This is a genomic window from Terriglobus aquaticus (assembly GCF_025685415.1).
Lineage (GTDB): Bacteria > Acidobacteriota > Terriglobia > Terriglobales > Acidobacteriaceae > Terriglobus > Terriglobus aquaticus.
Window position 1 is genome coordinate 2,412,515 of sequence record NZ_JAGSYB010000001.1, and the last position, 57,671, is coordinate 2,470,185.

The following is a 57,671-nucleotide window of genomic DNA, read 5'->3' on the forward strand; positions in this document are numbered from 1 at the left end:
GCTCCAACGAGTGGTTAGTCGCCTCGCAGCGGAATGGGAACATCACATTCAAGCCATTCTTCGCGATTCAGCGGGAGCACTACCGTTTGTATCACCAGCTAGCTTCCTAACCTGTTCCGCCGATCGAACGTCGAGGACGTCTTCTCCGCTTCGCTACGGGAGCGCAACGCCTTCCACGGTACTTGGGGAGGCGCCTTTCACACCGGATCCCGGAAAGAGCACCTCTTCTGTGGATGTGCTCGTTAGCCCCTGCTTGGGAGATAGATAGTGGTCGAAAAATGCCTTCTGCTTTTCCCACGCGTCCAGCCTGTGGGCCGGTTGCGCAAAGCCGTGGAGTTCCCCAGCGTAGGTGAAGTAGAACACCGTCTTGTGCGCTGCGTGCAGGGCTTCCACGAAGCGTGCCGACTCCGCGGGCGGTACCTGCGGATCGTTCTGCCCGTGCATGACCAGGAGCGGCGTGTGCACCTTATCGATCGAGAGCAGAACATTCGCGCGCCGATAGTTCTCCGGTTTTTCCGACGGGCTGCCGCCCATCTTCATGCTCCAGCGGATCGCGGACGGGCCATTGGTTCTCTCCAGAAACAGCGCCCGGTCGACCACACCGTACAGCTCGATAGCCGCTGCAAACAGGTCGGGATAGCGCGTGACCATGTAAGCCACCATGGTGCCGCCGTGGCTGCCACCGCCAATGCCGAGCCGGGCCGGGTCTGCACCCTTCTGCGTGACAAGGAACTCGGCGCCCGCTGCAACGTCATCCACCTCGCCGCCGTTCGAGTCCTCCACGTTGGCGTTGCGGAATGCCTCGCCGTAGCCGGTGCTGCCGCGGTAGTTCGGCTCAAGCACCAGGTACCCCTCTTGTGCGAGGTACTGCGCCCAGCCATCTGCGCGGTACACGTCCTGTCCCTCAGGGCCACCGTGAATCCATAGCACCGCAGGCAGCTTTGCACCTGGCCTGGCGCTCTGCGGTTTGTACAGAAGACCGCTGATCTCACGGCCGTCCTTGCTCTTCCACGTAACGCGTTCGGGTGTTTGGAACGCTCGGGCGATCGTGACCGGCGTCGTGCTGGACAGGGACCGCGCCTTGTCGGCTGCATCGCTCGGCACCGTGTACACATCGCCTGTTGTGGTCGCGGTCTGCCGATGAAAGTAGATTTGCTTGCCGTCGTCGGACCAGCGCGGGCTTGAGCTCACGCCCGCCGCCTGAAATTTTGCCGCGGCATGAGCTTCCCCGCCTGAGGCTGGAACGACCCAGATGGCCGATGCCTCCGCGAGGTCACGATTGGAGACGAAGACAATGTTTTTCCCATCCGGCGAGAACTCCGGATCGCTATCTTCAAAGTGGCCTTCGGTAAGCTGCTTGGGAGCTCCACCACTTACCGGCACCACGTAGATGTGCTCCCACCCCGAGTTCTGCAGGGCGGTTGCGATCTGCCGATCGTCATGCGACCAGCTCAACGATCGAATGGACCAACCGCCGCCCCGATCGACCGGCGCAGTGTAGAGCGTGCGAATCGCCTTGGCATCGAACTCCGCGGCGCCGGGCGCAAAGCGCAGCAGTCGAATGCTTCCGCTGAAGCTGTCCTTCGTGCGAGAGACGTAAGCGATCGACCTGCCGTCGTGCGACCACTCGGCCGCGCTTGCCTCTTCCGTGGGTGGCGTCAGAAACGATGTTGTCGTGCCGTCCGCGCTCACCGCCAGCAAGCTGCTGTTTCCGCGTCGTCCGCTGGCGAACACGATCCATTTCCCATCGGGCGACCAGTGCGGGTCACGGTCTCCCGCCTGGCGTGGGTCGCCCGCTCCAGCCGGTGCGTTGGTAAGCCGCCTCGGCGCACCACCATCCACGGCAACCGACCAGATGCTGCCCTGGCTGGCGTAGGCCAGGTGCCTGCCATCCGGCGACCACTGCACACCGGACTTGCCACCGGGCGTGGTGGTAAGAACCACGGGCCAGCCACCGTCCGCAGGCATCATGCCAATCTGCCCACCACGCACCAACGCAAACGTCTTGCCATCGGGCGACAGCGCAGCCTCACCCAGGGGCTCCACTGCCAGCAGGTCCTGCAGCGTAAACTTCGCCGGGGTCTCCGCAGCCGGCAACTGCATCCACGAGGCGCCGGCCATAAGTGCAGCGGCCGCAAAAAGCTTGTAAGAGAGCATCGACATGCAAGTTCTCCGAAGGGTGCCTTAGAAGCGGTAACGTGCGCTAATCTGAGCGGACCGGGGCTGCTGAACGTTCTGTAGTTGGCCAAAGGTGCTGGACGCGATGTTGTAGCCGTTCACGAACTGCTGGCCCGCACCGTTATTGGTCACGTTGTACAGGTTCAAATCGGCTTGGATGGACTGCCGATCTGTTATGTGGAACTCGCGGCCGGCGGACAGGTTCCACTGCAGCAGCCATGGGCAATAGATCTGCCCGGTACCGCGATCGTCGTAGCGAAAGCGGTACGTGGTTGCCAGCGGGTTTGTGACCGTGCGGCCGCTGATGCGCAGCGTCGCCGGGCCGTACTGGCCGGCATAGGGCGTTCCAAGCGCCGTCAGCGTCGTCACCACAGGACCGCCTGCACTGCCCGACTGCGCCGTGAGCAACGTGCCCAGACGGATGTTCCACGGCGCCTTGTACGTCACACCGGTGCGCGACTCGTGCCGCTGCCACATGCGGTCCCGGGTGTCGCCCGTGTAGCTGTTTGTTACATAACCACGCACCGATCCGATGCCGTTGTTGTTCGCGAACTTCTGCGGCTCTATGAACGACGCCGGGTCGTTGGGCTGCCAGGTGCCGGCAATATGGTCCGGCGAGTAGGTGTAAGTGCTGAACACCTGCAGCGCCTTAGTCTGGCGGCTTACCGTGAATTCGACACCGTCGGCGACCAGCCAGTTCCATTTGTTGTTGGTGATCAAGTAGGTGTTGTTCAGCGCGGGGTTCACCAGGCCGCCCCACACCGTACCCCCCGCGGTCGTGTTGTAGATCTGATTGGTGTCGTACGCCGCCGGGCGGTCGCGGTACTCGCGATGGATGTAGCTGACGTCGACCGTCACTTCCTTCGGCAACTGGCCGCGATAGCCGACAAGCCACTCTCGGACGAAGCCCTGGTGACGATTCGGGTCGAAGCTGCGGCCGGATGCTGCGGCGCTGGTAGCCGGCGTAGTGACAGTGTTGAGGACCGATCCGTTCGGGTTGAAGTAAGTAGTAGTGGTCGCCGCCGTGTTCGTGCCGCCCACAGCATTCGCGCCCAGGTAGCTCGCATTCGTGATGTCGGTGATCTTGGTCCAGCTGGCGCGGATCACATGGCGCTGATCGTGCGTGAGCACGAACGCACCCGCGACGCGCGGCGCCCAGTTCCAGGAGTGCTGAATCGTCTGCTTCGCGATGCGATCGCTGGCGGAAATCCAGTCAGGCCGCAGACCACCCGTGATGCTGAGCCGCGAGAAGGGACGCCAGCGGTCCTGGATGTACCACGCCGCGTCCTTAGCGCTGATGTAGTTGGTCAGCAGGCTTGTCGCGGCCACACTCTGCTGGCTGAAGATGCGATAGCCCTGCGACGGATCGTTCGGGTTGTTCAGCACGGCATTCTGCAGCACAACCGATCCGTTATTCGCGTAGTACGTCGTTGCCTTGCTCAGTTCATGCGGGATCACATAGAAGCCGGCTTGCAGCAGGTGCTCACCCCACTTGGATGGAATCACGTAATCCACGTCGCCCGAGAAGGTAGGTTTGCTGGCCGGGTTCGTCCCCACCGACGAAAGATTGTTCAACGTGACGAGCGTGGAACCTTGGCCGATGTAGGTTCCGCTCGAGAGTGCATAGCTCTGGTACACATCCACTTCAGGCTGGCTGCCGACACCACCAATGGCCGACAGACTCGAATTGCTGCCCTTGTTGTTGTAGGAGACCAGGAAGCGTGTCGTAAGCCGCGGGTTCCACTGCGAGACCAGGCGCGCACCATAGGCGCCGCCACCGTACTGCGAATGTGCAATGTTGGCCGCGTACCACTGGTAATTCGCATCCTGCTTGCGGCTGTCGTACTGCACCAGGCCGATCAGCCGATGCTTGTCCGAAAGCTGGAATGTGACGTCACCCAGAAAGACAAAACCGCGCGACTGATTCGAGAAGTTCTGAAAGCCGGGTGCGAGCGAAGTCAGGTAGCCGGTCTGCGTGCTCGTCTGGCTGATGCTGTCGTTGCGGTTGATATAGCGGCCAGAAGCAAAGAACCACGCCCGCTGCCGCTTAATGGGACCACCCACGGCGAAGTCCGGCTGCTCTACCGCTGTGCTTGCCGACGCACCTCCCGGAACGTTGTTTCCGTTCAGCGCGCTTGGCCCGGCAAGATAGAACAACGAGCCGTGGAACTGGTCGCTCCCCGCCGGACTCGCCAGGTTGATCACCATGCCCATGGCCGCCGGCGAGGTGGCGTCGTTGCCGCCGGTCACGATCTGCACATCGCCCAGCGATTCGTTTGAGATGCTGATGCCGTTCGACGGCCAGTTCTGCTGAAAGCTGCCGATATCCATGCCGTCGTACAGCGTCACATGGTTCTCGTTTTCAGACCCGCGCAGAAAGTACGTTTGACCACCCTGCGCGTCGGACGAAGCGCTAACAATGCCGGGGGTCAGTTGCAGCGAATCGGACCAGTCGTGACGGCCTGTGATGGGCACACTACGCAGCAGTTCGCCGCTCAGGTTTACCGACTGCTCGGCGTTCTGCGTGTCGATGAGCGGTGTATCGCCTGTGACCTCAACCACCTGCTGCTCCGACCCAAGGGTGAGTGGCACATCCACGGCGATGTCCAGCCCCGCGCGCACCAGCAGGTTGCCGCGCACAAACTTCTGAAAGCCGGAGGCGACCACCTCCACGCTGTAGTTGCCGGCCTCTGGCAGATCGCCAAGCCGGTAGTTTCCAGCCTGGTCGCTGGTGGCTTTGAACGTGCCGCCGACCGCCGGGCTGCGCACCACGATCTCGGCACCAGGAACGATCGCGCCTGTCACATCGGTCACCTGGCCGTGAATAATGCCGTTCGAGGTCTGCGCTGCAACGGTGCCGCTGAGTACCACGGCAGACAGGGCCAGCACCTGCGGCATAAGGATGGAACTGGAACGGTGAAAGCTCTTCAACGACAGCACTGTCTCTCCTGAAGTTTTGGGACAACGGGGTCTGTGCGGCAGCCACACGAGTGCGGTACCGAGGCAGAGATCAAATTTCCGTTGGGGTCAACAGCGAGCGAGCGAAGATGGAAAGGGCAGGTTCATGGCCGCTCCCCTTTGCGCTTTGTCACGTGTGCCGGCCCGTGTTCCGCGGCCAGCGTTGCTGGAACAGATGTGCCGTAGAGCAGAGCGTTGTAGAAGAGCCGATAGGTGCCCTCTGCCTGCGCCCGGTACTGCGGCTGGAAGCCGAACAGGATGACGTGCCCCTTGCCGACGGGCTCGTCGGCCAGGGCGGACGTTCCCTGCAGATATTGGCCGCCCAGAATCCAACCGCTCAGCAGAGGCTTGCTGCTGGTGTAGTTTGCCGCGGACCGTGCATTGCCGCTCAAGCGAAACGCGGGCCCCTGCTGAAAGAAGATGGGCAGCGTCGGCTTGGAGCCGAGGGCGAGCGGGCTCGACGTATCCAGCGACACCTCAAGGATCGAGCCGGGGATGTAGAAGTCCTTTGCTGCGACGCTTTCCAATGCATTCGACACGGGCGAGTCCTTCGCCGTGTAGACCTGCGACGCACGATTCAGAGCCACAATCGTGCCGCCGCCTTCGGCAAAGGCGCGAAGACTGGCGAGACCGGATTCACCTAAGCCCCCGCGAAACTCCGGCGGCGGCTGCGGTGCGTCGCCATCTTCCCTGCCCAGTCGTCCGCTGGTGATGGCGGACGGTGAATTGTCAGGCAGAATGACCACATCGAAGCGGCGGTTCAGATCGCCTTTCCGAATGTCCGCATCGACCACCGAAGTGTAGGGAATCCCGTTTTGGTCGAAGATCCACCGCGTCCATCCCTCGTCGATAGCTGCGGTCCAGCTCTGATAAAGCGCGATGCGTGGCAAGCTCACCTGCAGAGCCGCGCCCTGCGGTGCAGCCTGTGCCGGCAAGATGGTGATAGGCAAGTGCTTGGCCGCATCTTCCAGCGCCGACTCAAGCCCGTTCTGCTGCGGCACATACAACGAGTCCGGCTCCTGCCCCGGCCCGGGGACGCGGTACACGCGCAGGCCGCGCTTCAGCAGGGCAAACAGCGCATACAGGCTGCTGTTCGAATCGTCGCGGATCAGGTACCCCGGCGCGGAACGCTGCGCCGTAAAACTGCCGGTGGGCGGCTCGGCGTGGGAGACGTTCTCAGTCTCCACCTGGAACGCCTTCTTGACCGGAACAGCCTTCACGCCAAAGAGCAACGGCAGCGTCTGCGCCGTCACATCGTAGGGCCGTTGCAGTGGCCCACCTGGGTACTCCGGGATGTTCGGATAATCCTGTATCTCAAGCAGGGACTTGGCAAACGCGCCATAGGGCTGCGCCAGCTTCACGATGTAACTGCCCGCCGCGTACTGCTTTCCATCCGCAGAGAAAGAAGCCCTGGCCTGCTGCACTTCGTTTGCGCCGGTGATCAGAATATTTACAAGGCGCGCCGCCGCAGCGGATTCGGTCTGCTCGGCGGGAATGACGTAAGCAAAGGGAGCGTCTTTCGGATGCAGCGCGTGCTGGCCGAGTGTGTAGTAGTCGCTCAGGTAGTGTTCCCGATTAATCGCGGCATTCCGAGCGATTGAGAAAAACGCGTCCTGCTGGTAAGCAACGATGTCGCCCAGCGTCCAGCGGCCACCCTTCCATGGATCGGGAAAGTTCCAGGTAGCAAGCTTCGCGTCGAAGCCGATTCCTTTGCCCAGCCGGCTGAACGGGATGTTGATGGGTGAGGCAATGTTCACGCTGGCCGACTCCGTCAGCACCCGCAAACCGTTGTGCAACGCGATGTAGTCGCGCAGCGGAGACCAGAAGTCGTACACACCATGGATCAGCACACCCTGCTTGCCCGTGCGCGCGATGTCGAACGCGGTCTGTGTGCCGAGCGCATTCATGGACTGCACGAGCAGCGGATCGACGTTGGGATCGATCGGGTCAACCCACGGCGGCAGATAGATGCGCGGTCCATTGGACTGCATCTGGTGAATGTCGTACAGGATCTGCGGGTGCCAGGGATTGATGACTTTCTGCACCGCGAGTCTGGTTTCGATCTGCGTGAACGAACTCCAGTCGCGGTTATCATCGTGGCCGACATAGTGGTGGTAGAGCACCACCGGGTTCGACCCCTCGTACGGCGTGCCGAGATACTTCTTGTACCAGTCCACAACCAACTGCTCGCCATCGGGATTCAGCGAAGGAACGAGCACGATGATCACGTTTTGCAGGATGGCGCGGACCTCCGGGCTGTCTTCTGAAGCGAGGCGGTAGGCGAACTCAGCCGAGCTTTGCGCGCTTGCGATCTCCGTGGAATGGATGTTGCAGGTCACCACCAACACCGTCTTGCCGCGTGCCACAAGTTCCTTCGCTTGCTCTGGTGTGGTCACCCGCGGATCCGCAAGCGCCGCCTGCAGGCGCTTATAGTCGTCCAGATGCGCGAGTGTGTCGGGAGCAGAGATCGTCACCGCGACGAATGGCCTGCCTTCCGTCGTCTTCCCCACCTCTTCGTACAACACGCGTTTGGATTGCGTACTGAGCGTCTTGAAGTAGCTGGTCAGCTGCACCCAGTCCGCCAGCTTGCGATCGGTACCGGGTTTGAAGCCAAAGGCCTGTTCGGGCGACGTGATGGCGGTCTGCGCGAGCGCGTTGACGCCCAGCAAGGCAGCAAAAAGAAAGGCAAGTGTCTTCATGTGTTCCTGTGCGGATCGCTACGCGCATACGGCGTACCGCGTGGATTCGAAATGCTTTTGTCTGGTGAAACGAGCCAGGGGACGGTTGGCTGCTATCGACAGGCGCAGGTGTGGCAACAACAAAGCATCAGCTTCGGCAGGGGTGCCGGAAATGCAAAGGTGCTCATCACAGTTCGCTTAGTGTACACACTTCTAGCCGTTGTGCCGCGTGCGCAGTTCGCTTGAGGTCACCGTCATGCCTCAGCAAGGCAGGCCAATCCCTCGTTCAAGACGCGCTTGCTCACTGCCAAGAAGGGCTGTTCTGCACATGCATTGTCTTCAGGGTTTATCCACCCTCGACGCCAAAAGTTCAGAGTTGGTGGGCCCACCAGGACTTGAACCTGGAACCAACGGATTATGAGTCCGCTGCTCTAACCAATTGAGCTATAGGCCCGCCCTGAGATTGTACCGGCGCCCAAATCCCGCACAACCTACGTTCCCTGACCCAAACCGCCCAATGATCTCGTCACCTGAACACACCAGCAGGTAACACTCGCATTTAGTTACCGATTACGTATGTATAGAGTCATGAGGTAATCCCACCATCAGGGGATGTGCCGGCTCAAAATCTCATTCAATATAGTCACAGTTCGTAACACAGACCTGGGAGAAGAGGGACTTCGGCATCCGAAGTCCCCATTTTTTTTTGCGCGAGACACCCGCCCCGCCTCCCTCTTTCGTAACCCAGCCGCAACTCGCGCGAACAGACCGCTCACTCCTGTGGAGTCGTTCCCGGCGTTGTCCCGGTATCCCCTGGCGCGGACGGGTTCAGGTGCCCCCGCGCATTCTCCGGCGTCACCGACCGGATCCCGGTCCCGCCCATCCCGGCCGTGCTCGGGTTCTCACCCCGGTAACCAGACGGCTCTTCGGCCACATGGCCCGGCGCTGCCGGATCCGCAGTCTGCCCCGTCTTCGCCCGGTTCGCCTCCTGCGGCGCTTCATCCCGCGTGGAAATCTGCTCGTTCTTTGGGCTGTCGCTCATCGCCCCTCCTGCTCCTGGGCGGTCGTTCGCCCATTTCGTTCCGATGCAGCGCGCGCCCGCCGCGGCTACCATACGGGTATGGCTTCCACCTCGCGGCCCGCGCTCTTTCTCGACCGCGACGGCGTCATCAACGAAGAAATCGGCTATCTGCATCGCTTCGAAGACGTCCGCTTCGTCCCGGGCGCCGCGGACCTCATCCGCACCGCCAATACGCTGGGCCTGCCCGTCATCGTCATCACCAACCAGGCCGGCATCGGCCGCGGCTTCTACACCGAGGCGCAGTTCCACTCTCTGATGCAATCCATGCGCGACGCCCTTGCCCAGCACCACGCGCACCTCACCGCCGTCTACTTCTCCCCATTCCACCCCGAGCACGGTCTCGGCGACTACCGACGCGACACGGAATGCCGTAAACCCCGCCCTGGCATGCTCTTGCAAGCCGCTCGCGAACACGGCCTCGACCTGTCCGCCTCCGCCCTCGTCGGTGATCGCTGTTCCGACATCGAAGCCGGTGCCGCCGCCGGTGTCCCGCACCGCTTCCTCATCCACGGCACCGAGCCCGAGCCCTGCACCTGCGCCTCCTACACGCCGGTCCAGGACCTCCAAACCGTCACCGGCTGGCTCCTCGACCATTACGGAACAAAGAACCCGCAAACCGATCCCGCCGAAGCGACCGAGGCAGCAAACGCCCATGCAATCGCTTCGTGACATCCTGCGCTCCAGCCTGAGCACCTCGCTGAACGCCCTCACCCCGCTCGACCGCCTGGCCGCCGCCTGGCCCGTCGCAGCCGGTCACGCCATCGCCGAGCGCTCCACAATCGTGCGCCTCAGCGGCACGCAGGCCGGCGTAGAGGTGCGCGACGCGGCATGGCTTCCCGAACTGCGCTCCAACACTCCACGCCTCGTCGCCGACCTTGCCCGCATTAGCGGCGTCCCGCTGACCGATATACTTTTCTTCGCGGAAACCCCGGGCGCAACCCCCGCGGACCTCCGCCGAAAGACCCCATGACCGACATCCCGACCTCAACACCTTCTGCACCGGCCGCCTCCGTCTCGCTCGAAGAGGTCCGCCACGTCGCCGCGCTCGCCAATCTGGAACTCACCCCGGACGAAGAGCCACGCATGCAGCACGACCTGAACGCCATCCTCGCCCACGTCGCGCGACTGCAGCAGCTTGACACCACCGGCGTCGAAGCCATGGCCCAGGTCGGTCAGCTTCTCCAGATTCCCGCCGCACCCGCCGGAGCCGACCTCCGCCCCGACGCCGTGCGCCCGTCCGTCGACCGTTCCGAGGTCATGCGCGAAGCTCCCGAAACCGACGGCCGCTTCTTCAAAGTCCCCAAAGTCATCGAGCGCTAACCAAAGCTGTTCCCTGTTCCCTGTTCCCTGTTCCTGTTCCCTGAAGAAAGCTCCCATGTCCAACAGCACCGGCACCACGCACAACACCAGCAGCATCGCCGCCATCCGCTCCGCCATCGCAGAAGGCAGCGTCACCGCCACCGCGCTCGCGACGGAGCAGCTCGCCCGCGTCCGCTCCCACGACCAGGTGCCCGGGGCCGAGATCAACAGCTTCCTTTCGCTCGCCGACGAACGCGCCCTTGCCCAGGCGTCCCGCATCGACGACCTCGCGAAAAAAGGCGATCCGCTGCCGCCGCTCGCCGGCGTCCCCATCGGCGTCAAGGATCTGCTGACCATGCACGGTGCGCCCGCTACCGCAGGCTCCGCGATCCTCAAGGACTATCACCCGCCCTACGACGCAACCTCCGTCGCCCGCCTCGACGCCGCCGGCGCCACCCTGCTCGGCAAGCTGAACTGCGACCAGTTCGGCATGGGCTCCTCCAACGAAAACTCCGCCTTCGGCCCCGTCCGCAACCCGCGCGCGCTTGACCGCGTTCCCGGTGGCTCGTCCGGCGGTTCTGCCGCAGCAGTTGCCGCCGGCTTCTGCACCGCCTCGCTCGGAACTGACACGGGCGGCTCCATCCGCCAGCCCGCCGCCTTTTGCGGCGTCGTCGGCCTCCTGCCCACCTACGGTCGCGTCTCGCGCTACGGCCTCATCGCGTTCGCCAGCTCGCTTGACCGCGTCGGCCCCTTCGCCAACTCCGTCTCCGACGCCGCCGAGCTCCTCCAGGTCATGGCCGGCCCTGACCCCATGGACGCCACCAGCAGCCATGTCCCGGTCGACAACTACGTTGCCGCTGCCAAAGCGCCGGCGACCGGCATGCGCATCGGCGTACCCGCGGAGTACTTCGCCGAAGGCCTCGACCCCGACATCCGTTCCGCCGTCGAGAAGACCCTCGACCAGCTCCGCGCCGCCGGCAACACGGTGCAGCCCATCCACCTGCCGCACACGGAATACGCCGTGCCCACCTATTACGTCCTTTGCACCGCCGAGGCCAGCAGCAATCTCTCCCGCTTCGACGGCGTCCGCTACGGCCACCGCGCCCCGAACGCCAAGACCCTGTCCCAACTCTTCCGTGAAAGCCGCGAAGAGGGCTTCGGCGCCGAGGTCAAGCGCCGCATCCTGCTCGGGACGTACTCGCTCTCGGCCGGCTACTACGACGCCTTCTATCGCAAGGCCCAGCAGGTCCGCACCCTCATCGCGCGCGACTTCCTCGCCGCCTTCGCCGAGGTCGACGCCATCGTCACACCCAGCACACCCGCTCCCGCCTGGAAGCTCGGCGAGCGCGTGGACGACCCTATCAGCATGTACCTTGCCGATATCTACACCGTTGGCCCGTCGCTCGCCGGCATCTGCGGCATCTCCGTGCCATGCGGCGTCACGCCCGCAGGGTTGCCCATCGGCGTCCAGGTACTTTCCGGCCACTTTCAGGAAACGAAGTTACTGCAGGTCGCTGCCGCCATCGAAGCGGCACAGTCTGCGAACTAACGGGAATTCCTCGCGCAACATCTGCAAAACCTCCGTGTTCTTACTAACCGAAAGCAGTTCGGAGTAACACGGAGGATAGCAACATGAAGATCACCAGAACGATTACAAAATGGATGACAGGCGCAGCTCTGGCCGGCGCGCTGCTGTTTGCCGCACCGAAAAAGGCTGAAGCGCAGGTCTCGTTCGGGATCTCGGTTGGCCGCCCTGTTTACGGTTATGGCTACGGATACCGTCCCTACTATCCCGCGCCCTACGCGTACGGTTATCCAGCACCGGTGTACGGCTACTACGGCCGGCCTTACTACCGCCCGTACTATCACGCCTACTATGGCCGTCCGTATGGCTACGGCTGGCGTCGCTAAGTAGCTGACTTACTCAGCAACCTTCTGCAACTTACAAGGCCGGTGCTCTCCAGCACCGGCCTTACTTCTTCCTTTGCCAGACACTCAGTTCCCGTCCTCATCGTCCCCATCCTCCACCAGGACCGTCGAAGACCCCACCACATCCAGGCTCAATGTGTCTCCGCCCTTGGGCGAGAACGTCACCCGCATCGGCTCGCGCTGCCACTTCGCCGGCGCACATACCGGCCGCACTCGCTCCACCTGCGGCCACCGTCCGACCACACGGTCCACCGCCGGCCGCCGCGACCCGATCTGCCACACGACCACGCTCAGCCCGCCGCCCTTCGCCGCCGTGTGCACACCGCAGTACGCTGCAAAGTCGCGGTACCAGACCACGTCGCTGACCCCGGCGTCGAAATCCGGCAGGTGCAGCGCGCTCACCCGCCCAGTCACCCGATCCACGAGCATCCACGGCCCGGGCTGCCAGACCCATCGCATCCCGTGTTCGTCGGGCAGGGTGTCGTTCACGTGCATCACCCGCTGCACTGCAAACGTCCGCTCCGTGATCTCGTGGATCTCGCCGGTCGTCCAGTCCTTCTGCCGCGTATCCACAAACAGCGGCCGCACCCGCAGCGTTCCCGCCTCGTCGCTCTTCTCTTCCTTCGAAACGTCCGCCGCCACAAACGGCACGCGCTTCATTGGGCCCAGCGTCACGCTGTGCGTCCGCGGAGGCTTGGCCGGCTTTGCCTCAGGCTTTCCCTGTCCACCCGCAAGCATCGGCAAAAGCAGACAAAACGCACCCAGTCGCATACGCCTCGCAGCCTAAAAGAACCGCGCCGAAACCGCAACAAACCTGACAAACCGCTGCAAACGGCTGACTCTCTGACTTGCTGACCCGCTCACTCACTGCACCGGGAAGACTTTTCCGCACCTGGCAATCTTTGCCGCCTATGCATTTCCATAGGGGCGCGTAAGATGCTGTACAGAGCCACGGTACGCCCGCGTGTTTTCGCCCGCCCACCTTGCTCTCAACTCCCAGCTCCGACCCCGATCCTGAAAGGAAGTCCCGACCGCATGTGGAAACCGAACACTCCCGGAACCGGCAACGCTAACCCGAATACACCCGAACCGATCCGTCCGAGTGCGCCCACCCCCGGACCTGCCAGCTTCGAGCAGCCCAGCACCCGCACCGCCTCGCCCCAGGCGCCAGCCGCCACCGGCGAGCAGGCCACCATCGGCAAGAGCCTCATGATCAAGGGCGAAGTCACCGGCTCGGAATCCCTCTACATCGACGGCCGCATCGAGGGCACCATCAACCTGCCCGGCAACCGCGTCACCGTGGGCCGCAACGGCCAGGTCGCCGCCAATATCTCCGCCCGCGAAGTCGTCGTCCTCGGCAAGGTTCGCGGCAACTGCCAGGCCTCTGATCGGATCGACATCCGCTCGGAAGGCTCACTCACCGGCGACGTCATCGCCGCCCGCATCTCCATCGAAGACGGCGCCTTCTTCAAGGGCGGCATCGACATCCGCAAGCCCGGCAGCAACGACGCTGGCAAGCCGGCCGGTCAGCAGAGCCTCGAGCCCGTCGCGGTCGAATCCGCCTCGTAAGCTCGTCACCACGCAAACAGGAAAGCCCCGGCCACCTAGCCGGGGCTTCTTGGTTCCCGAACCCACTTTTTGCGCTCTCAACCAACAGCCGCGAGCTTAATCGGAAGTCCAAACCAGTGTCATCCTGAGCGAAGCGAAGAACCTGCTTCTCTCCCGGAGCGGCACCACACCCTCGAAGGAACCCAGGCACCGTGATCCCCCGTCACACCCTTCTTGCTCTCTCGCTGCTCTGCGCCAGCGCCGCGCCCGTCTGTCTCTCCGCCCAGATCAACGGCATCCCCTCCACCGCTCCGACCAGCGGCTCCCAACCCCAGTCCGACAGCGCACCAGCGGAAACCCAGAAGCCCTCCAACCTCATCGCCCCCGCGGTCGATCACCTCAGCCAGGTCGTCAGCCAAATCCAGCTCGAGCGCTGGAAATCCGCCTCGCGCGACGAGACCGACAGCAACCTGCGATCCATCGAACGCAACCTCAAGTCAACGCTCCCCGACCTCGTCACCACGGCCGACGCGCAGCCAACCTCCGTCGCCGCCTCGCTGCCCGTCTTGCGCAACCTCGACGCCCTCTGCGCCGTCATGATCCGCGTCTCCGTCACCGCTCGCAGCAACGCTCCAACACCCCAGGCCGAGTCGATCGCCGGAGCCCTCACCGCCCTCCAAAGCGCCCGCAACACCCTCAGCGACCAGGTCCAATCCCTTGCCACCGCGCAGGAAAAACAACTCAGCACGCTGCAAAGCACCGTAGCCACGCTGACCGCCAAGGCAAGCACACCACCGCCTCCGCCACCCGCCACCGCGGCACCGAAGACCGCGCCCAAAAAGAAAAAGAAGAAGCCCACCGCCGCCAAGCCGGCGCAGTCAGCCCAAACATCGGCCGCGGCAAAGCCCGCACCTGCAGCAGCACCGCCTAAGCCTTAAGCGACACCCAAGCTAGCCGAATCGGTAGTTGACGGTGATCGTCGTATCGACTTCCTTGGGCTGACCATTCTTGAGATAGGGCTTGTAGATCCACTGGCTGACTGCCTCGACAGCCGACTCCGCCAGGTCATCCGCGGGTGCCGAGATCACCTCCAGCGACTCGATCCTTCCCTCTTTCGAGATGATCGCGCGCAGCAACACACTTCCGCTAATGTGCTTCTGCTTCGAGTCCAGCGGGTACACCGGCGCAACTTTCTTCACGATATGCTGCTCCGCCTCACCTGAGCCCACCTTGAACTCGCCTGAAAGCTGCTCCGGTGCGGACACCTCGGCAGGATTCTCCGGCAGGTTCGCTCGCAGCAACTCAGGAGCCGCAACCAGCTTTGTCACCTGCAGCTTGCCGCGTTCCTTCCCACGCTGCGCGAGTGTCACCTGTTGCGCAAACCACCGGTCTCCAAAACGCGCCAGGGCGTTGTAGGTGGCTGAGGTGCCATACGCCAGTTCTGAGAAACGAATGATCGGTCTATCCGCCTCCAGGCAGTACGCACGCGTTCCAGCCCGCCGCGCATACGGGGCCTTCACCGTGTTCGGCTCCAGGATCACGCACCGCAAACTTACCTGCCCAATCTTCTGCGTCTTGTACGTGATCTTGCTTTTCTCAATGGCCTCGTCGGTCGGCCCAGGCCTCAGCATCGCCTCGATCAGCATGCGCTGCATGAACGTCCCGCTCATCGTCGGCGGAGCCGGTCCAATGTTCGCCTGGTCTTCGGGAGCGTAGTTCTCCGGACTCGTACTGTCTTTGACCGTTCGCCGTGAAGTGCCCACCTTGGCGAACTCCTCCGTCCAACGGCCCTGGTTATCCGGCCTGCCCATGAAGTCGCTTGTGCTGAAGGTAGCTTCCAGCCGAAACGGCGTCACACCCTCAGCTTCCAACTGCATCTGCTTCGACGCGGTCTTGAAATCCGCCAGCGTCTGCAAATCCGCCGCGCTCTGCGCACGACACAAGGGACCAAAGCAAACCAACAAGGCAGGCACAGCAAAGCACTTCAAGGCACGCATAACAATCACTCCGGGGCGAACAGCAGTCATTATCCCGTCAGATCGCGCCAACGCCAAGCGCTTTACTCGAACAGCGTAGGCCGCTCCCACTGCTGTGCCTTCACCGGCGGAGCAATGCCGAAGTGCTCATACGCCAGCCGTGTCACCACGCGCCCCCGCGGCGTGCGATTCAGAAATCCAATCTGCATCAGGAACGGCTCGTACACTTCCTCGAGCGCGTCTTCCTCTTCGCCCAGCGCCGCCGCCAGCGTGTTCAAGCCCACCGGCCCACCGTCGTACCGCTCGATGATCAGCCGCAGCAGTCGCCGATCCAGCTCATCGAAGCCGTGCGCATCCACTTCCAGCATCTGCAGCGCCGCCATAGCCGAAGCGCGATCGATCACGCCACCCGCGCGCACCTGCGCATAGTCGCGCACACGCCGCAACAGCCGGTTCGCAATGCGCGGCGTCCCACGCGACCGCATCGCAATCTCCGCCGCCCCATCGTGGTCGATCGTCACGCCCAGCACTTCCGCACTGCGCTCCACGATGAACCGCAGCTCGTCGTCGGTATAAAACTCCAGCCGCAGCAGAATCCCAAACCGCGACCGCAGCGGCGAGCTCAACAGCCCCGGCCGCGTCGTCGCCGCCACAAACGTGAAGGGGTTAATCCCCAGAATGTGTGTGCGCGCCGCCGGCCCCTGCCCGATGATGATGTCGAGCTTGTAATCCTCCAGCGCCGTGTACAGCTTCTCTTCCAGCACCGGCTGCAACCGGTGGATCTCGTCCAGGAACAGCACCTGCCGCTCGTGCAGGTTCGACAGAATCGCCGTCAAGTCGCCCTGCTTCTCGAGAGCCGGTCCGCTCGTCTGCTGAAAGCCCACGCCCAGTTCATTCGCGATGATCGTCGCCAGCGTCGTCTTGCCCAACCCCGGCGGGCCGTACAGCAGCACGTGGTCCAGCGCCTCGCCGCGGCTCTTCGCCGCCTCCAGCGCAATCTGCAACTGCTCCTTCGCCTTGGTCTGCCCAATGAACTCGCGCAGCCGTACAGGCCGCAGCTTCAGCTCCAGGTCTTCATCCTCTGAACCGCGCACCGACGCGCTCACCAGCCGGTCGGCATCCGTCTCCGCTCGCTTCGTCGCCCGCGTCAACTCAAACCGCTTCTTGTTCAGAAAGTCCACGCTCCAATGCTAAAGCAGCGGCGATGAAAGGGCGAAGCTCCGGGTTGGAGACAGACCATCACCGCGATGTACCGCGCTCGCAACTCACGTTTACAGTGACCGTGCTGGTCACGCGGATGGGACGCCCGCCCTGCTGGAAGTACTTGTAGCGAAACTGCCGAACCCACGCTACATACACCGCGTCGCCCTCGCGCCTGTTGACCATCTCCGCATCAACAACATTGCCGTTCTCATCGATTGCTACTCGCGCAATCCACGCACCGTTTGCATGGAACGAACAAAGATTCGGAGGAGCGGGCTTACTCAATAGGTTTCCCGCGACAACACCACTGGACAGCTTTACCGGCGCATCCGCCCCTTGCGCAAAGGCGCACCCTTCCAGCAGAAACAGGCACAACACGACGCGCCACATGGCAGATCTCCGGCAAGCGCCATCAGCATAACTCCACTGCATCGCACTTGCTACCCTGAAAGCAATGCCCCAGCTCTCCTCCAAACGCCCCGCACAAGCGGCCATCGTCGCCGCGTTTCTGTGCGTGTACATCTTCTGGGGCTCCACCTTTGTCGCCATCCGCTACGCCGTGCAGTACCTCACGCCCGGCTTCGTCTCCGGCTTCCGCTACTGGATCGCCGCCGCGATCATCCTCCTCTACCGCGTCGCGCGCGGGCAGTCTATCCGCATCGATCGCCGCGAAGCTCTGCGCCTGCTCATCCTCGGACTCTTCCTGCTCACCGGCAACAACGTCCTTCTCGGCTGCGCGGAAAAATACATCACCGCCGGCTACGCGTCGCTACTCACCGCCAGCGTCCCCATCCTCATCGCGCTCTTCGAAACCTTCATTCCCGGCGGAGAGCCACTCAACCGCGTCGGCTGGGCCGGCACCGTACTCGGCATGGGCGGCCTCACCCTCCTGCTCGCTCCCGTGCTGCGCAACGGCCTCGTCCTGCACGGCCACGGCACCGCGGCCGACAGCGCACTTGCCCTCGGCACCGGCATCCTCATCGCCGCCATCTTCACCTGGGTCGCCGGTTCGCTCATCGGCGGCCGCTACTCCTCGCGCGTGGACCCCGTACTCGGCGCCGCCTGGCAAATGGCCATGGGCGGCACAGTCAATGTCCTCATCGGCACAGCCTTAGGCGGATGGCACACCGCGCACTGGACGCCCGGCGTCTTCAACGCCATCGCATGGCTGTCCATCGCAGGCTCACTCATCGGCTACTCCTGCTACATCTTCCTGCTCGAAAATGTACCCGTCGCCAAGGTCGCCACCTACGCCTACGTCAACCCCATCGTTGCCGTGATCCTTAGCGCCGTCTTCCTGCACGAATCGCTACACGGCCAGCAATGGATCGCCATGGCCATCATCCTCGTCGCGGTCGCCATCGTCACCGCGTCCAAGAGCAAACACGCACCCTCGCGCACACTCACGGAGGAACAACCCGAAGCGGCTTGAAGAGATCCGGTCCAAACGGCCCCAGAAACTCGCAAACCGAGAATCAGAACGGCGAGATAACGACGATCTTTGTTATCCGAAGGACGAAGAACAGCACAACTCCCGCTGCCGTAAGTACGACCGTTTTCTTGGCACGCGGGAAGTCAGGGTCGGTGGTCTGCAGCCCGCGATATCTCACCCACCATCGAATCAGCAGGACAGGGATCGCGATCTCGAGAAATGCGAAGCCGAAAATCCCGATAAGACCGACAAACGGCAGAAATCGTAGAAAGATAAAGCCGATCGCCACTCCTGCCAGAATCCGTACATAACTGGCGTCGCTCACAGCCTTACTCACTCGGCTGGTTTCATTAGCCGCTTGCAATGACGCGTCGCGATCCAGCAGAGCGCCGCAGAAGCGGCAGCTCTGCATCGACGTGTTGATTGTCTGTCCGCAGTTTGGACAAGGAAAGACCTGCACTTCACTCGTAAGGTTCAGAGTCTGCGGCATGTGTCAGGAGTCTACGTGAGCTTCCTCTCCTCACACCAGTTCTGTGGAGTTCGCTGAGACAGCAAGGTCTGGCCTCATCGATAGAATCAGCCCTCCAGCACCTGCTGCGCCGCCCGCAACCCACTCCGCATCGCTCCATGCACCGTGCCCCAATGCCCGGTCACGTCCGTATGCTCACCCGCAAAGTACAACGTGCCCTCCACGGGCTCGCACATCTTCGCGGACGCATCCACCGAGCCCACCGGTACCCACGAATACGCTCCGCAAAACAGAGGATCGCGCGTCCAGTCATGCAAGTGGTGAGACCGAAGCTCGCTCAACACCGCCTCGCGCTCCAGCCCAAAGATCTTCGCCAACTGCGAGCAGGCCAGGTGCGCAATCGCATGCTCATCCAGCGCCGCAAACGCCTCCGCGTGCGGCCCACCCGTCCACGCCGTCAGCACCGCACCCTCTTCCGGCTCCGTCGTCCAGAACACCGGAAACATCGGGTGCAGCGCCGACCCCTTATCCCGGTCCGCACTGATCAGAAACGACAGCTTCTTCAACTCCTCCGCACGCTCGTGCTCCAGCTCCGCCCACCACCGCCGCTTGAACACCAGCGAGATGCGGCACACATGGCCCATCCGCATCCGCCGCGCATGCGGCAGCACCATGTCCGGCTCTGGCACAATCGGCACCGTCCCACTCTGCAGAATGCCCAGCGGCAGCGTCACCACGGCCGCATCGGCGCGCACACATTCCTCATCCACCAGCTCCGCGGTCACCTCGCCCGGCTTCCACTGCAACGCGGAGACATGCGCCCGCAGCCGGATCGTTCCGCCAGCCTCACGCACCTTCGCCGCCAGCCGCTCCGCTACCTGCGCGTACCCGCCGCGCACATGCAGACCCACGTCGCCGCCCACTTCATCCTCAGCCGCCTGCTGCACAGCCATCGACTTCACTGACAGCTCATGCGCATCCGCCGCATTGAAACCTTCCGCATACGCCGTCGCCGTCACCCGCGACTGCTCCGGCAGATCCAACTCCGCAAGCCAGTCCACAAAGCTCTCGTCGCGATCGGGATGTGCCTCGCTCCACGCCCTTGCCTGCTCCATCACATCGAACGCATCCGGTGCATTACTCGCATCGCTGTCGTCGTCCTCCGAAGCGTACGCGTCCTGCAACTGCCCATCCTTGTGGAAGAGCAACATCGCACCATCGCGCTCCACCAACTCCAGCCCGAGCTCCTCAACCATCGCAATCAACTCCGGCGGACGTCCGTGTACAAACTCCGCACCCACCTCCACTGCATACCCATCGTCCGTCCTGTGCGTGCGTACACGTCCACCCACAACATCCGCTGCTTCCAGCACCGTCACCGCACAACCCGCTTCGGCCAGCGCGCGAGCCGCGGTCAAACCCGCCATGCCTGCGCCAATCACCAACACACTTTTAGCCGCGCTCAAGCCTTCACCTCATCCCGCTGCAAAAGCTCCTGCAGCATCAGCAGCCCATCTTCACGCGAACGCACACGCCCCTCCAATTGCGCATCCTCAATCTCGCGCAACAAATACTTGAACCGCGGCCCCGGCTTCAACCCCGCCGCAATCAGGTCACGCCCCGTGACCACCGGAGCAGCACCATGCTCCTCTTCCGGCACCGCGTAGAAGTGCTCTTTCGCGTAGTCATACATGCCCAGCAAATTGTGGCTGCTCGTCACATCCAGCCAGTGCAACTGCAGGTGCTCCGGAAAGTCGTGCAGGCGAAAGAACCTTCGCAGCGTCGACTGCTTCATGTTCTTCACATCGCCAAACCGCATGTGGTTCTCCACCAGCGACACAATCTGGTCGATCTCGTCATTCGAGAACCGCAGCCGGTTCAGGATCGCGCGCGTCATCGTCGCGCCCACCTCCGCGTGCCCGTTGAAGCGAATGCGCGGCCGCTCCTCCTTCGGGTCCGGAGCGCGATAGCACGGCGGCTTACCCACATCGTGCAGAAGCGCGCCCCACGCCAGCGTCGGCGCTACACCCGCTGGCAGCTTGCTCAGCAGCAGCAGCGTATGCACCCACACATCGCCCTCGGGGTGCCACTCCGGAGGCTGCTCCACACCTTTCATGCGCGCCACCTCCGGAAGCACATGCGGCAGCAACCCGCTCTCATCCAGCAGCTCAAACGCGCGCTTCGCGTGCCCCTCAGTCAGCATCCGCGTCAACTCTTCGCGAACGCGTTCTGCACTCACCTGCGCAATGGTCGCGGCCTGCGCCTGCATGGCACGCATCGTCTCCGGCTCGATCTCAAATTCAAACCGAGCCGCAAACCGCACCGCGCGCAACATGCGCAACTTGTCTTCTTCAAACCGCCGCTTCGGATCGCCAATCGCGCGAACCAAACGCGCCTCTAAGTCCCGCTGCCCTCCGACATAATCCAGCACCTGCGCATGCAGGTTGCTTCCATCCGCAGCCAGCCCTACCGGGTCCAGCAGCATGCCATTGATCGTGAAGTCCCGCCGCAACACATCCTGCTCGGCACTCTCCGAATACGTCACCTGCTCCGGCCGCCGCCCATCCAGGTACACGCCGTCATCGCGAAATGTCGCAACCTCGGTCCGCACCTCGCATCCGCTTGCCTCGTGCGCCGTGCACACAATCACCACGCCAAAATGCGCGCCCACGCCAAAGGTCCGCTCGAACCCCAGCAACACCTTCTCGGGCCGCGCGCTCGTCGCCACGTCATAGTCCTTCGGCGCAATGCCCAGCAACAGATCGCGAACACATCCACCCGCAAAATACGCCTGAAATCCGCGCCCCCGCAGCGTCTCCACCACGTGCAGCGCCGCCTCAAACTCCTTGGTCCCCATCGCCTCAGCCAGCGCTGCCATCCCCTGTTGGATGCGCCCATGCCGCACGCGTCTCCGGCCTAAACCACGTGGCAAAGCAGCCACCGCCTAAACTGGACTCATGGGCAGCGGTCTCATCCTCGGCATCGAATCCTCGTGCGACGAGACCGCAGCCGCCGTCGTTCGCTCCGGCCACGACATCCTCTCCAACGTCGTCAGCTCCCAGGTCGCCATGCACGCCCTCTACGGCGGCGTCGTCCCCGAGCTCGCCTCGCGCGAACACCTCCGCAACGTCGTGCCCGTCGTGCGTGAAGCCATCCGCTCTGCCGGCATCACCTACGCCGACCTCGACGCCGTCGCCGTCACCTCCGGCCCCGGCCTCGCCGGAGCCCTCCTCGTCGGCATCTCTTTCGCCAAGTCCCTCAGCTTCGGCCTCGGCAAACCGCTGCTCGCCATCAACCACCTCGAAGGCCACATCCACGCCGCACTCCTGCAAAGCAGCACGCAAGTTGACGAAGCCACAACAACCGAACCAACCCTGGCTCTAGTCGTCAGCGGCGGCCACACCCACCTCTACCTCGCCTCGCAAACCAGTGGCGCATGGCACTACCGCAACATCGGCCGCACCGTCGACGATGCCGCCGGCGAAGCCTACGACAAAGTCGCCAAGCTCCTCGGCCTGCCCTACCCCGGCGGCCCCTGGATGGACCGTCTCAGCGCCTTCGGCAACCCCGAAGCCGTCCGCTTCACCTTCAGCACCATCGACCGCGGCACCCCCGGCGAACCCACCTTCGACTTCAGCTTCTCCGGCATCAAGACCGCCGTCCTCCGCTACCTCGAAACCCACAGCCTGCGCGAAGCCTCAGCCACCCGCCACACCGCACTCAGCGCCATCGCGTCACCCACCCTCGAAGACGCCCGCGCCCTCTGCGACCCGCAAACCCTCGACCTCATCGCCAGCTTCCAGCACGCCGTCGTCTCCAACCTCGTCCGCCAGACCCTGCGGGCCGCGGAGCACACCGGCGCCCGCAGCCTCGTCATCTCCGGCGGCGTCGCCTCGAACCGCGCCCTCCGCGCCCGCTTCACCGAAGTCGCGCAGCAACGCGGCCTCACCGTAGCCTTCCCGCCGCCAGCCCTGTCCACCGACAACGCCGCCATGATCGCGGCCGCTGCCTGGCCCCGCTTTCTCCACGCTGACTTCGCCCCCGCCACCCTCAACGCCACACCCCAGCTCCGCCTCGGCTAGCGCGCTGCTCTAAAATCAGAAAGTATCGACTGCGGCGGCAGGACTACCCGGGCCAGCACGCAAGTCCCAGCGGACACCCTCGGGCCTGAATGCCGGCAATCGAACTCCATAACACCCTGGGCGGCCGCACGGAACCGCTCACGCCCGAGCGCGACAACACCCTCCGCATGTACTGCTGCGGCCCCACCGTCTACGACTACGGCCACATCGGCAACTTCCGCACCTTTCTCCACGTCGACGTCCTGCGCCGCTACGCCCGCCTGCGCGGCATGAACCTGCTCCACGTCATGAACATCACCGACGTCGAAGACAAGATCATCCGCAACGCCAACGCCGCGGGTATGCCCATCGACCAGTACACCGCCAAGTTCGAGCGCGCCTTCCTGGAAGACATGGACGCCCTCGGCGTCGAGCGCCCCGAAATCCTCGCCCGCGCCACCGAGAACATCCCGGAGATGGTCTCGCTCATCGAGCGCCTAGCCAGCGAAGACATCGCTTACAAAACCGACGACGGCTCCTGGTACTTCCGCATTGACCGCTTCCCCGACTACGGCAAGCTCAGCGGCAAAGACCTTGAAGGCATCGAGGACGGCGCCCGCGTCGACGTCGACGAGTACGCCAAGGACTCCGCCCGCGACTTCGCCCTCTGGAAGGCCTGCAAGCCCGGCGAAGCCTCGTGGGACACCGCCATCGGCTGCGGCCGCCCCGGCTGGCACATCGAGTGCTCCGCCATGGCCATGAAGCACCTCGGCCCCACCTTCGACCTCCACGCCGGCGGCGAAGACCTCATGTTCCCGCACCACGAGAACGAGATCGCGCAGTCCGAATGCGCCTCGCACCAGCCCTTCGCCCGGCACTGGTTCCACGTGCGCTTCCTTCTCGTCGAAGGCAAGAAGATGTCCAAGAGCGAGGGCAACTTCTACACCCTCCGCGACCTCCTGCTCATGGGCCACCGCGCCTCGTCCATCCGATTCCTTCTGCTCTCGGTGCCGTACCGGCACCAGATGAACTTCACCTTCGACGGCCTCACCGAAAGCGCGAACGCCATCGATCGCCTGCGCACCTTCGCGAAGCGCCTTCACTCTGCATCGCAAAGCAATCCCGCGGTTTCAGCCGCCGAAGCAGCTACCGGTAGCTCCACGCGGTCCGGCAACCACGCGGCTTCAGCCGCCCAGGTAGCCACAAGCGCCGTGCAGCAACCCGCGGCTTTAGCCGCCGAGGTAGCTACCGGGCCTGCCCAGGACCGCGGCTTTAGCCGCCGAGGTGACAAACCTTCCGCTGCTGCGACCGAGTTCGGGACTCCCAACTCGGAACTCGCAACTCTCCTCGCGCAAAAGCGCGAAGCCTACCACGCCGCTCTCTCCAACGACCTCAACACCGCCGAAGCCCGCGCCGCCATCTTCGACGTCGTCCGCGCCGTCAACATCGCGCTCGACAACGGCACCGTCTCCGCCACCGACCTCGAAGCCACCCGCGCCCTGTTGAACGACTTCGACGCGGTCTTTGACGTCCTCACCGACCGCGATGCCGCCACCACTCAGGCCGCCATCGACTGGGCCAAAGCCGAAGGCCGCGAAGCCAGCATCGCCCCCGAGCTCCTCAACACCCTCTCGCTCTCCGACGCCGACATCGACCAACTCATCGCCGAACGCAACGACGCCCGCAAACGCCGCAACTTCGCCCGCGCCGACGCCATCCGCAACGAGCTCCTCGAAAAAGGCATCCTCCTCGAAGACACCAAAGCCGGAGTCACCTGGAAACGCAAGTAGCGTCTCTGCCTCACTGACCTCCGGGCAGCAACGTCCTCCACCGATCCGACTCAGCAACCTGCTTCAGGATCGCGTTGCGCTGCGCCAGCAGGTTGGTCATGTACCGCCTGAGCACCAGCTTCTCCGCCAGCAATCCAAGCACCGGCACAGGAGCAGCAAACACAAAGCGATCCTTCATCTCGGTCCTGCCTGCACTCAGCGCTCTGAAATAGTGGTCGTGCTGCATGGAACGGAACGCACCTTCAATCATTGTGTCCTGGAAGTAAACCGGACGATCGTAAGCGGTGATTCGACTGGCAAGGTGCTGCACCACACCGAGGTGTCGTGCCCTCCATCTCACAAACTCGCCCATCCCGATCAGGCCAGAAGTCACGCCGCCGACAGCCTGCTCTCCTGTCCGCTCTGTTCCAAGCAGATGAACCTCAATGCTCCGCGAAAGATCGAAGCACCGCTCAATGGGTGCGTCAACGATCGTGCATAAGTTGAGCTCAACCATCTGCTGAGTGCATATCCTCGCGTCCAAACTCTATCGCGTTTCGAGGCCGCGGCCGCATCCAACACCCATGTCCGCGCTCACCGAAAAACAAAAGATGCTCGCCGGCGATCTCTACTTCGCCCTCGACTCCGAGCTCACGACCGAGCGCACGCGCTGCGAAACCGCCCTCGTCAACTACAACGTCGCCATCCCCGAGGCTCGCGAACAGCTCCTGGAACAACTCCTCGGCAGCGTCGGCAAACAAGTCGTCATCCGCCCCACCTTCGCCTGCGACTACGGCTACAACATCCACCTCGACGACTACGTCTTCCTCAACTTCAACTGCGTCCTGCTCGACGTCTGCCCGATCCACATCGGCGCCCGCACCCAGATCGGCCCCGCCGTGCAGATCTACACCGCCGACCATCCGCGCGACCCTAGCATCCGCCACCAGGGCCTCGAATCCGGCAAGCCCATACGCATCGGTGCCGACGTCTGGATCGGCGGCGGCGCCATCCTTCTGCCCGGCGTCACCATTGGCGACGGTGCCGTGATCGGCGCCGGCAGTGTCGTCACGCGCAGCGTCGCACCCGGTACCACCGTGGTCGGCAACCCCGCTAAGCCGATCTCTGGCGGCCCTGGCTCAAAGGCAGTCACACCGTAACGAAAAAATGGCCCTCGAACACGAAGTTCGAGGGCCTTCCCAGGTCTGATGACTCGAGCATGCTCGCAAGCGCATCCAAAAGCGCCTCGGAACACTCCCAGCCGTCAGAGCCTCACGCACGACAAGTTGACCCTTGCGCTTACACGACGCAACTCGGCACTCATCCGCGTCGAACAGCCAACGCTACGACGTGCTCACCGCACGTGCAGCAACCATCGAGGTACTTGAGGGTTTGCGTCCCGGGGTCATGGACGCATGGAAATCAGGCATGCAAAAGCTGCACGCCTACGACTTTTAGCAATAGGAGTAATTGGTGGAGCTGAGCGGGATCGAACCGCTGACCTCCTCGTTGCGAACGAGGCGCTCTCCCAGCTGAGCTACAGCCCCACGTCGGGCGCGCAATGCACGCCATCCAGCGGAAAACGTCCGGGATTGGCCGCAGAAACCCACGCGGCCAGTACCAGCCAAGTATAGCAGCTTCGCTCCGCGAAAAAGAGAGACCCCGGCAACCTGCCGGGATCTCTCGTCGCGGAACAGCAACTAGGCCAAACGGCGGCGAACAGCACCGGCAAGACCGAGCAGGCCCGTGCCCAGCAGGGCCAGGCTCGACGGCTCCGGCGTTGCGGCGACGGCGCTCACCTGCAGGATCGAGGGCGATCCGTTCTCACGCCCGTACTTCAGCAGCACGTCGCCGGTCGTGGCGATCGTCACAGTGTCGGTGACCGCGCTGGTCGGTCCGGAAACCGTGGTGCCGATCCGGCTGCCATTCTCAAACAGGCTGATGCCGTCATCGTGGGTGATCGTCAGAATCGTCCCAGCCAGCAGGGTGCCCAGGTCGAACGTGTAGAACGAACCGTACTGGTACGAGCTGGCGCTGCCGCTCGAAGACAGGAACGAGCTCAACGTGGAGTAGTTCGCGATCGATCCAAGGCTGGCGCTTGAGACCGTGCCCGAACCCGAGTACGCGTTGATCGCACCAACGTTGAAAAAGGTGCTGTTCTTGTCGCCGGCGGGCGTGGTGTTCTGCCCAGCCGTGTTGCTGAAGTTGATCGGGCCGCTGTAGTTGAAGGTTGCGGAAGCGGTGTTGGAGCCGGAGAAGCCGGCGAAGGTAGCCGTGTCGAAGCTGCTACCGTTCTGCAGGCCTTCGCTGACCGTTACGTTGTAACTGCCGGAGATCGGTGTGGCGTGAGCGGCGACCGACCCGAGGATAAGGGCGGCAGACAGCAGAGCTGGGCGAAATTGCATGGAGGTGTTGCTCCTTTTGTTTGATAGGTTGCCTGGGGTTGATTACTTACTTGCGCAGGCTATCCATCAGGAACTGGTAAACGCCACGAAAAAATAGATCGTGTCGCTTACAACCGAAGCTCAAAAAACGCCATCGTGAGTCATTCGGCGACAAAAAGGAGGCGATAGACCAAATTTCGGCCACCGCCTGCACTTACCATCTTGTGAAAACGAAGTAGTACAGGTAAAGGAAGTTCCGACATAACTGAGTTATGTTTCTGCTCATCTAGAGTTACTTCCGGAGGTAACTTACCGCGCCTGATCTTTCGCCTGTCTGCGAGCTTCCGCAATCTCGGCCTGCATCTTGGCCACACGCTCCCGCAGGCTCGCCGGCGCAGTACTTAGCGAGCTTGCAATCTCGCTCAACTGCGCCCAGTCCGCGGTGGCCGCGCGCAACGCACGTCCTCCACACACAAAGCGCACGCGGCTGTTGCCACGAATCTTCTCAACCTTGCGCAGCAGCACCGGCCCAATCGCGGCCGTGTTCGCCACATGCGTTCCACCGCACGCATTCTCATCCAGCCCAGCAATCGTCACCACGCGCAGATCGCCAGCGCGCGGCGGCAACTTGCGCAGCACACCTGCCGCCAGCAGGCCCTCCGCTTCCTCGCGCCCAATCCAGCGCTGCGTCACTGACATGGCCTGCATCACCGCGTCATTCGCCTGCTGCTGCAGCATCGCCACCTGCTCTGCAGTCAACAGCGGCACGGCAAGATCCACTGTCGTATCCAGTTCGCCCAGATGAAATCCCACCGTCGCAGCGCCCCAAGCTCGTGCCGCAATCGCGCTCAACAGGTGCTGTCCCGAGTGTTGCTGCATGTGGTCGCGACGCCGCTCCGCATCCACACGGCCCGTCACCTCTGTACCCGGCTGCAGCGGCTTGGCTGTGGTGTGCCACACCTCGCCTGCCTCGTCCTCGACCACGTCCGTCACCGGCGCTTCCAGCACCGCCCCACTCCGCGCGGTCGCCACCAGCACGCCCGTGTCATGCGGCTGGCCGCCGCCCGTCGGGTAAAACGCCGTGCGATCCAGCGCCACCTGAAAGACAGGTTTGCCTTCCACGCGCGCCAGTTCTCGAATCTCCGTCACCGTCGCTGAAAACTCCAGCAGCGACGAGTCCGCGTAGTACAGCCTTTCCGTCGTCGCCACGGTCTACGCCTGCGACGCAGCCGCTGCCGCAACATCGCCAAACGCACTCACCTCGGCTGTGCTTCCAATCACCAGCGTCGTCCGCACATGCGGAGCGGTCGGCACTACCTCCAGGATGCGCCGCACTTCGCCGCCATTCGCATCGCCCGCCGTCGTCGCCTTGCCTCCGGCCTGCTCCGCCAGCATCGCCAGCGGATTCGCCTCATACAACAGCCGCAGCTTGCCTCCCGGAGCCTTCGCCGTTCCCGGATACAGGAACACGCCGCCCTTCAGCAACGTCCGGTGAAAGTCCGCAATGAACGAACCCACATACCGCGAGCCATACTTCGCGCCCATCGATCCATCGCGCAACTTCGTCAGGTAGCTCCGTACCGCCTGCGGAAAGTCCGCGGCATTCGCCTCGTTCACCGAGTAGTACGGCCCCTGCTCCGGCATCGCCAGGTGCTCGCCGCTCAGCAGGAACTCGCCATCCCGCAGCGTGAACGCGTGCGTGCCTTTGCCCACCGTGTACACCAGCATCGTCGCCGGCCCATAGTTCACATACAGCGCCGCCACCTGCTGGGTCCCGGGCTTCAGCGCCGCCGCACGAGCATCTTCACCGGCCACAATCGCCTGCACGCTCACGATCGTGCCCACGTTTACATCCACGTCCAGGTTGCTCGACCCATCCAGCGGATCCGTAATCACCACGAACCGCGCGTCAGGCTTGCCCTCAAACACCACCGGCTCATCGTCCTCTTCGCTTACCACCGCGCCCACGCTCGGCAGCGCGCGCATCGCTCCGATCACTGCATCGTTCGCAAACACATCCAGCTTCTGCTGCTGCTCGCCCTGCACGTTGGTGTGGCCAAACGCTCCCAGCGCATCGCTCAGCGGAGCCGTCCGGATCCGCGCCTCAATCTGCTTCGCCGCATCCGCCAGCGCAGCGAACAACTCCGCCAGAGCAGCGCCCCGCTCCGCATCCAGCCCCGCCCGCACATGCTCCACTAACGTCTTCGCCATCCCGATACGTTAGCACCGCCCCACCTGCAAACGTGAGTCGACCCACTCCTCACCGCACCGCTCGACACAACCGCAGGCTCCAGTGATCGCGCTCTCCTCGTGAAGCATGAGCTCGACTCCGGTCATCCACCGACGACTCCAAACCGCCGGCATACTTTTCGCAAAACAAACAGGCCGACACGCGTCAGCGTATCGGCCTGTTTGTTCCTCAACAACGACCTAGTACACCGTACGCACCTCAGGCTCGCGATCGAACACGCGACCCTTCGCCGCAGCCTTCAAGTACGCCTCCACGTCTGTGCCAACCAGCACGCCCGCGTCCGGCTCCACACAGCACTTGTCCAGCAGCTTCTGTGCACCAGCAGTCGCACCAATCACCTTCAGGTGCGCATACGCATCGCTCACCCAGCCCTTGGCAGCGGCTTCCTTGCTCAGCATCGCCGCCCCGTCTGCACTCAGCGCAACGAACACCGCATCGAACAGCACCGACGGCCCGCCCGCAAGCTGGAAGTCTCCCGGCACCGTAGTTCCATCCGCAGCCTTGAACCCGCCCGCCTTGGGAGCGACGACCGCAAAGTCGGCACCATGCCGCTTTGCCGCCGACCGCAACTGCTCCACCAGCGCACCGTCGGTTCCGTCCGCCGTCAGCACCGCAATCTTGCGGCCCTTCAGCGTTGGCTTGGCATTTGCCAGAATCGACAGCTTCGGCGATGCCTGCAGCCCCGTCTTCACCGTCACCTTCGTCGGGAACTCCGGAACCTCACCCTCCAGGCCCAGTCCCTTCGCCACGCGCTCGGCAATCTTCGGATCCACATTCTTCAGTTGCGCAACCACACGCTTGCGCACCGCCAGCGTCTCCACCTTGCTCAGCTCAAAGATGAACGCCGACACAATGTGGTTCTGCTCCGGCTCCGTCTGTGAGTTGAAGAACTGCAGCGCCTGCGAGTAGTGATCGCCGAACGACTCCGCGCGAATGCGCAGCTTATCGCCCTCCATCTTTTCCGGAAAGCTCGTGAACCCGCGCTTCGGGTCCGTGCGCGGCGTATCGGCTTCCAGCGAGCTCGGCGAGTACGACACGCGTCCCTTCTGCGCACCCATCTGCATGTGGCCATCGCGCTGCATATTCAGCACCGGGCAGCCGATCGGCCGGTTCACCGGAATCTGCTGGTAGTTCGGCCCGCCCAGTCGAGACAACTGCGTGTCCACATAGCTCACAATGCGGCCCTGCAGCAGCGGATCGTTCGTGAAGTCGATGCCCGGCACAACGTTCGAAACGCAGAACGCCACCTGCTCCGTCTCCGCGAAGTAGTTGTCCACGTTGCGGTCCAGCACCAGCCGGCCCACCACGCGCACCGGCACAATCTCTTCCGGAATCAGCTTCGTCGCATCCAGCACGTCGAAGTCGAACTTCTTCGCAAACTCCTCGTCGAACAACTGCACACCCAGTTCCCACTCCGGGAAGTTGCCCTGCGCAATCGACTCCCAAAGGTCGCGGCGATGAAAGTCCGGATCGGCACCGCTGATCTTCAGCGCCTCGTCCCAGATCACTGACTGCAAACCAAGCTTTGGCTTCCAGTGGAACTTCACATACGTAGCCTTGCCCTCATCGTTCAGCAAGCGATAGGTGTGAACGCCGAAGCCCTCCATCATGCGAAACGAACGCGGAATCGCACGATCGCTCATGATCCACATCAGCATGTGCGTGGACTCCGGCGTCAGCGAAGCCCAGTCCCAGAATGTGTCGTGCGCCGACTGCGCCTGCGGGAACCCACGATCCGGCTCCTGCTTCACCGAGTGCACCAGGTCCGTAAACTTGATCGCGTCCTGGATAAAGAACACCGGGATGTTGTTGCCAACCAGGTCCCAGTTCCCTTCCTTCGTGTAGAACTTCACCGCAAACCCGCGCACGTCACGCGCTACATCGGTTGAGCCCATGTTGCCGCCCACCGTGCTGAACCGCACAAACACCGGCGTCTTCTCGCCGGCCTCGCTCAACACCGCCGCACGCGAAATGCCCTTCAAGGGATCGGTCACTTCGAAGTACCCGCGCGCGCCATACCCGCGAGCATGCACCACGCGCTCGGGAATGCGCTCGTGATCGAAGTGCTGCGTCTTCTCCAGCAGGTTCCAGTCTTCCAGCAGCACCGGCCCACGCTCACCCGCCTTCAGCGAGTTCTCATCGTCCGCAATCACTACACCGGTCTGCCCCGTCATCGCCGGGTGCGTGCCGCCTGCATTCTGGTGAGTTTCGCCGCCATGGCCGATCACAAAATCCTGTACCGCGTCTTGCGCGGTCGCTTCCTGTTTCTGCTGCTTCACTTGGGGGAACCCTTCGCTTGTCGACTTGCCCAGATACACACGGGCGCTCCCAGGCCTAGCCTGCGGAGCGCCCGCAAAAAGCTACGTTTGCAATTACCGGTTCAGGTCGCGAACCGCGTCACCCACCGCGTTCGCTGCCTTGCCCGCAACATTCCGGATCGATCCGACCGTCTGATCACCCGCACCGGAGTCGGCCGTGTCGTAATCGCCGGTCGCCTCACCAAACACCTGCTTCGCCTTGCCGATCACGCTGTCACCCGCGCCCTGCACCCGCTGCTTCGAGCCCCATGCGGTCGCCTTGTTCGCCAGCCGGTCCACGTCCGGGTCGCCCGTGCTGTAGCTCGGCTGCGGAGCGTTCGTGATGATGTAAATCAACGCCGCGCTTATACCTACGCCGGCAACAATCCAGGGAAGAGCCTTCATGGTTACACCTCATTCGTACGTTTCTTCAGATGCTGTCTCCCGCACCCGCGTGTACCTGCTCCGCAGCCTTTCCCTGCGCTCCCCATCGCAAGCGCCCCGGCGGTCCGCCGCGGGCGCGCATGATTGTGCATCGCTCCTCTTTCGTGGAAGATCAATCAGCATAGCTTGCCATCGGAGGCCCGCATCGCTTTGAAACCGCTCGCCCGCACCTTGCTCCTTACCCTGCTCGGCCTCCTCGCACCCTCTCTGTTCGCTCAGGGCACCCTGCCCACCTTCACGCACACGGGCGACAGCGGCAGCTACACCGTGCTCGGCAACGATCCTGCCAAGGGCGGCACCGCGACCGTCCCCGTCACCATCGTCCCCATCACACTCACCTTTGAAGCCAGCAAGGGCGTCGCTCTCAGCCCCGCGCTCGACATCGCAAAGATCACTCGCTCACCCCTCTTCACGCCGTTCCCCTTTGCCACCGGCACCACGCAGTACGCTGACGCCCTTCTCCGCGCCTCCTTCTACCAGACCGCCGCGTCCGCCAACACGCTCTCCACCTGGCATACCAAGTTCAGCAAGCCGACCGTCGCGCCCGCTCTCCGCGTCCAGATCCCCATCGGCTACGGCTACACGCTCACCGACAAGCGCTCCGCCCGCACCCTCGGCGTCGTCGACCTCGAGTGGCTGCAGAAGAAGATCTTCGAAACCACGCCCGCGGGCACCCTATCGCCCGACCGCCTCGTCCTCTTCGTCACCCACAACACCACCTACTACGCCGAGGGCGACGCCACCGTCTGCTGCTCCTGGGGCACCCACGGCACCGAACCCGCGAGCAAGCAGCCCTTCGTGCTCGCGTCCTATCTCGACCTCTCCAGCCTCGCGATCGACAAGGACGTGCAGCCCATCTCTTCGCAGCTCGCCCAATTCGTGATGGACCCCGGCCACGACCCGCTCTTCAAGGGCACTCGCGGCCAAACATCACCCGGCAACACCTTCGGCACCGGCTGGATGCGTCCGGCCACCTCGCCCGCCTCAGACTTCCGCTGTGCCGGCACCGGCGCAGGCTCGCGCTACTTCACGCTTCTGCCGACCGACACGAACGCAAAAAACAACTTCCCCGCCTCGCCCGCCTTTGTCGCCGGCACGTATCACCTGCAGAACGCTCCCGTCCTCCCCTGGTACACCGGCAACACCGCCGCCGAAAGCTGGCAGGGCAAGCTCTCCTTCCCGGACGCCGCCGCACTCACCCAACCCATGCAGCCGTGCGAAGCGCCGGGCGCCAACAACTTCGGCCGCGCCGGCACACCACCGCCCACCACGCCGCCCGCACCGTTCAACGGCACCCACGGCCATCAGCTCATCGGCTACTGGAACGGCGGCGGCATCGGCGCCAACCGCTTCCGCCTGCGCGACGTCTCGCCGCAGTGGGACGTCGTCATCGTCGCCTTCGCCGTCCCCGTCCAAAGCGGCGGGGCGCAGCTCATCTTCCGCACGCCCTTCCAGTACCAGCCTGACGAGTTCAAGGCCGAAATCGACGAGCTGCACAGCCGCGGCAAGAAGGTGCTCATCTCACTCGGCGGCGGCGGTCAGAACTTTCAGATCCGCACGCCAGAGGCGCAGCAGCAGTTCCTCGACTCCGTCACGCAAATCGTGCAGCAGTACGGCTTCGACGGCGTCGACATTGACTTCGAAGCACCGTCCATCGTCACCGAGCCCGGCGACACCGACTTCCGCCACCCCACCTCTCCCGGCACCGTCAACCTCATCGCCGCGCTCCACACCCTGCACGACCACTTCGGCGCAAACTTCATGATCACGCTCGTGCCGGAAGGCACGCAGACGCCCGGCGGCTACCCCAGCTACGGTGGCCAGTTCGGCTCCTATCTGCCGCTGGTCTACGGCCTGCGCGACATCCTCACCTTCTCTGACACGCAGGACTACAACACCCCACCGCTTCAGGGCCTCGACGGCAACATCTACCAGGCCGGCACCGTCGACTACCACGCCGCCATGACCGAGCTCATGCTGCGCGGCTTCCCCGTCGGCCGCGATCCGAAGCACATCTTTCCGCCCGTACCCGCGGACAAGATCGCTGTCGGCTTCCTCACGTCAGACACGAACCCAGAGATCGTCATGCAAGCGATGGACTACATCATCACTGGCAAAGCACCCGCCGGCACCCGCTACAAACTCCTGCAGCCCGGCGGCTACCCAGCCATGCGCGGTGCCATGTTCTGGACCATCGACGGCGACCGCCGCCACGAATACAACTACAGCAACACCGTCGGCCCACAACTCCACAGCTTTCCGGCCGCGAAGTAACGACCGGTCCGCACAAAGCCCGCACTACGACATCATGCTCATCGACACCCAAGGCAGCACCGTCCAGCCGGTGCTCGCCCGTTGCAGCACCACCCACGTCCAATTGCCGCAAAGTCCGCCGCAGTACATCCCGAACTGCGTCATCGCAAGCGTGTGCGCCTGATTGAAGTACACAGCGGTGAAGCTGTGCATGCCCGCCGCACCCTTGAACTCGTGCGGGGTAGGTGGTGCCTGCATGACGTTGTTTGCGGGCGGCATAAAACCTGAGACTTTGGCGGAATATCTTCGTTGCGCGTCCTGATCCAGCAGGTGAACCGGCAGCCTCGTGTGAATTTGTGCCGCATCGAGTTGGTACCGCTCATGGCATCGCCGGTCGAAGTCCGCCAGCACTTCATCGAAGTTTGCTTTCTGCGCGTCCGGTGCCTTGATCGCGACGTGCGGATTCATGCTGCCACCCGTTGCGCACGAACTCTCCAGCGGCAAAGCTGTCGTCGTTCCCTCCAGCAGCCAGAAGTCCCTCGGAACATCGCTCCACTCGATCTGACTACTGGGCAGAAGCTGTGAGTAGATCGCGTACGAATCCGCGGCCAGTGCCGTCGGCAAAACCGTCGGCTTCGAGTAAGTAGGTTGCGCTGACTTCTGCGCAGAGCTCGCGATTAGCCCGAAACACAACAGCCCCGCGCAGCTCCACGACAAGCGGCGATACAAACCAATCCGGCTCGGCATGGGACGCATGCTAACAAAGGCAAGCTTCGCCCGGCACAGCCAATCCGCTACCGCGTACTCTCGCGAACCACCAGCTCAAAATCCACCAGCACGTCCCGCGCAGGGTGCCCCGGATTGCGCAGCCGCTCCAGCATCGTCAGCATCGCCACCTGCCCCAACTCCGCACAATCCTGCCGAATCGTCGTCAGCGGCACCGGCAGGTACTCCGCGTATTTCACGTCGTCGAAGCCCGCGACCCGCACCTGGCCCGGCACTGCAACTCCCTGCCCTACCAGCGACCGCATTACCACCGCGGCCGCATGATCGTTCTGGCAGATCAACGCGTCGGGCCGCTCCCGCTCCAGCACTCCGCACAGAAACGCGGGATCGTCCAGATCACCCCGAAGATAGGCGCCATCGTATTCCAGGCCCGCATCGCGCACCGCCGTCCAATATCCGGAAGCGCGCATGTGGACCGTCCCCGCCGACCGCGCCCGCCCCAGGAACACGGGCCGCTTCGCTCCCGCCGCAATCACATGCTGCGTCAGCAGCGCTCCCGCGCGGTGATTGTCGATGCCCACCAGGTCGAACCGCGACCGCGCCGGAAACCGCTCCACGCATCGGTCCAGCAGCACCACCACGATGCCCGCGCGCTCCAACGCCTCCACAATCCGGTGATTCGCCGCATGCCGGTCCGCCGCATACTCCACCGGCGCGAAGAACACACCGTGCAGCCTCTGTTCAATGAATTGCCGGCACAGGTCTTCGGCGGCCAGCTCCGGAAACTCTTTCTGCGGCCCTGCGTGTCCCCACACCAGTGAGTGCGGCCGCGTCAGCGGAGACAGCATCATTCCGCGGCAGATCGGCTCAAAGATCTCGGTCGCTCCCAGGTCCGGAATCAGCAGGCCGAACCGCAGCGAAGCCGTGGAAGCCGCCGGTGGCTGCTGCACAAATGTTCCCGATCCCGCCCGCCGCCGCACCAGGCCTTCCCGCTGCAGCGTTCCAATCGCCTTCGCAACCGTAATGCGCGACGCGCCAAACCGTTCGCACAACGCCGCCTCGCTCGGCAGCTTGCTTCCCACCTTCCAGGTGCCGTTCTGTACTTCCTGCAGCAACTGCTGATAGATGCTGCGGTGCAGCGGCAATTCACCGCGCGTCGCCGCAACGCCGCGCGCCTCGCCACCGCTACGCGCTTCGCCCGCCTGGCTCGCTTTCGTTTTTGATTTGTCCTGCTTCACTCCAGTAGCCATCCCTCAGCTCACTGCATCCAGCCGCTTGCTCTCTTCGGCCGGCTCGCGCTGCCATTCCCATCCATGTCTAAGAACGGCCAGTCTCAGCCTTCTCCACTCCGCAACGGGGATTCTTTCTGCGCAACAGGATTGGCCCGGGAAACTGTTCACAAGCTTCCCGGGCCAACGTGCACCCGTCTACTGAACCTCCGCCACCAGCGAGCCGTACGGCGGCAACTGGATATCGCTGGTCCGGTCGTTCTTCTCCAGCGACGGCACATCCGTGATCAGCGTCTTCAGCTTCGTCCCCGTTACCCCGGCGGCTGCCATGTCCAGCTTCACCGTCTGCGGCTGGGCCGATAGGTTCATCGACACCACCACAGGCTTCGCCCCGCCCGGCGGCGTCCGCACATACGACAGCACGTTCGTGTTCGACGTATCCACAAACACCACACCGCCGTCGTGCAGCGCCGGCGTATTCCGCCGCAACGCGATCAGCCGCTTGTACCAGTTCAGCAGCGACGTCGGATCCTTCTCCTCGTTTGCCACGTTCAGCGTGGTGTAGTTCGGCGGCACCGGCAGCCACGTCTTAGCCGCCGTGCTGAACCCCGCATCCGTCGACGCGTCCCACTGCATCGGTGTCCGCTCGCCGTCGCGGCCCTTCTCGCGCGGCCAGCCCGTAATGCCGATCGGGTCCTTCACGTCTTCCACCCGCGTCGGCGTGGTCGTCGGCATGCCCAGCTCTTCACCGTAGTACATCAGCGCCGTCGCCTTGCTGGTCAGCAGCATCGTCGCAATCGCCCGATCGATCGCCGCATCGTGAACGCCGTCGCCGTACCGGTCGTGGCTGCGCACGTTGTCGTGGTTGTCAAACACCAGCAGCGGCTGCGACCCGTGGACCTCGGTCTCAACCTCGGTCAGGTAACGGCGCAGGTACGGCACATCCAGCTTCGCGCGGTCGCCGCGGAAACCGATCAGCATGTCCATCGGCAACTGCAGCTCGTTCTGGTCCTGCCCGCCGTACCACTTGTCCAGCTCCACCGTGTTCGGCAGGTACGTCTCGCCGATCAACACGCGGCTGCCCGGAAAGCCCGTCTTCGGGTACGTCTCCACCATCGCGCGCATCCGCCGGATCACGCCGTGTACCTCCGGCAGGTTGTCCGTGTAGATCCCCTTCAGCCGCGGATCGCCCTGGGAGTTTGTCCCTTCCAGCACCGGGTTGTCGCGGTTCTGCGGATCCTCAAACAGCGTCGGCACCGCATCCAGTCGGAAGCCCGCCACGCCGCGGTCCATCCAGAACCGCATCCCGTCAAACATCGCCTTCTCCACCGCGGGATTGCGCCAGTTCAGATCCGGCTGCTGCTTGTAGAACATGTGGTAGTAGAACTGCTTCCGCGCCGGGACCCACTCCCACGCCGACCCGCCAAATCCCGACTCCCAGTTGTTCGGCGGCATCATCCCGTCGTGAGCCGCCTTCTTCATGTACTCCGGAGCGTTCGGGTCCAGCGGCTTTCCGTCGCTCCACATGTACCAGTCCGCCTTGGGGTTCGTCCGCGACGACGCCGACTCCTCGAACCACTTGTGCTTGTCGCTCGTGTGGTTCACCACCCAGTCCAGGCAGATCCGAATGTTGTGCTTCTTCGCCTCCTGGATCAGCCGGTCCATATCCGCCAGCGTTCCGTACTGCGGGTCCACCGCCTCGTAGTCGCTCACGTCGTAGCCAAAGTCCACCTGCGGCGACGGAAACATCGGCGCAATCCAGATCGCATCCACGCCCAGCTTCTCCAGGTAGTCCAGCCGCTGCGTAATGCCGTTCAGATCTCCCAGCCCGTCGCCATTCGAGTCCTGGAACGATCGCGGATAGATCTCGTACACCACCGCGTGCTTCCACCATGTCTCGTCATGCGTCGGCTGCGCTGCCGCCTTCACTTCCGCCGCGGTGGGTGGCACCGCTGGAGGCACAGCCGCCACCTGCGCCTGCACACACGCTCCCGCCAACCCCATCCATCCCGCTACCGCGACCAAACCCGTCCGCATCCACACCGACATTTCCATAACTCCTTTCGCAACGCCCCGGACTCACCGGGGTAAAGCTCGGCCAACCTATCACACCAAAGGCAGCTTTGGCGAAAGCTGCCATAGCAGCTCGCTGCCGGATCCCACGCCTGGCCCCGTCGCGCACACGTTTTCCGGCCCGCTCACAAATCCTCTTGCAACGTCAAAACGCTTTGCAGTGGCGGCATCTTTCGGCAAAACACACCCTCGATTTCGCCATCTCCCAAAATCCATATTCCGCAGTCCAAAATCGCCCGTTTTCTGTAGCTTCACGAACCACAAAATGTATCCACCATTTGATTGACAACCGCCTCAGAACTCCCATAGAGTCCTCTTCGTTCCTCAACTCCGCTGTTCTCGGTGCCGCAATTCGGCACGGACAGGCGCGAATGAGGCGCTTCACTCTGGAGGACAGCATGAATATCGCAAGAAAGGCACGGGCCCTGGCACTTATCGCCACCGCCGTGGGTGCGCCCGCCATATACGGCCAGGCCATCTATGGCGGCCTCAACGGCACCGTTACCGACCCCAGTGGTGCCGCCATTCCGAATGCCACCGTCGTCGTCACCGACGTCACCAAGGGCACCTCGGACACCGTCACCACCAACGCATCCGGCGAATACACGGTCGAGCACCTCATCCCGGACACCTATTCCATCAAGGTCACGGCACAGGGCTTCACCACGTTCCAGACCACCAACATCCAGATTTCTGCAGACACCTCGCCCAGGGTCGACGCCAAGCTCAACATCGGCGACACCGGCCAGACTGTCACCGTTCAGGCCGACGAAATTCCCCTGCTCAAGACCGATCGCGCCGACGTTGCGACCATCTTCGACGCCAAGAACGTCACCGATTTGCCTCTGCCCAACCGCAACTTCACCGGCCTGCAGCTCCTGCTTCCTGGCTCCCAGCTCCTCGGCTGGTCGCACGCCGCCTCGGAAAACCCGCAGGGCTCTCAGCAGATCGTGGTTGACGGCCAGTTCTTCGCCGGCACCGGCTACGAGCTCGACGGCACCGATAACCAGGATCCGATCCTCGGCATCATCGTCGTGAACCCCACGCTCGATTCCGTTGCCGAAGCCAAGATCACCACGCAGAACTACGACGCCCAGTTCGGCAAGGCTGTCTCATCCGTCGTCGCCACCCAGACCAAGTCGGGTTCCAACTCGATTCACGGCGGCGTCTACGACTACCGTCAGTCCGACGCCTTCCAGGCCAAGAACCCCTTCAACACGCCCGATGCCAACACCGGCCGTATCGTTCCGGCCAACCTCCGCAACCAGTTCGGCGCATTCATCGGCGGCCCGTTCCAAAAGGATCGCTTCTTCTACTTCTTCGATTACGAAGGCGTCCGCTCCAAGGTCGGTACCTCCAACGGCGAGTCCACGGTTCCCACCGCCTTGTTGCGCAGCTCCTGCCTCACCGCCACCGGCTGCGACTTCTCCGATTACAAGTCCTACCTCGGCACGACTAACGGCGTTCAGAACGGCATTTACGACGCCACCACGGGTCAGCAGTACACCAACTTCATCATCCCCAAGGCGCAGATCAACCCGGTTGCTCTTCGCCTGCTCGAGCAGCTTCCTGCCCCGATCCTGCCCTCTGCGGTCTCGAACTTCCCGAACTCCGGTACGGGTCAGTTCAACTTCAATCAGTACATCACCCGTGTCGACATGCAGTTGAACGACCGCGTTCACGCCTTCGGCCGCTACGCCTACTTCGGTGACACGCTCACCGGTGCCACGGCGTTCGGCGCACTCGGCGGTCCCGGCTTCGGCGTCAACGGGTACGGCGGCACCTCCAAGGGCCTCAACCAGAGCTGGTCGGTCGGTACTGACATCGTGGTCACTCCCAAGTGGCTCACCGACGTTCGATTCGGCTTCCTGCGCTACACGATCAACACGCAGAAGTACGATGGCAACGAGGCATTCGCCACCAACAACGGTCAGCCTGGCCTGAACATCAGCACCTTCGCCAACACTGGCGGCGCTCCTGAGTTCGACATCAACGGCCTGCCCAATAACTCGCAGGGTCAGGGCGGCGGCAACTTCGGCTCCGGCCTTGGCGTCAACCGCTGCAACTGCCCGCTCACCCAGAACGAGCGTCAGTACCAGTGGGTCAACAACTGGACCCGCGAACTCGGCAACCATGCCATCAAGTTCGGCGTCGACGTTCGCCACGCCTACAACCTGCGCGTTCCGTCTGACGCAAACCGCGCTGGCGTCCTCAGCTTCAACACCGGCCAAACCGCCAATCCGTCCAACAACACCGGCGGCCTCGGCTACGCTTCCTTCCTCCTGGGTCGCGTGGGCCAGTTCCAGCGCTACGCCAGCACCAGCAGCAACGCCTCGGAAACCCAGAACCGTTTCTTCGGCTACATCCAGGACACCTGGCGCGTCACTCCCAAGCTGACCCTCAACTACGGTCTGCGCTGGGAGAACTACCTGCCTGAAAAGCTCGGTCAGGACCTCGGTTCGCTGCTCAACCTCAACACCGGAAACCTCCAGGTCGCGCATGAAGGTCCCTACGGTGGCGACATGGGCATCAGCAACAACAACAAGGCCTTCGCTCCGCGCGTCGGCATCGCCTACTCCATGAACCAGAAGACCGTCATTCGCGCCGGTTACGGCCGCTCGTATGACATCGGCGTCTTCGGGTCCATCTTTGGCCACGCTGCTTCGCAAAATCTGCCGGTCCTCGCCAAGCAGAACAACAGCTCCGCGAGCACCAGCTACGTCTTCGTCCTTGGCCAGACACCGCCGCTGCCGAACTTCGGCGGTCCAATGACCAACGGCAACATCCGTCTGCCCGATGGCATCGGCGCCAATGCACGTCCCACCACGGAGCGCTTCCCCACCCTCGATGCGTGGAACGCTCAGGTGCAGCGTGACCTCGGCCACAGCTACTCCCTCACGGTCGGTTACGTGGGCAACAAGGGAACCCACACCAGCATGGGTGGCGGTTACACCTCGAACCCGAACCAGGTTGCTGTCGCGGCCAACGGCCTCGTCTTCAACCCAGCTCCCTCTGGCGTCTTCCAGCCCGCGCCCAACACGGTCTGCATTGGCGCACCCTCGCCTAACCTCCCCTGCTCCAGCGGTGGCGATCCTCGCCGTCGTAAGTACTACCCGCTCTACGGATGGACGCAGGACATCAACTACTTCTCCTCGGAAGGCGATACGGAATACCAGTCCTTCCAGACCACGTTCGAGAAGCGCTTCAGCCAGGGCTACCAGTTCAAGGTCAACTACGCCTACCAGGTCGCCAAGGATCACGATGCCGACTACATCGACATCGATCGCACTCTGAACTATGGCAACTCGTCCTTCCTGCGTCGCAGCCAGCTCACCTTCTTCGGAAACCTTGAGCTGCCCTTCGGTCGCAACCACGCCTTCCTGAACAACGACAACCGCTTTGAAGAACTGCTCTTTGGCGGATGGCAGATCAGCCCCACGGCAAACATCGCCAGCGGTCTTCCGTTCGACATCGGTTTCACTTCTTCGGGTGCAAACCGCGACGCAGGTCCGGGCCGTCCCAACTACAACGGTGGCTTCAAGACCGGGCTGGGCAAGTTCAACCCGACCACCAAGACGCAGACGTTCTTCGCACAACAGGCTCTCGGAACCGTCTTCACCAACCCGGGTTACCTGAAGTTCGGCAACTTGGCTCGCAACGCCTTCTTCGGACCTGGCTTCTACAACCTCGATGTCTCGGCGCAGAAAGATTTCCACTTCACCGAGCGGTTCCGCGGTCAGTTCCGTACGGACTTCTTTAACGTCCTCAACCACCAGAACTTCGACCTGCCGCAGACCACGATCGACGCCAGCAACGCCGGCCAGATCACCGGTCTCGCTCCGGGCTCCAACCCGCGCTACCTGCAGTTCGCAGTCAAGCTGCTGTTCTAGTCACAACCAACACCGGCCCGGATCACAACTCGATCTAAACCGGAACATTCCCAGCGGGAGGGCCTTTGGCCCTCCCGCTCTTTTTGTTGTCAACCCCTCTGTGTCTTTTGCGAACGCACAAGCCACCGCCGCTGAACAACTTACGCCACGGAAATAGTTGGCATACCATTGCCGTCCAACTTCGTACAATAGAGAGAAGGATGTTTCCCGGTCGCCCAGCCCGTAAGGAACCCGCGCAACTCCTTGCAGCACAGGAACTTACGCGTAACATCCTGCGGCTCAGGAACTTACAGGTTCGCGCACAGCGCAACCCACGCAAAATGAAGATCTTGGCTTTTGCGCTGCTAGGGGGGTGGCTAACCCTCGCCGCCCAGCAGAACCTACAGAAGCAGATCGACACCGGCCACGCCGCCGAAGCTCTCCAGCAACTCGACGCAACGCCAACCGCACCGCACCGCGACCTCCTCCGCGGCGAAGCGCTCTACGCTCTGAATCGCTTCCCCGAGGCCGACAAGGCACTCGCCGCCACGCTCGCCGCCGACCCAACCGACGCAGCCGCCACCGAACTCCGCGGCCTCACACTCTACCGCCTCGGTCGCCCCGCGGAAGCCATTCCACTGCTGGAAAAAGCGCACACCTGGACGCCCGAAACCAAAGCCGACCCAGCGTACATCCTCGCGCTCTGCTACATCGACACGCTGCGCTTCGACGACGCGCGCCGCGCCTTCGCCGAACAGTACAGCTTCCCGCCCGACTCCGCCGCCGCCCACCTGCTTGCCGCGCGCATGCTGCTCCGCCGCGAGTACGTCAACGTCGCCGAAGCCGAAGGCCGCAAAGCTCTCGCAGCCGACCCAAAACTGCCCGGCGCCAACATGCTGCTCGGCGAAATCGCTCTTGCGCACGAGCACCTCGACGAAGCGCTCGCAAACTTTTCCGCCGAAGCCAAACTCGACCCGCTCAACGGCAACGTCTACGAACGCATGGGCGACGCCGAGAGCCGCAAGGGCGACTACAACGCCGCCGCGAGAAGCCTCCAGCGCGCCGTCCTGCTGGCACCCAACAGCACCGGACCGTACATCCTGCTGGGCAAAGTTATGTTGCGCCGCAACGACGCGGTAACCGCCGCCGGCTACCTCGAACGCGCCGAGCGCATGGACAACCACAACTACATGACACACAGCCTGCTCGGACAAGCGTATCGAGCGATGGGCCGCACGGCTGATGCCCAGCGTGAAACGAGCATCTCTTCCCAACTCCAGTCCGACATCGCGCCACACTTCGACTCGGGCGCGGCACAAGCGCCTGGTGCAATCGGCAAGTCCAGCCCAGGCAGCAACGCTACAGCCGGCAACCACTAAGCATCGTGCCGCTCACGGCCAAACACGAGAGCACCATCATTGCCCTGCGCCGCACAGCATGCGCAGCCGCCGCGCTCGCGCTTGTATTGCTTCTCCTGTTCGTAAACAGCGGTGCACACCCCCCATCGGTCCGCGCCGCTGCGCAGCCTGCGCCCACTCTTGCCGACCCTGATCGCGCCTGCGCCGGTTGCCACGCCGCCATCTATCAAACCTACGAACGAACCAATATGGCGCGCGGCAGCGGTCTGGCAACGGAGGCGCTCAAGCCAGGCAGCTTTGCATCGCAAAGCTCTGGTGCAACCTATCGAGTCCAGTCCCGGAACGGAACCGCAACCCTGACCAGCCGTCGCGAAGACGAGCGCGCCCCACTCGACGACACCGAAACGCTCGCCTACTTCATTGGTTCCGGCCTGCACGCGCGAACGTATCTGTTCGCGCGCAACTTGCCGGACTCCGACGACCTGCTCTGGTACGAAGCTCCGATCAACTGGTACACGCGCCGCGCCGGTTACGCGATGACGCCGGCGTTCGAGCACGCGCAAACGGCCCCACTCGCCCTGCCCACCGATCCCAATTGCCTGCACTGCCACACCACTGGCGTAGCCGACACGATCGACAACTCCACCAACCGCTTCCACGGTGCGCCGTTCCGCCAGGGTGGCGTTGGCTGTTCCGCGTGCCACGGCGACACGAGCGCGCATCTTGCCAGCGGCGGGAAGACTCCGGTCCTGCATCTGGCGACCCTTACGCCTAAAAAGCAGGACAGCGTCTGCCTGCAATGCCATCTGGAAGGCGACGCCGTGGTGCAGCGCACCGGCCGTTCGCTCGCGCGCTTCCAGCCCGGAGAAGACCTGGACGACACGGCTATTTACTTCGTCAACGCCAGCTCGTCAAAGACCCAGGCGCGCGCCAGCAGCCAGTATGAAGCGTTGCTTCGCTCTGCGTGCCGCCGCGGCGCTGGCGAGCGCCTCACCTGCGTTACGTGCCACGATCCGCATGCGGAGCCCGCGCCCGAGCAGCGCGTCGCGTTCTACCGCGGCAAGTGCCTGCAGTGCCATACCGAGTCCGCCAGCTTTCATCCGGCAGCGCACCATCCTGAGCAGCCGGATTGCGCACAGTGCCACATGCCATCGCGAGCCACCTCTGACATCGCGCACGAGCAAAACGTTGACCACAACATCCAGGCGAGGCCAGCAAGTGGGGCGGCACCAACGCTAGCGTTGCGGGATGCCTTTCACTTCGCCTCCGCGGTCGATCTCGTTCCCGTTGGCGACGCCAAACCAACCGACCGTGAGACGGGTCTCGCGTATGCGCAGTTCGCGGAGAAAGGCGATCGCGAGAGCCACAGCCGCGCGTTGGCTCTGCTCACCGGAGTTGAGGTGAGCGGTCACGCAGATGCCGTGGTGCATCAGCAGCTTGGCTACCTCTTACAACTCGCGGGCCAGAGCGAAGCAGCGCAGAAGGAGTACGTTGCAGCGCTCGCGGCGCGTCCGCACGATGCGACTTCAGAGAGCAATCTTGCTGTTCTGGACGCGCAGAATGGGAATGTAGCGGAAGCGAAACGCTTGTTGAGTGACGTGGCCGCCACGGCACCGGACCGCACTGCAGCTCTGTTGAATCTGGCCATGTTGCAATGCCGGACGAACGATCCCGGCGCTGCCAAGAAGACCCTGCAGCGAGCGCTGATGTACCAGCCGGACAGTTTTGAGGCGCGACTCTTTCTGGAGAACGGCGACTACGGCGGCATGCACTGCAAGGTGTTCTAGAGCGAAGCGGTGAGCACCTGCCGAGCTCGTAGAGGTCGATCCAGATCCGCTCGCAAGCTCAGCACAGCGAATCAGTGCAGGACAGCCTTGCCGCTGCCCTCACGTAGTTCGCGGATGCCATCCACTGCGGGATCGGCAAACGTCTCGCTTTCACCGTTGGGCCAGCGCACCAGGACGCTCTCGATGCGGTTGTGCGAGCCAAGACCAAAATGCAACCGCAGGTCGCTGGAGCTGCTGTAGCTCGATCCGCTGCGCACCTCATCGACCCAGGTCCGGTCGCTCGCACGAACCGTCACGCGCGCGCCAATCGCATCGCGATTGCTGCGTGTGCCAACCAGATGCAGGCCAAGCCAGTGATTCGGATTGGCGGCACGATTGACCAGCAGCATCGGCACATCGTCCAGATTGTTCACCACCGCAGACACGCGGCCATCGTTCCACAGATCGGCGATCGCCAGGCCGCGACCACTCAGCGGCTCTAGCAATCCCGGACCCGATTCTTTCGAAAGATCTTTGAACTTCGCGTCGCCGGCGTTCCAGTACAGAAAGCGCGGCTCGCGGAATGCAGACCCCAGCTTTGCCGAATCCACTTCGGGATACACGTGTCCGTTCACGATCAGCAAGTCCGGGCGCCCATCGTTATCCACGTCCACAAACATCGCGCCCCATCCGAGCGCGTCCGTGTTGATGGCGAGGCCAGCCGTGCGGGTCACGTCCGAATAGGTGCCATCGCCATTGCTGCGGTACAGCGTTGACGTGTCGTCAGAGAAATTTGTCTTGAACAAGTCGATGTGACCATCGCCGTCGAAGTCGGCCGCAGTGGATCCCATGCCGGCCTGCTCGCGGCCGTCTTCGTTGAAGGCCACGCCCACGTTCGAGCCTTCGTCGCTGAACGTCCCGTCGTGACGATTGCGGTAGAGGATGGAAGGCGTAGAATCGCATGCCACGTAGATGTCTGGCCAGCCGTCCTCGTCGTAGTCGAGGGTTGTGACGGAGAAGCAGTAGTGGCCGTCTGTCTTCGTGATGCCGCTCTTTGCGCTCACATTGCTGAAATGCATGCGGCCGTCTTTACCTGTGCCGTCATTGTGAAACAGCGTATTGGACGCGCTGGGCAGGCCGCGTGGGCCGCACATCACGGGCGTTCCCTTCCAGATGCAGCCGGCTTCGTCTCCCGGCTTCGGCACGGTGGCCAGGTCGAAGTGAACATAATTCGCGACTATCACATCCAGGCGCCCGTCGCGGTCGTAATCGACAAAGGCACAGCCGGTGCCCCATTCCTTGCCGCTGCCGGCAACCCCGGTCTGCTCGGCGACTTCGGTGAAGTGGCTTCCACCGTCGTTGTGGAAGAGGCGGTTCTTGCCATATGCAGTTACGAAGATGTCGTCGAAGCCGTCGTTGTCGTAATCGCCCACGCACGCGCCCTGGCCCCAACCGCTGGACACGAGGCCGACTTTGGCGGTCACGTCGGTAAAGGTGCCGTCGTGATTGTTGTGGAACAGATGATTGCTCGGCGCGCTCGCGCCGCTGCCGTTCAGTTCCGCGCCATTGACCAGAAAGATGTCCTGCCAACCGTCACGGTCGTAATCGAGAATGGCAACGCCGGACCCGGTGGATTCGACAATGTACTTCTTGTGCGTCGGGCTGCCATTCACGTTGCGCACGGTTAGGCCGGCGCTTCTCGCAACATCGACAAACCATGCCGGCGAGGGATGTTCCGCGCCGGCCGGGTATGGCGGCACCTTCGCCTGCTGCGACCACACAACGGGCGAGGCGAGAAGCAGCAGGAATAGTGTGGTGACAACGCGCAGCATGGTCGAGGTGTGTCGCAAGAAAAACGATACAGGCACCGGGGCTTCTTGCGCTGCGTCAGGCTTGATCGGCGGATGCTGCTTGCTCGTTCCGAAGCATCGCGGCGACCTTGGCGCGGCGGATGCGCTCCCGCAACGCCGCAGTCGCGACGCGATGGCATCGCAGGCAAAGCGTGCGGATGTTGGACAGGTCGCACTCGCCGCCGCCCTCCGCCACCGGCACGATGTGATCGGCATCCCACAGACTTTTGCGCAGTCTGGTCCTTAGGCCCCAGTGCGCCATCTGCTGCAGGCGGCTGCTGCCGCGCGAACGGCGCAGGCGGCGCAGTTCGAAATTCGTGTCGCAACCGCAGGCGCTGCACATGCCCTTGTCGCGCTCGTACACCTGCTCGCGTAAGTACCGTGGCTGTGTGCGCAGGCGCCACTCGTGCACGCAATATGCCGAGCAGAAGGTGAAGCGGCGCGGTGGAACCTCAAGGTTGCACCAGCGGCACAGGCCGCGGCCGTTCGCGCCGCGCGGAACGCTGTTGCGTGGAACCCAGCCGCCAGGCATGGTGCGTGCGGTGCTCATCCTCTTCCCTTGTAGTGCAAACGGCAGCGCAAGCAACAGTCGCGCGGGAGATTCCCGCGCGACTGTTGCTTACGATTGCGATGCTTCGCTGCGTGTGCAGCCTGCTAAGCCGTGAGCGCGGGATAGTCGATGTAGCCTGCAGCCTCGTGCGAGTAAAAGAGCTCTGGCCGCGGCGGGTTGAGCGCTGCACCCTGCCGCAGACGCGCCGGCAGATCCGGGTTTGCGATGAAGAGCTTGCCAAAGCCGACCGCGTCGGCATCGCCGTTCTGCAGAACCTCGTTCGCGGTGTCGAGCGTAAACTCTTCATTCATCACGTACACGCCGCCAAACTCCCGCTTCAACGTGGGACCCAGGCTGTCTGGACCGAGCTTTTCGCGCGCCATGATGAAAGCGATCTTGCGGCGGCCAAGCTCGCGCGCCACGTAGCCGAAGGTTTCCGGACGATTGCTGTCGCTGATGCCGTGGATGTCGCTGCGCGGTGCCAGGTGCATGCCTACGCGGCCGGCTCCGAACTCCGCAATCGCGGCATCGGTGCACTCGAGCATCAGGCGGGCTCGATTCTCCACCGATCCGCCGTACTCATCGTCGCGCTGGTTGGTGCCGGATTGCAGGAATTGGTCGAGCAGGTAGCCATTAGCTCCGTGCAGCTCCACGCCATCAAATCCTGCGGCCTTGGCATTGCGCGCGCCGCGACCAAATTGCTCCACCACCTGCTTCACTTCAGCCGTGGTCAGTGCGTGCGGTGTCTCATGATCGGTGTAGGGACGCACAAGCGTCACGTGTCCCGGCGCCGCGATCGGGCTGGGCGCAACGGGCAGCTTGCCATGTAGATACGAAGTGTGTGAGATGCGGCCCACGTGCCAGATTTGCGCAAAGATGCGGCCGCCGGCCTGGTGCACGGCGTCGACAATGGGCTTCCAAAGCTCGACCTGCTGCTGCGACCAGATGCCCGGCACCTGCGGATATCCGACACCCATAGGGTCAACCGGAGTGCCTTCTGAGATGATCAGGCCGGCGGAGGCGCGTTCCGAATAGTACTGTGCCGCAAGCTCCGGACGCGGCAGGTTATCCACGGTGCCCCGCAGCCGGGTGAGCGGAGCCATGAAGATGCGGTTCGGCAGGTCGAGGTCGCCGACGCGAATGGGATCAAACAGGGTGGGCACAGCTACAAAGCCTCCAGTCCGTTGTGGACTAGCAGGTTTAGATGTCCGCAGTCGCCTCCGGTCGCAGCGGTGTCGCGGCTTCGCCTGCGTTGACGTGCTCTGTCAGCAGGTCGAGCGCGTTCTCCACCGTTTCGGCCAGCAACAGGTTCGCGCGTGCCGCGGGGCGAAGCACACCTTCGGAAACGCAGGTGTCCAGAAACGCGATCAGGCCGTCGTAGAAGCCGCTGACATTCAGAAGGCAAACCGGCTTGGTGTGCAGGCGAATCGATTGCCATGTGAGCACTTCGAACATCTCTTCAAACGTTCCGTAGCCGCCCGGCAGGACCAGGAACGCGTCGGATCTCTCCGCCATGAGTGCCTTGCGCGTGTGCATCGTGTCCACCACGTGCAGCTCAGTCAAACCTTCGTTTGAAAGTTCTCGATCCACCAGAACATGCGGGATCACGCCGATGACTTTGCCGCCGTGCTGCATGGTGCTGTCAGCCACGGCACCCATGAGGCCAACGCGTGCACCGCCGTACACCAGGCCGATGTTTCGCTTTGCCAGTGCCTGTCCTAACAGACGTGCGGCATCGCCGAACTCGGGTCGTGCGCCCATGGCCGACGAGCAAAAGACGCAAAGTGTGTGCGAAGAGGCATGGCACCAGCATAGCGGGTGACCATTACGACTTCGAGAGACAACGGGGAAAATGAAAGATCGCGCAGGGCCGTCTGCATGGCGGCCCTGCGCAGCCTCAAGGAGTGGCGTTGTCGTGTACGCCAGGTTCGCCACAGGCCCGGCGCATGCCCTGCGTTCCGCGGTTAGCGGAACGAAACGGTATTGCCTGACAGATCACCCGTCACGTGCAGTTTCACGGTGCTGTGATCGTCGCTGAAAATGTCAGTGCCCTCTGCAATGCGAACCGGCGTTTCCGAGTTCGCGGCCAGCGTCATGGGCTGGTCGTTGATGAGGACGGTCATGGGTGACGCGGTCTTGTTGACCAGCTTGAACTTCACCATCTTGGCTTTGCTAACGGTGACAGAGGGAGCGTTGCCGCTGCTGCTGGTGCGACCGAACAGCGAGGCCGCATGAGAGGTGACGGGGACAAGGGTGGAAGCTGCCAGAGCGAGGGTGGACACAAGATTGCGGACCGACATGGGATGACTCTCCGATATTGATTTTGCTGGCGAGTCCCACTGCAGTTGGCACTTCGTCGCGCACTGGGTTATACGCAGCGGTTGCAGTTTGGTTCCTTACTTTTTTCAACTTTCTTTGAGACATTTCGATGAACGTTTGACAGTGTTCGCGGACGGTCAGCGGTGTCCGGAAGTGCACACATAAATGCGGGACTCGGACCAGGAGAACAGTGCTTGAAGCCGATGCATCCAATCGGTCACTATGGCTCGATCTCGTGCTTTGCATCCGTTGTTCTTGCTTGTTGCCCTTGTGCTGTTGCCGTGCGTTCGCGGCCGTGCTCAAGAGGTTTCTGCAGCGCCGGGCAAGTTCGATTACTACCTGCTGAACCTGAGCTGGTCGCCGGAGTTCTGTCACAACGTAGAAGTGTTGCCGCTGAGTGAACGTGCAGGCAAACGGCAGCAACGCCTGCAGGATGCTGCCAGCGAGTGCGGCACGCCCCATGGCTTTGTTCTGCATGGCATGTGGCCGCAGAACTTCAGCGGAACGTGGCCAGCAAACTGCGGCACGGCACCCGGACCGGCAAGCTACACGCCTTACCTGAAGGACACGCCGAGCTTGATACTGCTGCACCATGAGTGGACCAAGCACGGCACCTGCAGCGGGTTGGCAGCGGACGCATTCTTCACCACCGCCGATCGCGCTTTTGAGTCGGTGAAGACGCCACCGCAGTTGCAGAACGTGACACAGACGCTGCAGTTGAAGCCCAGTGACATTCTTGATGCCTTTTACAAGGCCAACCCCGGATTTCCGCAGGGCAGCCTTGCATTGTCCTGCGGGCGCAACTACCTAACGGCTATCGAGGTATGCCTGAACAAGAACACGCTGAAGCCGATCGCCTGCCAGAACATCGCGACCTGTGGAGCGACGGTTGTAAAAGTCGCACCGGAGTCATCGCCCGCGCAGCTCCGGTAGATTTGTGCGATTCAGTGCGCCGAAGTGCGCGGTGGGGGCCCGGCGGACTGCGGAGCAGAGGCGAAGGGGCGGCGAAACTCGTACACTAGAAGGTGAGAGTGAATCGCCGTGCCTGCTGCTGAAAGTCCCCTGCTGAAAAACATGAATCCGCAACAGCGCGAAGGCGTCGAGCACACCGACGGATCGGTGTTGATCCTGGCCGGCGCAGGGTCCGGCAAGACGCGCGTGATCACGCATCGCATCGCGTACCTGATCCAGGAGAAGGGTGTTCCGGCGGATTCCATCCTCGCGGTCACCTTTACCAACAAGGCTTCGAAGGAGATGCAGGAGCGCGTCGAGAAGCTGATCGGCCACTCTTCGCTCGCCAAGCCGACGATCGCAACTTTCCACTCGTTATGTGTACGCATCCTCCGCCGCGACATCGAAGCCCTGCGCCTGAACGGCGAAGGTTTGACGCGCACCTTCGCCATCTATGACGAAGCCGATCAGCAGGCCATTGTCAAACAGGCGCTGAAGCGGCTGGGCATCGATGACAAGCAACTGAAGCCGCGTGTAGTGCTGGGCCGTATCAGCTGGGCCAAGAACCACATGATCGATCCGCAGGAGTACTTCCTCGCGTCGACCAATCCGCTGGAAGAACGCATCGCGCACATCTTCGAGATCTATAAAAAGGAACTCGCGAAGAACAACGCGATGGACTTCGACGACCTGCTGCTGGAAACCGTGCGCCTGCTGAAGGTGAGCACCGAAACCCGCGAGCGCTACAACCGTCGCTACCGCTATCTGCTGATCGACGAGTATCAGGACACCAACCGTCCGCAATACGAACTGATGAAGCTGCTGGGCGGATCGCACGGCAACGTGTGCGTCGTGGGTGACGAAGACCAGTCCATCTACTCGTGGCGCGGTGCGGACATCAAGAACATCCTTGATTTCGAGAAGGATTTCGATTCGACCAAGATCATCCGATTGGAGCAGAACTACCGTTCGACCCAGGTGATCCTGGAGGGCGCGGGCGCGGTGGTGCGCAACAACACACAGCGCAAGGGCAAGGAGCTGTTCACCACGCGCGAAGGCGGATCGCTGATCGGCTACTACGAGGGTCCGGACGGCGAGAATGAAGCGCTCTTCATTGCGGACCGCGTGCAGAAGTACATCAAGGAAGCCGGACAGAATGGCGATACGCCGAAGTGTGCCGTGCTGTACCGCACCAACTCGCAGTCGCGCCTGGTGGAAGAGGCGCTGCGCCGTTACGCGATTCAGTACCACATGGTCGGCGGCTTCAGCTTTTACGAGCGCGCCGAAGTGAAGGACATGCTCAGCTACCTGAAGCTGGTGCAGAACCCGCATGACTCCATCGCGCTGAATCGCGTGGTGAACTCGCCCGCGCGCGGCATCGGCAAGACCACCATGGAGACTCTGGAGCGGCTCGCCCTGAGCACCGGTACCAGCACCTGGGACGCTATCGAAGCGGCGATCCGCGACCAGTTGTTGCCAGCGCGCGCGCTCACCGCGCTGAGTGGCTTCCGCCGGCTGATCCTGGATGCACGTGCCATGCTTGGCCCCGGGTTCGGCAACGCCCTGGCTGCGGATGCGCAGGGAGTGGCATCGCAGGGGCTGGGCGAGACGATCGAAGCAGCGCACGAGTTTGTGGGAGCGGAAGAAAACGCCTCCACCTCTGACGCCAATGAAGACGCGAGCTTCGACACGAGCTTCAACTTCAATTTCGATTTTGGTGGCGAAGAGGCGGCGTGGACCGAAGAACGCAGCACGCTGGCACCGGAGACTTCCGCAGCAGCGGACAGTTCCGACACGAGCTTCGACTTCTCCTTCGATCCGAGCGCAATGGACGACGGCGGCGAAGAGCCGATTGCGCTGGCAGCCTCCGCGGATGACGAGCCGGTCGATGACGAGAGCGCGAGCGCGATCTCTTCCTTCTTCGGCGGAGCGCCTGCCGCGCCGGAGCCGCCGCCCGCGGCACAGGCTGCATTCAATCCGTTCGAGACACACACGGCGCAGAAGAAGACGAACGGCCGCGCTCGCGTGACGAGCCTGAGTGACCAGTTTGAAGAGCTGCGTGCCAAGGCCGCACCGGTGCCGCTGCAGTCCGAGGCAGACGACGCTTCAACAGCTTTACAGACTTCGAATCGCATTGACGGCTTCCGGGCGCCGGGCGATCCGGCGACGCTGCCCGAGTTGATCAAGTTCCTGAACGACCGTTCCGGCTACATCAAGCAGTTGGAGAACGAGGGCACTCCCGAAGCCTTCAGCCGCATTGAAAACCTGAAGGAACTTGCGAACGCGGCGCAGGATGCGCAGGAACGCGGCGAGACGCTGGCCGACTTCCTGGACCACGCCGCGCTGGTGAGCGACACCGATCAGATCAACCAGGACGCGCGCGTGACGCTGATGACGCTGCACGCGGCCAAGGGGCTGGAGTTCCCGCTGGTCTTCCTGTGCGGCATGGAAGAAGGCCTGTTCCCCCACTCGCGCACGCTGCAGGACCCCACCGGCCTGGAGGAGGAGCGCCGCCTGTGCTACGTGGGCATGACGCGCGCCATGGACACGCTGGTGCTTACCCGCGCTCGGTATCGCCGCCGCTACGGCTCCGACATGCCGGAGCCCAGCGTGGCTTCCCGTTTCCTGGAAGAGGTGCCGTCACGGCTGGTGGAAGATCTTGGATCGCCGGCAGAGCGGCCCGGCTATTCGGGTGAGTACGGCGGCCGGATCGGCTCCATGTACGGGTCGGCTGGCGGCTCGCGCTGGGGTGGTGGCGGCAAATGGGGCAAGCGCGACGATGACCATGGTGGCGAGCGGCATTACAGCTACGAGGACGAGGACCAGAGCGGAGCTTCGCGGCCGGCAGCGGCGAGCAAGCCGCGGTCTAATTTCGGCTTGCAGTTTTCGTCGCAAAAGGCGAAGTCGCCGGACTCTATCGACAACATCGCAAGCTTCTTTGGTGCCGCGGGCGGGGCGCTGAAGCGGCCCAAGATGGACCTTCCCGAGCAGACGGGGGAGACCCAGTTGAAGCGCGGAACCAAGGTACGCCATCCGAAATATGGCGAAGGCGTGATTGCCATGCGCGAAGGCGACGGCCCGGATGCCAAGCTCACGGTACAATTTCAAAGGCACGGCGTAAAGAAGCTGGTGGAGAAGTTCGCCCAGCTTGAGCGGGTGTAGCGGCAACGCTGCGGCTCGGGGCAAGGCGCCTCCACATTTTCAAGTTCAGGAACGGAAAACATATGGCAAACACCAAGAAGCTGGAACACGGCGAGCGCAAGGCAGCCAAGCGCAAGGCCCGTAAGGAAGCAGCGCCCAAGGCTCCTCGCACCACTCCTCGCGGCTCCAACAAGAAGAAGGTCCGCTCGTTGAGCAAGGGTGCGTCCAAGCGCTAAGCTGCGACCCACACACAAACCCGCGAAGGCCCCGGCATATCCCGGGGCTTTCGCAATGCAGGGAGTTCCCGTGAAGATGTTGCAGGTTCTGGCTCTGCTTACGGCGCTGGGCGGCACGTCGATGCGCGCGCAAAGCGTCGACTGGCAACGAATCGTCGCCATGCGCGGACCTCAGCAGTTGGCGGCGGAACCGCTCTCCGCGGCACAGCGCAAAGCGCTGGAAGAGGCGATCGTAGCCAGCAACACCGTTTGGGATGACTGCGAAGGCGACAACGACTGGCCTCACGCCATCGTCGTGCACCGCGTGAACCTGGGCACCGGCCACTACACCCTGGCCGAGGCCGGTCCAGGATGCGCGCGCGGAGGGCAGGGCTCGAACGGGGCCATGTGGTTGTTGCGGTGGGACGCTGGGAAGCCAGTGGTCATTGGAGACCTGGACGGCTGGTTCGACGTGATCCTGCCACAAGTTTCCGGCGGCCTGCACGATGTTGCCGTGGGGTGGCATAACAGCGCGAGCGAGTACGGCCTGAGCCTCTATCGGTTCAACGGCACACGCTACCGCCTGGTAGATGGCACCACGGTCCGTTGCGATGATGCAGGGTCGGGACAATGCACCGCAGTGGCCGGAACCGGACCCAAACCGCAGGACAGGGGCTCAGCCCAGCACTAGCGTGCGGGAGCGGTCGCCACTCCCACGAACGAGTCCGCACACCCGTAGTACATCCACCACTTGCCCTGGAACAGCACCAGCCCCTCCGCGAAGGTGGTACCGGCAGCGTATTGCCCGCTGCGTTCAAACGGCAATTCCGGCTGGAAGACGGGCGTCTCGGTGCGGTCGAGCAGGCGGGTTAGGTCTTCGGCAGACCAGAGAGCCTCTTCCACCGAGTAGGTGCCCGGCTGTAGCCCGGGCTGGCCGCCCGCACCTTGGGCATTCTTCGCGTTGTACAGCATGACGACTCCACGGCTGGTGAGCACCGGCGGCGGCCCGGTTTCCGGGAAGGCGCTGTCCGCCTTGCCGGGACGCGCGCGCAGCACCACGTGTGGCTTGCCCGGGCTGTCCTCCACCGGTGTCCAGTGAACCAGGTCGTCGGAGCTGGCGAGACCGACCTCGATCTCGCCCCAGAACATCCAGAACTTGCCACGGATCTTTGCTGCGACCAGGCGGCCATCCCGAACTTCGGTGACCATGCCGGCGGACTTGTACTTCAGCTCGTTGTAGCGTCCGCCCAGCGCGCCCTGGAAGGCGGGGCCGTGCTTCTGCCAGTGCACGAGGTCGTCGGACGTGGCGATGCCGACTGAGTAGCTCTGTCGGGCGCGAGACCACTGCGTGTACGTGAGGACATACCCGCCGCCCGGACGCTCCACGAGACGCGGGTCCTCGACGCCACCCGGCACCTCGCGGCTCTGCTGATCGTCTTTCGCGGGATACAGCACGGGTTCGGGCATGCGGTCGAAGTGGATGCCGTCTGCGCTGGAGGCCAGGCCAAGCCGCGAGACGTGGCCGCCGATTGCCATGTCGCCGGAGTTGTCCTCGGCCCGGTACAGGACATAGATCCGGCCGTTGCGAACAATGGCCGCAGGGTTGAAGGTGTGCAGCGCCTCCCAGTGAACGGGTGCGCCGCTGACCGGGTCGTTGAACACGGAGGCCGGCCGGGGAGCGATGACGGGCTGATCGCTCGCCCGCGTCCACGGGCCCAGCCATGCGTTTGTAGAGCCGCCGGCAGCGTGGGGCTGAGCGGTGTCTTGGGCAAACATGGCGGCAACACCAGCGATGAGAAGAAGAGCCATCCAGGCCAGTCCGAATCGCATGCCGAAACTTACGGCTTGCCGGTGACGCTGCGCTGGCGTCACCTCGTAGTACCGAACGTTCATGATGCGGACCAGAATAGCCACGAGGCCGTACAACCGTCACCTAAAATCGAGCATCGCGGATAAAAGTCCGCATTCCAGAAAGGGATACACTGCTGTTTAGTCCGCTTCCAGAACTTAGCGCCGCTTAGAGGACACGCCGCTGCCCCGACAGATCTTTGCCACCAAGTCCATCGACAAGCTGATCAGCGAGTCGGAGCAGCCTGAAACCGCTCTCAAGAAAACGCTGGGCCCGGTGTCGCTCACCGCGCTTGGGGTGGGCCTTGTCATCGGTTCGGGCATTTTCACCGTCATCGGCACCGCCATCGGCGGTAACCCCGCCAAGATCGCCGACTGGAAGGGATCGCCAATCCTGGACCTGATCCTGCACCACGGCGCGGTGGCAGGCAGGCCTGGTGCGGGACCCGCGCTGGCGTTGTCGCTCGTCCTGGTTGCGGTCGTGTGTGCGTTCACGGGCCTGTGCTACGCCGAGCTGGCCAGCATGATCCCGATTGCCGGCTCGGCCTACACGTACACCTATGCCACGCTGGGCGAGTTGGTGGCGTGGGTCATCGGCTGGGACCTGATCCTCGAGTACGCGTTTGCCAACATGAGCGTGTCCGTGGGTTTTGCCGCGCATGTGGTCGACCTGCTGGACTGGCTGGGCATCCGCATGGACCCGAAGTGGTTGTCGCCCGCCTTTCTGCCACAGGGTTTGCAGGACCTGGCAGGCAAGGACATCTTCACTCCCGGATGGCATGCCGGCTTCGACATCCCTGCGTTCCTGATCGTGTTCTTCATCACCGTCGTGCTGGTGTTAGGCATCCGGGAGTCCTCGCGCACCAACAACATCATGGTGCTGATTAAAGTCGCGGCGATCCTGGCGTTTGTTCTCTTCGGCCTGGGCTTCATCCATCCAGCGAACTACCACCCGTTCAGCCCCAACGGCTTCTCCGGAATTCTTGCAGGCGGGTCGATCATCTTCTTCACCTACATCGGCTTCGACGCGGTCTCCACCGCCAGCGAGGAGTGCCGCAATCCCAAGCGCGATGTTCCGATCGGCATCATCGCCACCCTCATCGTCTGCACCATTCTGTACATGGGCGTGGCGCTGGTGCTGACCGGCATGGTGCCGTGGTCCACCGTGGTGGGTGACGGCGCGCCGATCGTGAACGCGTTGAAGCGGCTGTCGCTGGAGCCGGGTGGGCAGCGCCTGCACCTGGTTCGGCTGTTCGTGCTCATCGGCGCCCTACTGGGCATGATCTCGTCGATCCTGGTGGGGCAGTATGGCCAGGCGCGCATCTGGTACGCCATGTCGCGCGACCGCCTGCTGCCGTCGGCGTTCTCGCGGGTGCACTCTCGCTTTCGCACGCCGGCCTTCTCGACCATCGTCGCGGGCATCCTGGTCGCGATTCCGGCGGGCCTGTTCGATGTAGGCTCGCTGGCCGAAATGTCGAACATCGGAACGCTGTTCGCCTTTGTGCTGGTGTCGATTGGCGTGCTGGTGCTGCGCCGCAAGGACCCGAGCCGCCGCCGCGGCTTCAG

The 57,671-nt window shown here is 63.2% G+C and carries 47 protein-coding genes and 2 tRNA genes (2 of these 49 running past the window's edge); 21 read left to right on the forward strand and 28 right to left on the reverse strand.

Features of this window, described 5'->3' with window-relative positions; translation table 11 throughout:
* Nucleotides 1-110 carry the final stretch of a glycoside hydrolase family 127 protein gene (locus OHL12_RS10085; protein ID WP_263413693.1) on the forward strand. 1,672 nt of this gene lie to the left of the window's left edge, so 110 of the gene's 1,782 nt are visible here — the last part of the coding sequence; its start codon lies beyond the left edge, outside the window; its stop codon occupies nt 108-110.
* Nucleotides 111-153: 43 nt separating this feature from the next.
* On the opposite strand, the gene OHL12_RS10090 is transcribed toward OHL12_RS10085, so the two are convergent.
* From OHL12_RS10090 to OHL12_RS10110, 5 genes are all read right to left on the reverse strand, one after another.
* Nucleotides 154-2,163, reverse strand: a complete 2,010-nt coding sequence (locus OHL12_RS10090) for a S9 family peptidase (protein WP_263413694.1) — start codon at nt 2,161-2,163, stop codon at nt 154-156.
* Nucleotides 2,164-2,184: 21 nt separating this feature from the next.
* Entirely contained in the window at nt 2,185-5,118 is a 2,934-nt protein-coding gene (locus OHL12_RS10095) for a TonB-dependent receptor (protein WP_263413695.1), read from the reverse strand.
* A 122-nt stretch (nt 5,119-5,240) separates the two neighbouring features.
* Complete coding sequence (locus tag OHL12_RS10100) at nt 5,241-7,835, reverse strand: M14 family metallopeptidase (protein ID WP_263413696.1); 2,595 nt, start codon at nt 7,833-7,835, stop codon at nt 5,241-5,243.
* Between the two features lie 356 nt (nt 7,836-8,191).
* Nucleotides 8,192-8,268 (reverse strand) — tRNA-Ile (locus OHL12_RS10105).
* A 318-nt stretch (nt 8,269-8,586) separates the two neighbouring features.
* The gene (locus OHL12_RS10110) at nt 8,587-8,856 is read right to left on the reverse strand and encodes a hypothetical protein (protein ID WP_263413697.1); all 270 of its coding nucleotides are present in this window, start codon (nt 8,854-8,856) and stop codon (nt 8,587-8,589) included.
* A gap of 78 nt (nt 8,857-8,934) precedes the next feature.
* Between OHL12_RS10110 and OHL12_RS10115 the strand changes: the two genes are divergently transcribed.
* From OHL12_RS10115 to OHL12_RS10135, 5 genes are all read left to right on the forward strand, one after another.
* A complete protein-coding gene (locus tag OHL12_RS10115) occupies nt 8,935-9,564 on the forward strand; it encodes a D-glycero-alpha-D-manno-heptose-1,7-bisphosphate 7-phosphatase (RefSeq protein ID WP_263413698.1) in 630 nt (209 codons plus the stop codon).
* On the forward strand, nt 9,548-9,865 hold the full coding sequence (locus OHL12_RS10120; RefSeq protein WP_263413699.1) for a DUF721 domain-containing protein: 318 nt from the start codon (nt 9,548-9,550) through the stop codon (nt 9,863-9,865). Before OHL12_RS10115 ends, OHL12_RS10120 begins: the two co-directional genes overlap by 17 nt.
* Nucleotides 9,862-10,215, forward strand: a complete 354-nt coding sequence (gene gatC, locus OHL12_RS10125) for an Asp-tRNA(Asn)/Glu-tRNA(Gln) amidotransferase subunit GatC (RefSeq protein WP_263413700.1) — start codon at nt 9,862-9,864, stop codon at nt 10,213-10,215. Before OHL12_RS10120 ends, gatC begins: the two co-directional genes overlap by 4 nt.
* A 55-nt stretch (nt 10,216-10,270) precedes the next feature.
* Nucleotides 10,271-11,743 carry an Asp-tRNA(Asn)/Glu-tRNA(Gln) amidotransferase subunit GatA gene (gene gatA / locus OHL12_RS10130; RefSeq protein ID WP_263413701.1) on the forward strand — a complete coding sequence of 491 codons (1,473 nt, stop codon included), beginning with the start codon at nt 10,271-10,273 and terminating at the stop codon, nt 11,741-11,743.
* Between the two features lie 83 nt (nt 11,744-11,826).
* Entirely contained in the window at nt 11,827-12,105 is a 279-nt protein-coding gene (locus tag OHL12_RS10135; protein WP_263413702.1) for a hypothetical protein, read from the forward strand.
* 84 nt (nt 12,106-12,189) lie between these two features.
* Here OHL12_RS10135 and OHL12_RS10140 read toward each other — a convergent pair whose 3' ends face one another.
* A complete protein-coding gene (locus OHL12_RS10140; protein ID WP_263413703.1) occupies nt 12,190-12,798 on the reverse strand; it encodes a hypothetical protein in 609 nt (202 codons plus the stop codon).
* Between the two features lie 360 nt (nt 12,799-13,158).
* Here OHL12_RS10140 and OHL12_RS10145 point away from each other — a divergent pair, with 360 nt between their 5' ends.
* Both OHL12_RS10145 and OHL12_RS10150 read left to right on the forward strand, forming a co-directional pair.
* On the forward strand, nt 13,159-13,692 hold the full coding sequence (locus tag OHL12_RS10145) for a bactofilin family protein (protein ID WP_263413704.1): 534 nt from the start codon (nt 13,159-13,161) through the stop codon (nt 13,690-13,692).
* A 191-nt stretch (nt 13,693-13,883) separates the two neighbouring features.
* On the forward strand, nt 13,884-14,609 hold the full coding sequence (locus OHL12_RS10150) for a hypothetical protein (protein ID WP_263413705.1): 726 nt from the start codon (nt 13,884-13,886) through the stop codon (nt 14,607-14,609).
* A 12-nt stretch (nt 14,610-14,621) separates the two neighbouring features.
* On the opposite strand, the gene OHL12_RS10155 is transcribed toward OHL12_RS10150, so the two are convergent.
* From OHL12_RS10155 to OHL12_RS10165, 3 genes are all read right to left on the reverse strand, one after another.
* Entirely contained in the window at nt 14,622-15,668 is a 1,047-nt protein-coding gene (locus OHL12_RS10155) for an energy transducer TonB (RefSeq protein ID WP_263413706.1), read from the reverse strand.
* Between the two features lie 62 nt (nt 15,669-15,730).
* A complete protein-coding gene (gene ruvB / locus OHL12_RS10160) occupies nt 15,731-16,828 on the reverse strand; it encodes a Holliday junction branch migration DNA helicase RuvB (protein ID WP_317889815.1) in 1,098 nt (365 codons plus the stop codon).
* Between the two features lie 58 nt (nt 16,829-16,886).
* Nucleotides 16,887-17,240 carry an energy transducer TonB gene (locus tag OHL12_RS10165; protein ID WP_263413707.1) on the reverse strand — a complete coding sequence of 118 codons (354 nt, stop codon included), beginning with the start codon at nt 17,238-17,240 and terminating at the stop codon, nt 16,887-16,889.
* 64 nt (nt 17,241-17,304) lie between these two features.
* Between OHL12_RS10165 and OHL12_RS10170 the strand changes: the two genes are divergently transcribed.
* Nucleotides 17,305-18,282 carry a DMT family transporter gene (locus tag OHL12_RS10170; RefSeq protein WP_263413708.1) on the forward strand — a complete coding sequence of 326 codons (978 nt, stop codon included), beginning with the start codon at nt 17,305-17,307 and terminating at the stop codon, nt 18,280-18,282.
* Nucleotides 18,283-18,325: 43 nt separating this feature from the next.
* Here the strand turns inward: OHL12_RS10170 and OHL12_RS10175 are convergent, their stop codons facing one another.
* The 3 genes from OHL12_RS10175 to OHL12_RS10185 form a co-directional block, all read right to left on the reverse strand.
* On the reverse strand, nt 18,326-18,772 hold the full coding sequence (locus tag OHL12_RS10175; RefSeq protein ID WP_263413709.1) for a zinc ribbon domain-containing protein: 447 nt from the start codon (nt 18,770-18,772) through the stop codon (nt 18,326-18,328).
* Nucleotides 18,773-18,858: 86 nt separating this feature from the next.
* On the reverse strand, nt 18,859-20,217 hold the full coding sequence (locus OHL12_RS10180) for a flavin monoamine oxidase family protein (protein WP_263413710.1): 1,359 nt from the start codon (nt 20,215-20,217) through the stop codon (nt 18,859-18,861).
* On the reverse strand, nt 20,214-21,629 hold the full coding sequence (locus OHL12_RS10185; protein ID WP_263413711.1) for a CCA tRNA nucleotidyltransferase: 1,416 nt from the start codon (nt 21,627-21,629) through the stop codon (nt 20,214-20,216). Before OHL12_RS10185 ends, OHL12_RS10180 begins: the two co-directional genes overlap by 4 nt.
* Before the next feature lie 79 nt (nt 21,630-21,708).
* On the opposite strand from OHL12_RS10185, the gene tsaD reads away from it, so the two are divergent.
* Nucleotides 21,709-22,833, forward strand: coding sequence for a tRNA (adenosine(37)-N6)-threonylcarbamoyltransferase complex transferase subunit TsaD (tsaD, locus tag OHL12_RS10190; protein WP_263413712.1), 1,125 nt, complete (start codon nt 21,709-21,711; stop codon nt 22,831-22,833).
* Nucleotides 22,834-22,922: 89 nt separating this feature from the next.
* On the forward strand, nt 22,923-24,602 hold the full coding sequence (gene cysS, locus OHL12_RS10195) for a cysteine--tRNA ligase (RefSeq protein ID WP_263413713.1): 1,680 nt from the start codon (nt 22,923-22,925) through the stop codon (nt 24,600-24,602).
* Nucleotides 24,603-24,612: 10 nt separating this feature from the next.
* On the opposite strand, the gene OHL12_RS10200 is transcribed toward cysS, so the two are convergent.
* Nucleotides 24,613-24,852, reverse strand: coding sequence for an SRPBCC family protein (locus tag OHL12_RS10200; protein ID WP_263413714.1), 240 nt, complete (start codon nt 24,850-24,852; stop codon nt 24,613-24,615).
* Nucleotides 24,853-25,165: 313 nt separating this feature from the next.
* Between OHL12_RS10200 and OHL12_RS10205 the strand changes: the two genes are divergently transcribed.
* Nucleotides 25,166-25,741 (forward strand): sugar O-acetyltransferase, encoded by a 576-nt coding sequence (locus OHL12_RS10205; RefSeq protein WP_263413715.1) that lies wholly within the window; start codon nt 25,166-25,168, stop codon nt 25,739-25,741.
* A 311-nt stretch (nt 25,742-26,052) separates the two neighbouring features.
* On the opposite strand, the gene OHL12_RS10210 is transcribed toward OHL12_RS10205, so the two are convergent.
* The 6 genes from OHL12_RS10210 to OHL12_RS10235 all read right to left on the reverse strand — a co-directional run bounded on the left by OHL12_RS10210 (nt 26,053) and on the right by OHL12_RS10235 (nt 31,918).
* Nucleotides 26,053-26,128, reverse strand: a tRNA-Ala gene (locus OHL12_RS10210).
* Nucleotides 26,129-26,281: 153 nt separating this feature from the next.
* On the reverse strand, nt 26,282-26,986 hold the full coding sequence (locus tag OHL12_RS10215) for a PEP-CTERM sorting domain-containing protein (protein WP_263413716.1): 705 nt from the start codon (nt 26,984-26,986) through the stop codon (nt 26,282-26,284).
* Nucleotides 26,987-27,274: 288 nt separating this feature from the next.
* Nucleotides 27,275-28,174 carry an alanyl-tRNA editing protein gene (locus OHL12_RS10220; RefSeq protein WP_263413717.1) on the reverse strand — a complete coding sequence of 300 codons (900 nt, stop codon included), beginning with the start codon at nt 28,172-28,174 and terminating at the stop codon, nt 27,275-27,277.
* Nucleotides 28,175-28,177: 3 nt separating this feature from the next.
* Nucleotides 28,178-29,176: a class 1 fructose-bisphosphatase gene (locus tag OHL12_RS10225; RefSeq protein WP_263413718.1), complete on the reverse strand. Its 999-nt coding sequence runs from the start codon at nt 29,174-29,176 to the stop codon at nt 28,178-28,180.
* Nucleotides 29,177-29,395: 219 nt separating this feature from the next.
* The gene (locus OHL12_RS10230) at nt 29,396-31,495 is read right to left on the reverse strand and encodes a catalase (RefSeq protein ID WP_263413719.1); all 2,100 of its coding nucleotides are present in this window, start codon (nt 31,493-31,495) and stop codon (nt 29,396-29,398) included.
* Between the two features lie 93 nt (nt 31,496-31,588).
* A complete protein-coding gene (locus OHL12_RS10235) occupies nt 31,589-31,918 on the reverse strand; it encodes a CsbD family protein (protein ID WP_263413720.1) in 330 nt (109 codons plus the stop codon).
* 210 nt (nt 31,919-32,128) lie between these two features.
* On the opposite strand from OHL12_RS10235, the gene OHL12_RS10240 reads away from it, so the two are divergent.
* Nucleotides 32,129-34,231, forward strand: coding sequence for a glycosyl hydrolase family 18 protein (locus OHL12_RS10240; RefSeq protein ID WP_263413721.1), 2,103 nt, complete (start codon nt 32,129-32,131; stop codon nt 34,229-34,231).
* 24 nt (nt 34,232-34,255) lie between these two features.
* On the opposite strand, the gene OHL12_RS10245 is transcribed toward OHL12_RS10240, so the two are convergent.
* The 3 genes from OHL12_RS10245 to OHL12_RS10255 form a co-directional block, all read right to left on the reverse strand.
* On the reverse strand, nt 34,256-34,957 hold the full coding sequence (locus OHL12_RS10245; RefSeq protein WP_263413722.1) for a hypothetical protein: 702 nt from the start codon (nt 34,955-34,957) through the stop codon (nt 34,256-34,258).
* Nucleotides 34,958-35,004: 47 nt separating this feature from the next.
* Nucleotides 35,005-36,186 (reverse strand): GntR family transcriptional regulator, encoded by a 1,182-nt coding sequence (locus tag OHL12_RS10250; RefSeq protein ID WP_263413723.1) that lies wholly within the window; start codon nt 36,184-36,186, stop codon nt 35,005-35,007.
* A 177-nt stretch (nt 36,187-36,363) separates the two neighbouring features.
* Nucleotides 36,364-38,220, reverse strand: a complete 1,857-nt coding sequence (locus OHL12_RS10255; RefSeq protein ID WP_263413724.1) for a glycoside hydrolase family 13 protein — start codon at nt 38,218-38,220, stop codon at nt 36,364-36,366.
* Nucleotides 38,221-38,636: 416 nt separating this feature from the next.
* On the opposite strand from OHL12_RS10255, the gene OHL12_RS10260 reads away from it, so the two are divergent.
* The 3 genes from OHL12_RS10260 (at nt 38,637) to OHL12_RS10270 (ending at nt 45,252) form a co-directional block, all read left to right on the forward strand.
* A complete protein-coding gene (locus tag OHL12_RS10260; protein ID WP_263413725.1) occupies nt 38,637-42,128 on the forward strand; it encodes a TonB-dependent receptor in 3,492 nt (1,163 codons plus the stop codon).
* A gap of 320 nt (nt 42,129-42,448) precedes the next feature.
* Nucleotides 42,449-43,486, forward strand: a complete 1,038-nt coding sequence (locus OHL12_RS10265; RefSeq protein ID WP_263413726.1) for a tetratricopeptide repeat protein — start codon at nt 42,449-42,451, stop codon at nt 43,484-43,486.
* Between the two features lie 5 nt (nt 43,487-43,491).
* Complete coding sequence (locus tag OHL12_RS10270) at nt 43,492-45,252, forward strand: tetratricopeptide repeat protein (RefSeq protein WP_263413727.1); 1,761 nt, start codon at nt 43,492-43,494, stop codon at nt 45,250-45,252.
* Between the two features lie 71 nt (nt 45,253-45,323).
* Here OHL12_RS10270 and OHL12_RS10275 read toward each other — a convergent pair whose 3' ends face one another.
* The 5 genes from OHL12_RS10275 to OHL12_RS10295 form a co-directional block, all read right to left on the reverse strand.
* The gene (locus OHL12_RS10275) at nt 45,324-47,099 is read right to left on the reverse strand and encodes a CRTAC1 family protein (RefSeq protein WP_263413728.1); all 1,776 of its coding nucleotides are present in this window, start codon (nt 47,097-47,099) and stop codon (nt 45,324-45,326) included.
* A gap of 19 nt (nt 47,100-47,118) precedes the next feature.
* Nucleotides 47,119-47,631 carry an HNH endonuclease gene (locus OHL12_RS10280; RefSeq protein ID WP_263413729.1) on the reverse strand — a complete coding sequence of 171 codons (513 nt, stop codon included), beginning with the start codon at nt 47,629-47,631 and terminating at the stop codon, nt 47,119-47,121.
* Nucleotides 47,632-47,735: 104 nt separating this feature from the next.
* Complete coding sequence (locus OHL12_RS10285) at nt 47,736-48,794, reverse strand: alkene reductase (protein WP_263413730.1); 1,059 nt, start codon at nt 48,792-48,794, stop codon at nt 47,736-47,738.
* A 37-nt stretch (nt 48,795-48,831) separates the two neighbouring features.
* Complete coding sequence (locus OHL12_RS10290) at nt 48,832-49,485, reverse strand: TIGR00730 family Rossman fold protein (protein WP_399262205.1); 654 nt, start codon at nt 49,483-49,485, stop codon at nt 48,832-48,834.
* Nucleotides 49,486-49,595: 110 nt separating this feature from the next.
* Complete coding sequence (locus OHL12_RS10295; protein WP_263413732.1) at nt 49,596-49,931, reverse strand: hypothetical protein; 336 nt, start codon at nt 49,929-49,931, stop codon at nt 49,596-49,598.
* 259 nt (nt 49,932-50,190) lie between these two features.
* Here OHL12_RS10295 and OHL12_RS10300 point away from each other — a divergent pair, with 259 nt between their 5' ends.
* The 4 genes from OHL12_RS10300 (at nt 50,191) to OHL12_RS10315 (ending at nt 54,948) form a co-directional block, all read left to right on the forward strand.
* Nucleotides 50,191-50,883 (forward strand): ribonuclease T2 family protein, encoded by a 693-nt coding sequence (locus OHL12_RS10300; protein ID WP_263413733.1) that lies wholly within the window; start codon nt 50,191-50,193, stop codon nt 50,881-50,883.
* 141 nt (nt 50,884-51,024) lie between these two features.
* The gene (locus tag OHL12_RS10305) at nt 51,025-54,063 is read left to right on the forward strand and encodes an ATP-dependent helicase (protein ID WP_263413734.1); all 3,039 of its coding nucleotides are present in this window, start codon (nt 51,025-51,027) and stop codon (nt 54,061-54,063) included.
* 62 nt (nt 54,064-54,125) lie between these two features.
* Nucleotides 54,126-54,278: a hypothetical protein gene (locus OHL12_RS10310; RefSeq protein WP_263413735.1), complete on the forward strand. Its 153-nt coding sequence runs from the start codon at nt 54,126-54,128 to the stop codon at nt 54,276-54,278.
* Nucleotides 54,279-54,348: 70 nt separating this feature from the next.
* Complete coding sequence (locus OHL12_RS10315) at nt 54,349-54,948, forward strand: hypothetical protein (protein ID WP_263413736.1); 600 nt, start codon at nt 54,349-54,351, stop codon at nt 54,946-54,948.
* Here the strand turns inward: OHL12_RS10315 and OHL12_RS10320 are convergent.
* On the reverse strand, nt 54,945-56,150 hold the full coding sequence (locus tag OHL12_RS10320) for a glycoside hydrolase family 130 protein (protein WP_263413737.1): 1,206 nt from the start codon (nt 56,148-56,150) through the stop codon (nt 54,945-54,947). The genes OHL12_RS10315 and OHL12_RS10320 overlap by 4 nt on opposite strands.
* Nucleotides 56,151-56,328: 178 nt before the next feature.
* Between OHL12_RS10320 and OHL12_RS10325 the strand changes: the two genes are divergently transcribed.
* Nucleotides 56,329-57,671: the 5' portion of an amino acid permease gene (locus tag OHL12_RS10325; RefSeq protein WP_263415116.1), read on the forward strand. It continues 163 nt past the right edge of the window; only the first 1,343 of its 1,506 coding nucleotides appear in the window; its start codon is at nt 56,329-56,331; its stop codon lies beyond the right edge, outside the window.

Coding starts and splice junctions, on each gene's coding strand:
- OHL12_RS10205 (WP_263413715.1), top strand. CDS start 25,166: ATGTCCGCGCTCACCGAAAAACAAAAGATGCTCGCCGGCGATCTCTAC.
- gatA (WP_263413701.1), top strand. CDS start 10,271: ATGTCCAACAGCACCGGCACCACGCACAACACCAGCAGCATCGCCGCC.
- OHL12_RS10120 (WP_263413699.1), top strand. CDS start 9,548: ATGCAATCGCTTCGTGACATCCTGCGCTCCAGCCTGAGCACCTCGCTG.
- OHL12_RS10185 (WP_263413711.1), bottom strand. CDS start 21,629: ATGGCAGCGCTGGCTGAGGCGATGGGGACCAAGGAGTTTGAGGCGGCG.
- OHL12_RS10155 (WP_263413706.1), bottom strand. CDS start 15,668: ATGCGTGCCTTGAAGTGCTTTGCTGTGCCTGCCTTGTTGGTTTGCTTT.
- OHL12_RS10260 (WP_263413725.1), top strand. CDS start 38,637: ATGAATATCGCAAGAAAGGCACGGGCCCTGGCACTTATCGCCACCGCC.
- OHL12_RS10310 (WP_263413735.1), top strand. CDS start 54,126: ATGGCAAACACCAAGAAGCTGGAACACGGCGAGCGCAAGGCAGCCAAG.
- gatC (WP_263413700.1), top strand. CDS start 9,862: ATGACCGACATCCCGACCTCAACACCTTCTGCACCGGCCGCCTCCGTC.
- OHL12_RS10255 (WP_263413724.1), bottom strand. CDS start 38,220: ATGGAAATGTCGGTGTGGATGCGGACGGGTTTGGTCGCGGTAGCGGGA.
- OHL12_RS10135 (WP_263413702.1), top strand. CDS start 11,827: ATGAAGATCACCAGAACGATTACAAAATGGATGACAGGCGCAGCTCTG.
- OHL12_RS10265 (WP_263413726.1), top strand. CDS start 42,449: ATGAAGATCTTGGCTTTTGCGCTGCTAGGGGGGTGGCTAACCCTCGCC.
- OHL12_RS10250 (WP_263413723.1), bottom strand. CDS start 36,186: ATGGCTACTGGAGTGAAGCAGGACAAATCAAAAACGAAAGCGAGCCAG.
- OHL12_RS10305 (WP_263413734.1), top strand. CDS start 51,025: ATGAATCCGCAACAGCGCGAAGGCGTCGAGCACACCGACGGATCGGTG.
- OHL12_RS10280 (WP_263413729.1), bottom strand. CDS start 47,631: ATGAGCACCGCACGCACCATGCCTGGCGGCTGGGTTCCACGCAACAGC.
- cysS (WP_263413713.1), top strand. CDS start 22,923: ATGCCGGCAATCGAACTCCATAACACCCTGGGCGGCCGCACGGAACCG.
- OHL12_RS10235 (WP_263413720.1), bottom strand. CDS start 31,918: ATGAAGGCTCTTCCCTGGATTGTTGCCGGCGTAGGTATAAGCGCGGCG.
- OHL12_RS10090 (WP_263413694.1), bottom strand. CDS start 2,163: ATGTCGATGCTCTCTTACAAGCTTTTTGCGGCCGCTGCACTTATGGCC.
- OHL12_RS10170 (WP_263413708.1), top strand. CDS start 17,305: ATGCCCCAGCTCTCCTCCAAACGCCCCGCACAAGCGGCCATCGTCGCC.
- OHL12_RS10115 (WP_263413698.1), top strand. CDS start 8,935: ATGGCTTCCACCTCGCGGCCCGCGCTCTTTCTCGACCGCGACGGCGTC.
- OHL12_RS10175 (WP_263413709.1), bottom strand. CDS start 18,772: ATGCCGCAGACTCTGAACCTTACGAGTGAAGTGCAGGTCTTTCCTTGT.
- tsaD (WP_263413712.1), top strand. CDS start 21,709: ATGGGCAGCGGTCTCATCCTCGGCATCGAATCCTCGTGCGACGAGACC.
- OHL12_RS10225 (WP_263413718.1), bottom strand. CDS start 29,176: ATGGCGAAGACGTTAGTGGAGCATGTGCGGGCGGGGCTGGATGCGGAG.
- OHL12_RS10145 (WP_263413704.1), top strand. CDS start 13,159: ATGTGGAAACCGAACACTCCCGGAACCGGCAACGCTAACCCGAATACA.
- OHL12_RS10200 (WP_263413714.1), bottom strand. CDS start 24,852: ATGATTGAAGGTGCGTTCCGTTCCATGCAGCACGACCACTATTTCAGA.
- OHL12_RS10215 (WP_263413716.1), bottom strand. CDS start 26,986: ATGCAATTTCGCCCAGCTCTGCTGTCTGCCGCCCTTATCCTCGGGTCG.
- OHL12_RS10245 (WP_263413722.1), bottom strand. CDS start 34,957: ATGCCGAGCCGGATTGGTTTGTATCGCCGCTTGTCGTGGAGCTGCGCG.
- OHL12_RS10110 (WP_263413697.1), bottom strand. CDS start 8,856: ATGAGCGACAGCCCAAAGAACGAGCAGATTTCCACGCGGGATGAAGCG.
- OHL12_RS10295 (WP_263413732.1), bottom strand. CDS start 49,931: ATGTCGGTCCGCAATCTTGTGTCCACCCTCGCTCTGGCAGCTTCCACC.
- OHL12_RS10100 (WP_263413696.1), bottom strand. CDS start 7,835: ATGAAGACACTTGCCTTTCTTTTTGCTGCCTTGCTGGGCGTCAACGCG.
- OHL12_RS10320 (WP_263413737.1), bottom strand. CDS start 56,150: ATGAACGTTCGGTACTACGAGGTGACGCCAGCGCAGCGTCACCGGCAA.
- OHL12_RS10165 (WP_263413707.1), bottom strand. CDS start 17,240: ATGTGGCGCGTCGTGTTGTGCCTGTTTCTGCTGGAAGGGTGCGCCTTT.